The organism is Zoogloea sp. (assembly GCF_017302315.1).
Lineage (GTDB): Bacteria > Pseudomonadota > Gammaproteobacteria > Burkholderiales > Rhodocyclaceae > Zoogloea.
Genome location: NZ_JAFLDT010000010.1, coordinates 1 through 55,179 on the forward strand (window position 1 = coordinate 1; position 55,179 = coordinate 55,179).

Annotated in this window: 62 protein-coding genes and 1 pseudogene (1 of these 63 only partly in view); 48 read left to right on the top strand and 15 right to left on the bottom strand. The window is 63.8% G+C overall.

Translation table 11 applies throughout. From position 1 onward, the window contains the following. The 5 genes from J0L98_RS05295 to J0L98_RS05315 form a co-directional block, all read left to right on the top strand. On the top strand, positions 1 to 1,075 hold a 1,075-nt coding region (locus tag J0L98_RS05295; RefSeq protein ID WP_296410496.1), incomplete at its 5' end, for an efflux RND transporter periplasmic adaptor subunit. A 4-nt stretch (positions 1,076 to 1,079) separates the two neighbouring features. Further along, entirely contained in the window at positions 1,080 to 4,166 is a 3,087-nt protein-coding gene (locus J0L98_RS05300; protein WP_296410497.1) for a CusA/CzcA family heavy metal efflux RND transporter, read from the top strand. Further along, positions 4,163 to 4,486, top strand: coding sequence for a DUF3240 family protein (locus J0L98_RS05305; protein ID WP_296410498.1), 324 nt, complete (start codon positions 4,163 to 4,165; stop codon positions 4,484 to 4,486). Before J0L98_RS05300 ends, J0L98_RS05305 begins: the two co-directional genes overlap by 4 nt. Continuing rightward, complete coding sequence (locus tag J0L98_RS05310) at positions 4,483 to 5,754, top strand: TolC family protein (protein ID WP_296410499.1); 1,272 nt, start codon at positions 4,483 to 4,485, stop codon at positions 5,752 to 5,754. The genes J0L98_RS05305 and J0L98_RS05310 overlap by 4 nt, the downstream gene beginning before the upstream one ends. Positions 5,755 to 5,824: 70 nt before the next feature. Further along, positions 5,825 to 6,349: a 3'-5' exoribonuclease gene (locus tag J0L98_RS05315; protein ID WP_296410502.1), complete on the top strand. Its 525-nt coding sequence runs from the start codon at positions 5,825 to 5,827 to the stop codon at positions 6,347 to 6,349. Here J0L98_RS05315 and J0L98_RS05320 read toward each other — a convergent pair. Next, a complete protein-coding gene (locus J0L98_RS05320; protein ID WP_296410503.1) occupies positions 6,346 to 6,699 on the bottom strand; it encodes a hypothetical protein in 354 nt (117 codons plus the stop codon). The two genes, J0L98_RS05315 and J0L98_RS05320, sit on opposite strands and share 4 nt — an antisense overlap. 122 nt (positions 6,700 to 6,821) lie before the next feature. Between J0L98_RS05320 and J0L98_RS05325 the strand changes: the two genes are divergently transcribed. After that, the gene (locus tag J0L98_RS05325) at positions 6,822 to 7,511 is read left to right on the top strand and encodes a cytochrome b/b6 domain-containing protein (RefSeq protein WP_296410504.1); all 690 of its coding nucleotides are present in this window, start codon (positions 6,822 to 6,824) and stop codon (positions 7,509 to 7,511) included. 44 nt (positions 7,512 to 7,555) lie between these two features. Here J0L98_RS05325 and J0L98_RS05330 read toward each other — a convergent pair whose 3' ends face one another. After that, positions 7,556 to 8,023, bottom strand: coding sequence for a cytochrome c (locus J0L98_RS05330; RefSeq protein ID WP_296410505.1), 468 nt, complete (start codon positions 8,021 to 8,023; stop codon positions 7,556 to 7,558). Between the two features lie 190 nt (positions 8,024 to 8,213). Here J0L98_RS05330 and J0L98_RS05335 point away from each other — a divergent pair, with 190 nt between their 5' ends. Further along, positions 8,214 to 9,002, top strand: coding sequence for a MipA/OmpV family protein (locus J0L98_RS05335; protein WP_296410506.1), 789 nt, complete (start codon positions 8,214 to 8,216; stop codon positions 9,000 to 9,002). A gap of 13 nt (positions 9,003 to 9,015) precedes the next feature. Here the strand turns inward: J0L98_RS05335 and J0L98_RS05340 are convergent, their stop codons facing one another. Then, positions 9,016 to 9,582, bottom strand: a complete 567-nt coding sequence (locus J0L98_RS05340; protein ID WP_296410507.1) for a DUF3365 domain-containing protein — start codon at positions 9,580 to 9,582, stop codon at positions 9,016 to 9,018. A gap of 136 nt (positions 9,583 to 9,718) precedes the next feature. Between J0L98_RS05340 and J0L98_RS05345 the strand changes: the two genes are divergently transcribed. Next, the gene (locus J0L98_RS05345; RefSeq protein ID WP_296410508.1) at positions 9,719 to 9,958 is read left to right on the top strand and encodes a DUF2789 domain-containing protein; all 240 of its coding nucleotides are present in this window, start codon (positions 9,719 to 9,721) and stop codon (positions 9,956 to 9,958) included. A 44-nt stretch (positions 9,959 to 10,002) separates the two neighbouring features. On the opposite strand, the gene J0L98_RS05350 is transcribed toward J0L98_RS05345, so the two are convergent. After that, positions 10,003 to 11,226: an HD-GYP domain-containing protein gene (locus J0L98_RS05350; RefSeq protein WP_296410509.1), complete on the bottom strand. Its 1,224-nt coding sequence runs from the start codon at positions 11,224 to 11,226 to the stop codon at positions 10,003 to 10,005. Between the two features lie 185 nt (positions 11,227 to 11,411). On the opposite strand from J0L98_RS05350, the gene J0L98_RS05355 reads away from it, so the two are divergent. Genes J0L98_RS05355 through J0L98_RS05370 form a run of 4 tightly spaced genes read left to right on the top strand, consistent with a single transcriptional unit; the run spans position 11,412 to position 14,606 of the window. Further along, positions 11,412 to 12,236, top strand: coding sequence for an undecaprenyl-diphosphate phosphatase (locus tag J0L98_RS05355; protein WP_296403967.1), 825 nt, complete (start codon positions 11,412 to 11,414; stop codon positions 12,234 to 12,236). Beyond that, entirely contained in the window at positions 12,221 to 13,189 is a 969-nt protein-coding gene (locus J0L98_RS05360; protein WP_296410512.1) for a hypothetical protein, read from the top strand. Before J0L98_RS05355 ends, J0L98_RS05360 begins: the two co-directional genes overlap by 16 nt. Beyond that, a complete protein-coding gene (locus J0L98_RS05365; RefSeq protein ID WP_296410513.1) occupies positions 13,186 to 13,755 on the top strand; it encodes a YqiA/YcfP family alpha/beta fold hydrolase in 570 nt (189 codons plus the stop codon). The genes J0L98_RS05360 and J0L98_RS05365 overlap by 4 nt, the downstream gene beginning before the upstream one ends. Next, positions 13,752 to 14,606 (top strand): class I SAM-dependent methyltransferase, encoded by an 855-nt coding sequence (locus tag J0L98_RS05370; RefSeq protein ID WP_296410515.1) that lies wholly within the window; start codon positions 13,752 to 13,754, stop codon positions 14,604 to 14,606. Before J0L98_RS05365 ends, J0L98_RS05370 begins: the two co-directional genes overlap by 4 nt. Position 14,607: 1 nt before the next feature. Here the strand turns inward: J0L98_RS05370 and J0L98_RS05375 are convergent, their stop codons facing one another. Beyond that, positions 14,608 to 16,053, bottom strand: a complete 1,446-nt coding sequence (locus J0L98_RS05375) for a deoxyribodipyrimidine photo-lyase (protein WP_296410517.1) — start codon at positions 16,051 to 16,053, stop codon at positions 14,608 to 14,610. 92 nt (positions 16,054 to 16,145) lie between these two features. On the opposite strand from J0L98_RS05375, the gene J0L98_RS05380 reads away from it, so the two are divergent. From J0L98_RS05380 to J0L98_RS05405, 6 genes are all read left to right on the top strand, one after another. Next, positions 16,146 to 16,712, top strand: a complete 567-nt coding sequence (locus J0L98_RS05380; RefSeq protein WP_296403977.1) for a YqgE/AlgH family protein — start codon at positions 16,146 to 16,148, stop codon at positions 16,710 to 16,712. Then, entirely contained in the window at positions 16,713 to 17,141 is a 429-nt protein-coding gene (ruvX, locus tag J0L98_RS05385) for a Holliday junction resolvase RuvX (RefSeq protein WP_296410518.1), read from the top strand. Then, entirely contained in the window at positions 17,128 to 17,628 is a 501-nt protein-coding gene (gene pyrR, locus J0L98_RS05390; protein WP_296410519.1) for a bifunctional pyr operon transcriptional regulator/uracil phosphoribosyltransferase PyrR, read from the top strand. Before ruvX ends, pyrR begins: the two co-directional genes overlap by 14 nt. After that, positions 17,621 to 18,580: an aspartate carbamoyltransferase catalytic subunit gene (locus J0L98_RS05395; RefSeq protein ID WP_296410521.1), complete on the top strand. Its 960-nt coding sequence runs from the start codon at positions 17,621 to 17,623 to the stop codon at positions 18,578 to 18,580. The genes pyrR and J0L98_RS05395 overlap by 8 nt, the downstream gene beginning before the upstream one ends. A 13-nt stretch (positions 18,581 to 18,593) precedes the next feature. Then, positions 18,594 to 19,871: a dihydroorotase gene (locus tag J0L98_RS05400; RefSeq protein ID WP_296410522.1), complete on the top strand. Its 1,278-nt coding sequence runs from the start codon at positions 18,594 to 18,596 to the stop codon at positions 19,869 to 19,871. A 216-nt stretch (positions 19,872 to 20,087) separates the two neighbouring features. Then, a complete protein-coding gene (locus J0L98_RS05405; protein ID WP_296410524.1) occupies positions 20,088 to 21,122 on the top strand; it encodes a GGDEF domain-containing protein in 1,035 nt (344 codons plus the stop codon). Between the two features lie 9 nt (positions 21,123 to 21,131). Here the strand turns inward: J0L98_RS05405 and J0L98_RS05410 are convergent, their stop codons facing one another. The 4 genes from J0L98_RS05410 to J0L98_RS05425 form a co-directional block, all read right to left on the bottom strand. Beyond that, on the bottom strand, positions 21,132 to 22,109 hold the full coding sequence (locus J0L98_RS05410) for a M48 family metallopeptidase (protein WP_296410527.1): 978 nt from the start codon (positions 22,107 to 22,109) through the stop codon (positions 21,132 to 21,134). A gap of 72 nt (positions 22,110 to 22,181) precedes the next feature. After that, positions 22,182 to 23,228 carry a YjgN family protein gene (locus tag J0L98_RS05415; protein WP_296410528.1) on the bottom strand — a complete coding sequence of 349 codons (1,047 nt, stop codon included), beginning with the start codon at positions 23,226 to 23,228 and terminating at the stop codon, positions 22,182 to 22,184. Between the two features lie 114 nt (positions 23,229 to 23,342). Continuing rightward, positions 23,343 to 24,875, bottom strand: coding sequence for a TRAP transporter large permease subunit (locus tag J0L98_RS05420; protein WP_296410530.1), 1,533 nt, complete (start codon positions 24,873 to 24,875; stop codon positions 23,343 to 23,345). Beyond that, complete coding sequence (locus J0L98_RS05425; protein WP_296410531.1) at positions 24,876 to 25,466, bottom strand: TRAP transporter small permease subunit; 591 nt, start codon at positions 25,464 to 25,466, stop codon at positions 24,876 to 24,878. Positions 25,467 to 25,709: 243 nt separating this feature from the next. On the opposite strand from J0L98_RS05425, the gene J0L98_RS05430 reads away from it, so the two are divergent. From J0L98_RS05430 to J0L98_RS05465, 8 genes are all read left to right on the top strand, one after another. After that, the gene (locus J0L98_RS05430; RefSeq protein WP_296410532.1) at positions 25,710 to 26,348 is read left to right on the top strand and encodes a histidine phosphatase family protein; all 639 of its coding nucleotides are present in this window, start codon (positions 25,710 to 25,712) and stop codon (positions 26,346 to 26,348) included. A gap of 100 nt (positions 26,349 to 26,448) precedes the next feature. Beyond that, positions 26,449 to 28,485, top strand: coding sequence for a methyl-accepting chemotaxis protein (locus J0L98_RS05435; protein WP_296410533.1), 2,037 nt, complete (start codon positions 26,449 to 26,451; stop codon positions 28,483 to 28,485). Positions 28,486 to 28,612: 127 nt separating this feature from the next. Next, on the top strand, positions 28,613 to 29,863 hold the full coding sequence (gene glyA, locus J0L98_RS05440; RefSeq protein ID WP_296410534.1) for a serine hydroxymethyltransferase: 1,251 nt from the start codon (positions 28,613 to 28,615) through the stop codon (positions 29,861 to 29,863). A 27-nt stretch (positions 29,864 to 29,890) separates the two neighbouring features. Beyond that, entirely contained in the window at positions 29,891 to 30,370 is a 480-nt protein-coding gene (gene nrdR, locus J0L98_RS05445) for a transcriptional regulator NrdR (protein ID WP_296404005.1), read from the top strand. Positions 30,371 to 30,380: 10 nt separating this feature from the next. After that, positions 30,381 to 31,469: a bifunctional diaminohydroxyphosphoribosylaminopyrimidine deaminase/5-amino-6-(5-phosphoribosylamino)uracil reductase RibD gene (ribD, locus tag J0L98_RS05450; RefSeq protein WP_296410535.1), complete on the top strand. Its 1,089-nt coding sequence runs from the start codon at positions 30,381 to 30,383 to the stop codon at positions 31,467 to 31,469. A gap of 131 nt (positions 31,470 to 31,600) precedes the next feature. Next, positions 31,601 to 32,566, top strand: coding sequence for a beta-propeller fold lactonase family protein (locus J0L98_RS05455; protein WP_296410537.1), 966 nt, complete (start codon positions 31,601 to 31,603; stop codon positions 32,564 to 32,566). After that, positions 32,563 to 33,303 carry a polysaccharide deacetylase family protein gene (locus tag J0L98_RS05460; protein ID WP_296410538.1) on the top strand — a complete coding sequence of 247 codons (741 nt, stop codon included), beginning with the start codon at positions 32,563 to 32,565 and terminating at the stop codon, positions 33,301 to 33,303. The genes J0L98_RS05455 and J0L98_RS05460 overlap by 4 nt, the downstream gene beginning before the upstream one ends. Continuing rightward, complete coding sequence (locus tag J0L98_RS05465; protein ID WP_296410539.1) at positions 33,300 to 34,280, top strand: sterol desaturase family protein; 981 nt, start codon at positions 33,300 to 33,302, stop codon at positions 34,278 to 34,280. The genes J0L98_RS05460 and J0L98_RS05465 overlap by 4 nt, the downstream gene beginning before the upstream one ends. On the opposite strand, the gene moeB is transcribed toward J0L98_RS05465, so the two are convergent. Genes moeB through J0L98_RS05480 form a run of 3 tightly spaced genes read right to left on the bottom strand, consistent with a single transcriptional unit; the run spans position 34,266 to position 36,969 of the window. Beyond that, positions 34,266 to 35,021, bottom strand: a complete 756-nt coding sequence (gene moeB, locus J0L98_RS05470) for a molybdopterin-synthase adenylyltransferase MoeB (RefSeq protein WP_296410540.1) — start codon at positions 35,019 to 35,021, stop codon at positions 34,266 to 34,268. The genes J0L98_RS05465 and moeB overlap by 15 nt on opposite strands. Positions 35,022 to 35,081: 60 nt before the next feature. Next, positions 35,082 to 35,534, bottom strand: coding sequence for a hypothetical protein (locus tag J0L98_RS05475; protein ID WP_296410542.1), 453 nt, complete (start codon positions 35,532 to 35,534; stop codon positions 35,082 to 35,084). 22 nt (positions 35,535 to 35,556) lie between these two features. Then, a complete protein-coding gene (locus J0L98_RS05480) occupies positions 35,557 to 36,969 on the bottom strand; it encodes a S41 family peptidase (RefSeq protein ID WP_296410543.1) in 1,413 nt (470 codons plus the stop codon). A gap of 189 nt (positions 36,970 to 37,158) precedes the next feature. On the opposite strand from J0L98_RS05480, the gene J0L98_RS05485 reads away from it, so the two are divergent. From J0L98_RS05485 to J0L98_RS05510, 6 genes are read left to right on the top strand one after another with little or no spacing between them, the layout of a single operon-like run. Further along, positions 37,159 to 37,476: a metalloregulator ArsR/SmtB family transcription factor gene (locus J0L98_RS05485; protein ID WP_296410544.1), complete on the top strand. Its 318-nt coding sequence runs from the start codon at positions 37,159 to 37,161 to the stop codon at positions 37,474 to 37,476. 27 nt (positions 37,477 to 37,503) lie between these two features. Continuing rightward, the gene (locus tag J0L98_RS05490; protein ID WP_296404021.1) at positions 37,504 to 37,911 is read left to right on the top strand and encodes a rhodanese-like domain-containing protein; all 408 of its coding nucleotides are present in this window, start codon (positions 37,504 to 37,506) and stop codon (positions 37,909 to 37,911) included. A 2-nt stretch (positions 37,912 to 37,913) separates the two neighbouring features. Continuing rightward, entirely contained in the window at positions 37,914 to 38,183 is a 270-nt protein-coding gene (gene grxC / locus J0L98_RS05495) for a glutaredoxin 3 (RefSeq protein WP_296410545.1), read from the top strand. 35 nt (positions 38,184 to 38,218) lie between these two features. After that, a complete protein-coding gene (secB, locus tag J0L98_RS05500) occupies positions 38,219 to 38,686 on the top strand; it encodes a protein-export chaperone SecB (RefSeq protein WP_296410546.1) in 468 nt (155 codons plus the stop codon). Continuing rightward, entirely contained in the window at positions 38,686 to 39,138 is a 453-nt protein-coding gene (locus tag J0L98_RS05505; protein WP_296410547.1) for an SH3 domain-containing protein, read from the top strand. The genes secB and J0L98_RS05505 overlap by 1 nt, the downstream gene beginning before the upstream one ends. Positions 39,139 to 39,143: 5 nt before the next feature. After that, entirely contained in the window at positions 39,144 to 40,124 is a 981-nt protein-coding gene (locus J0L98_RS05510; RefSeq protein ID WP_296410549.1) for an NAD(P)H-dependent glycerol-3-phosphate dehydrogenase, read from the top strand. 27 nt (positions 40,125 to 40,151) lie between these two features. Here J0L98_RS05510 and J0L98_RS05515 read toward each other — a convergent pair whose 3' ends face one another. The 3 genes and pseudogenes from J0L98_RS05515 to J0L98_RS05525 form a co-directional block, all read right to left on the bottom strand. After that, a complete protein-coding gene (locus J0L98_RS05515) occupies positions 40,152 to 40,616 on the bottom strand; it encodes a tRNA (cytidine(34)-2'-O)-methyltransferase (protein WP_296410550.1) in 465 nt (154 codons plus the stop codon). Positions 40,617 to 40,649: 33 nt separating this feature from the next. After that, entirely contained in the window at positions 40,650 to 41,120 is a 471-nt protein-coding gene (locus tag J0L98_RS05520; RefSeq protein WP_296410607.1) for a phosphoribosyltransferase family protein, read from the bottom strand. A gap of 45 nt (positions 41,121 to 41,165) precedes the next feature. Next, positions 41,166 to 41,360 (bottom strand): annotated as a pseudogene (locus J0L98_RS05525) (double zinc ribbon domain-containing protein); the annotation flags it as partial. Between the two features lie 70 nt (positions 41,361 to 41,430). Here J0L98_RS05525 and bioB point away from each other — a divergent pair. The 16 genes from bioB to J0L98_RS05605 all read left to right on the top strand — a co-directional run. Then, positions 41,431 to 42,420, top strand: a complete 990-nt coding sequence (gene bioB / locus J0L98_RS05530; protein ID WP_296410551.1) for a biotin synthase BioB — start codon at positions 41,431 to 41,433, stop codon at positions 42,418 to 42,420. A gap of 16 nt (positions 42,421 to 42,436) precedes the next feature. Further along, a complete protein-coding gene (locus J0L98_RS05535) occupies positions 42,437 to 43,324 on the top strand; it encodes a malonyl-ACP O-methyltransferase (protein ID WP_296410553.1) in 888 nt (295 codons plus the stop codon). A 3-nt stretch (positions 43,325 to 43,327) separates the two neighbouring features. Beyond that, entirely contained in the window at positions 43,328 to 43,975 is a 648-nt protein-coding gene (locus tag J0L98_RS05540) for a pyrimidine 5'-nucleotidase (protein WP_296410554.1), read from the top strand. Between the two features lie 36 nt (positions 43,976 to 44,011). Then, positions 44,012 to 45,088: a 3-deoxy-7-phosphoheptulonate synthase gene (locus J0L98_RS05545; protein WP_296410556.1), complete on the top strand. Its 1,077-nt coding sequence runs from the start codon at positions 44,012 to 44,014 to the stop codon at positions 45,086 to 45,088. Beyond that, positions 45,088 to 45,918 (top strand): phosphoserine phosphatase SerB, encoded by an 831-nt coding sequence (serB, locus tag J0L98_RS05550; protein WP_296410557.1) that lies wholly within the window; start codon positions 45,088 to 45,090, stop codon positions 45,916 to 45,918. The genes J0L98_RS05545 and serB overlap by 1 nt, the downstream gene beginning before the upstream one ends. A 250-nt stretch (positions 45,919 to 46,168) precedes the next feature. Continuing rightward, positions 46,169 to 46,705, top strand: a complete 537-nt coding sequence (locus J0L98_RS05555) for a C40 family peptidase (RefSeq protein ID WP_296410558.1) — start codon at positions 46,169 to 46,171, stop codon at positions 46,703 to 46,705. Positions 46,706 to 46,780: 75 nt separating this feature from the next. Further along, positions 46,781 to 47,485 carry a leucyl/phenylalanyl-tRNA--protein transferase gene (aat, locus tag J0L98_RS05560; RefSeq protein ID WP_296410560.1) on the top strand — a complete coding sequence of 235 codons (705 nt, stop codon included), beginning with the start codon at positions 46,781 to 46,783 and terminating at the stop codon, positions 47,483 to 47,485. A gap of 6 nt (positions 47,486 to 47,491) precedes the next feature. Next, entirely contained in the window at positions 47,492 to 48,232 is a 741-nt protein-coding gene (locus tag J0L98_RS05565) for an arginyltransferase (protein WP_296410561.1), read from the top strand. A gap of 20 nt (positions 48,233 to 48,252) precedes the next feature. Then, the gene (locus J0L98_RS05570; RefSeq protein WP_296410562.1) at positions 48,253 to 48,714 is read left to right on the top strand and encodes a hypothetical protein; all 462 of its coding nucleotides are present in this window, start codon (positions 48,253 to 48,255) and stop codon (positions 48,712 to 48,714) included. Positions 48,715 to 48,755: 41 nt separating this feature from the next. Next, positions 48,756 to 49,769, top strand: coding sequence for a quinone-dependent dihydroorotate dehydrogenase (locus J0L98_RS05575; RefSeq protein ID WP_296410563.1), 1,014 nt, complete (start codon positions 48,756 to 48,758; stop codon positions 49,767 to 49,769). Positions 49,770 to 49,865: 96 nt separating this feature from the next. Beyond that, entirely contained in the window at positions 49,866 to 50,450 is a 585-nt protein-coding gene (gene rsxA / locus J0L98_RS05580; RefSeq protein WP_296404056.1) for an electron transport complex subunit RsxA, read from the top strand. Positions 50,451 to 50,466: 16 nt separating this feature from the next. Continuing rightward, entirely contained in the window at positions 50,467 to 51,018 is a 552-nt protein-coding gene (gene rsxB, locus J0L98_RS05585) for an electron transport complex subunit RsxB (RefSeq protein WP_296410564.1), read from the top strand. 80 nt (positions 51,019 to 51,098) lie between these two features. Continuing rightward, positions 51,099 to 52,787, top strand: coding sequence for an electron transport complex subunit RsxC (rsxC, locus tag J0L98_RS05590; RefSeq protein WP_296410565.1), 1,689 nt, complete (start codon positions 51,099 to 51,101; stop codon positions 52,785 to 52,787). A 22-nt stretch (positions 52,788 to 52,809) separates the two neighbouring features. After that, complete coding sequence (locus J0L98_RS05595; RefSeq protein ID WP_296410566.1) at positions 52,810 to 53,832, top strand: RnfABCDGE type electron transport complex subunit D; 1,023 nt, start codon at positions 52,810 to 52,812, stop codon at positions 53,830 to 53,832. A gap of 6 nt (positions 53,833 to 53,838) precedes the next feature. Next, on the top strand, positions 53,839 to 54,492 hold the full coding sequence (gene rsxG / locus J0L98_RS05600; protein WP_296410567.1) for an electron transport complex subunit RsxG: 654 nt from the start codon (positions 53,839 to 53,841) through the stop codon (positions 54,490 to 54,492). A gap of 13 nt (positions 54,493 to 54,505) precedes the next feature. Then, a protein-coding gene (locus tag J0L98_RS05605) for an electron transport complex subunit E (protein WP_296410568.1) crosses the window boundary here: on the top strand, positions 54,506 to 55,179 show its 5' portion. Its footprint extends 40 nt past the window's final position; only the first 674 of its 714 coding nucleotides appear in the window; it begins with the start codon at positions 54,506 to 54,508; the stop codon falls past the right edge of the window.

Consider the following 55,179-nt stretch of genomic DNA (forward strand, 5'->3'; position numbering starts at 1 on the left):
CATCACCGCCCTTCTCACCGCGCTGCTCTCGTCGGACGTGCTTCCAGCCGCCGCACCGCCTCCTGATTTCGTCGCCTTGAGTGCAGCGCAAAGTGCAGCCCTGGGTATCGCCACGCGAGCCCCAGAGACTGGCGGCGGGGCAGCCGCCGCCGGCTTGCCGGCGACGGTCGGCATACCCAACGGTCAGCAACGGGTGATCTCTGCGCCCCTCGCAGGCGTCATCGAAGGTCTTGAAACCGCCCCCGGACTGGACGTGGTCAAGGGCCAGGTGATGGTCCGCATGGCCAGCCCCCAGGCCCTGGAGCTCCAGCGTGACCGCATCCAGGCGGACGCCCAGGCCACGCTCTCGCGCCAAAGCCTGCAACGGGACGAGCAGCTCTTCCGGGAGGGCCTGATCGCCGAATCGCGTCTCCAGGCCAGCCGTTCGAATGCGACCCAGGCGGCGGCCCAGGCGGCCGAACGCCGCCTGGAACTCACCCTTGCCCAGCATAGCGGTGGTCGCAGCCTGAGTCTGACCGCACCCATTGCAGGCAGCGTTCTGGAACAGCACGTCAGCGTCGGCCAACGGGTGGAACAGGCTGCACCGCTTTACCGCATTGCCCGTCTCGATCCGCTGGCAGTGGATATTCAGGCGCCCCTCGCCGTGGCAGCCCAAGTGCGCGTGGGCACCCGGCTGCGTGTTACGGCCGCAGACGCCAGCGGCGAACTGGTGGCCATAGGCAGGGCCGCCACACCCGGCAATCAGAGCGTGCTGCTGCGCGGTCTCATCACCCGGGGCGCTCGCAATCTTCGACCCGGGCAAGCGATCGTGGTGGATCTGGACCTACCGTCCGCCGGACCGGCAGACAAGGGTCAGCGCATCCCGGCGACCGCCCTGTTCCACCACCAGGACCGCCAGTGGGTCTTCGTTGCCGGCAAGGAAGGCAGCCTCGCCGGCTACCGGGCCACGCCGATTGCCGCCACCGGACGGAACGGCGACGAAGCCATTGTCTCCGGCCTGCCCGGCAATGCCCTCATCGTGACCCGCGGCGTGGCTGCCCTCAAGGCCAACTGGCTGGGAATCGGAAAAGAGTAGGCCCATGCTTGCCCGACTGATCGAATTCTCCCTCACCCGACGCCTGCTGGTCCTGGTAGCCACCCTGCTGCTCATCGGTGGCGGCACGCTGGCCTGGAGAGATCTTCCGGTGGACGCTTTCCCCGACGTTTCCACCATCCAGGTAAAACTCATCATCAAGGCCCCCGGCATGACCCCCGAGGAAGTCGAGGCACGCATCACCGTCCCCATCGAACAGGAGATGCTGGGGATTCCCCACCAACGCCTCCTGAGGTCCACCTCCAAGTATGCCCTCGCCGACATCACCCTCGACTTCGAGGACGGCACGGACATCTACTGGGCTCGCCAACAGGTGGGTGAACGGCTCGCGGGCGTCATGGGCAATCTGCCGGCAGGCGCCAGCGGAGGCCTCGCACCGATCACCACGCCACTGGGCGAAATGTTCATGTTCACCATCGAGGGCCCGCTGTCCCTTGAGGAAAAGCGCAGTTTGCTCGACTGGACCATCCGGCCCGCATTACGCACGGTTGCCGGCGTGGCCGACGTCAATAGCCTGGGCGGCGAGGTACGCAGTTTCGAGATCATCCCCGACCCGGCCGCCCTCGCTGCCCGCGATCTGACTCTGGGTCAGCTCCAACTCGCCCTGGAGAGCAACAACCGCAATGACGGGGCCGGGCGGCTGACGGAGGGTGAGGAAACCCTGCTGGTACGTGCTGAGGGTGCCATCCAGACCCTTGACGACGTACGCGCCATTGTTCTCCGCAGCGATGCCGGCAGGGTGGTCCGGATTGGCGACCTGGCCGATGTAAGGACCGGCGCACTGACCCGCTACGGGGCCGTCACCCGCAACGGTGCTGGCGAGGCCGTGCAAGGCCTGGTTCTGGGACTGAGGGGTACCAACGCGGGCAAGGTTGTGGAAGGCATCAAGACACGTCTGACCGAGCTGGGCCCATCACTGCCGCAAGGGGTGCGGATCGAGGTCTTCTACGACCGCAGCGAACTGGTCGGCCGAGCGATACACACCGTCTCCAAAGCCTTGGTGGAAGCCATCGTGCTGGTGCTGATACTGCTCTTGGCCTTCCTTGGCGACCTTCGGGCAGCGATGGTTGTGGCGCTGATGCTGCCCCTGGCCGCGCTGGCCACCTTCATTGCAATGCGCGGTATCGGACTGTCGGCCAATTTGATGAGTCTTGGCGGCCTCGCCATTGCCATAGGCATGTTGGTGGACGCCGCCGTGGTCGTGGTTGAGAACATTGAAAGCCGGCTTTCCGAAACGGGCACCCGGGCCGGCCAGCCCCTCCTCCACGTGATCTTCCGTGCCACTCGGGAGGTGGCCGCCCCCGTGGCGTCGGGCATCCTGATCATCGTGATCGTCTTTCTGCCGCTGCTGACGCTCGAGGGGCTAGAGGGCAAGCTTTTCAGCCCGGTTGCCCTGACCATCGTATTTGCCCTTTCCGCATCCCTTCTGCTCTCCCTGACGGTAGTTCCGGTGCTGGCGTCCTTCGCACTCAAGCGTGGTGATGCCCACGAACCCTGGCTGGTCCGCAAGCTGCAAGCGGCATACGCCCCGCTGCTCCGCATGGCCCTGGCCCGCAGCCGGCTGATGGCCGGCATTGCGCTTGCCGCGCTGGTCGCCGCGGCCGGGGCCTACACGACGCTCGGAAAGACCTTCATGCCCACCATGGACGAAGGCGACATCATCATGCAGCTGGAAAAGCTGCCTTCCATCAGCCTCGCCCAGACCATCGCCACCGACCTCCGTGTGCAGCAGGCGATCCTGAAGGCGGTACCCGAAGTGAAGGCCATCGTCGCCCGATCAGGTTCCGACGAGCTGGGGCTGGACCCGATGGGGCTGAACCAGACAGACACTTTCATGGTGCTCAAGCCGCGGGATGAATGGCGCCAGCCCGACAAGGACTGGTTGACCGACCAGCTACGTCAGGTGATGGGCGATTTCCCCGGCATCGCCCTGACCTTCACCCAGCCCATCGACATGCGCGTCTCCGAGATGCTGACAGGCGTGCGCGGCGATCTCGCCATCAAGCTCTATGGCCCCGACCTGCGCACGCTCAACCGCCTTGCCGGCGAGATCGAGGACGTTGTCAAGAGCATACCCGGCGCTGAAGACACCCTTACGCTTCGCAACGAGGGGGTTCAGTACCTGAAGATCCGGGTCGATCGGCTGGCCGCGGGACGTTTCGGGCTGAATGTCGAGGATATTCAGAATACCCTGCGCAGCCTGCTCGAGGGCCGCATCGCGGGTACCGTGATCGAGACCACCCGACGGGTGCCGCTGCTGATCCGCGGCCCGGCCGCCCTGCAGCAGGATCCGGACGCCTTTGCGGCACTGCGCATCACCACACCGGAAGGTCAAAGTCTGCCCTTGTCCAGCATCGCAACGATCGAGCGGGTGGACGGCCCCGTCAAGGTGGACAGGGAGAACGCCCAGCGCTACTCGGTAATCCAATCCAACGTCCGTGATCGTGATCTGGTCGGCTTCGTGAACGAAGCCCGCGCAGCCGTATCGGCCCGCGTCGCCTTGCCGCCCGGCTACCGGCTCGCCTGGGGCGGACAGTTCGAGAACCAGCAACGGGCTGCAAGCCGCCTGGGCTTTGTGGTGCCGATAGCTCTGGGTCTGATCTTTGTCTTGCTCTTCTCCACCTTTGGATCGGTTCGTCAGGCCCTGTTGATCCTGGCCATGGTGCCCTTTGCCTTGGTCGGGGGCGTCTTTGCCCTGGCCCTGTCCGGCGAGTACCTGTCTGTACCCGCCTCGGTGGGCTTCATCGCACTATTGGGCATTGCGGTGCTCAATGGCGTGGTGATGGTGAGCTGCTTCAACCAGCTTCTGGCCCGTGGCATGCCGATCGGAGAGGTGGTGATTGAAGGCGCCAGACGGCGTCTGCGGCCGGTGCTGATGACCGCCAGCATCGCTGCCCTTGGCCTGGTGCCCCTGCTCTTCGCGACCGGCCCGGGCTCCGAGGTGCAGCGCCCTCTGGCCATCGTGGTGATTGGTGGCCTGGTCAGCGCCACCACCCTTACCTTGCTGATGCTTCCCATTCTCTACCGACGCTTCGGCGTCACCCCCATGTCCAGCCCGGTGCAAGCACCATGAATCCCGCTGCCGAAGCCCACGTCGTACTGACCCTCGTGATTCCTCCCGATGTGGAAGAAGCCCTGCTCGAAACCCTGCTTGATCACCCGGACCTGGCCCCCGGATTCACTTCCCAGCAGTTGGAGGGCCAAGGCCGGCAGATCACTTTCATGGGCACGGCAGAGCACGTCCGCGGCCGGGCGGCATGCTGCCGGGTGGATCTGGTCATACCCCGGGCGGACGCCGACCGGTTGCTCGACATCCTGCGTCGCGAATTTGCCTCCCCCCGCGTGTTCTACTGGATGGTGCCCGCCCTGACCAGCGGGAGGCTGGCGTCATGAACGGCCTCGTCGTCGTGTCGATTGCGCTCCTTTCTGCCCTGATGCCCACCCGCGCACTGCCGGCGACGGCCCCCGACCTGCCCCCCGAGGCGCAGGTGTTCGCCGCCTTGCACAACAACCCGGCGGTCAGTGCCGCCGACGAGCACATCGAAGCCCAGGAAGCCCGCGCACGCCGCCTGGGCGCCGGCCCCTATGAATGGACGCTGGGCCTGGGCGAGCAGAACCGACGGGTTCGCAGTACCGCCGAGGGCCGCTACACCGAGTGGGATGTGGGCCTGGAGCGGACGGTGCGACTACCCGCTAAACGCGACCTGGATCAGCAACTGGGTGCCGCCGGGATCGCCACCGCCCGCGTCGGCCGCGGCGAGGCCCTCCACGAGGCGGGCAGAAGCCTGCTGGCCATGTGGTTCGACTGGCTGCGGGAAGAATCCGCCGTCGTGCAGTGGCGCCTTCAAAGGGACAACCTGACGCACCAGGCCCGCGCCCTGGGGCGCCGCGTCGAACTGGGAGACGCCCCGCGCCTCGAACGGCTGCAAGCTGACGCAGCCCTCGCCCAGGCTGCGGCCCAGCTATCGCAGGCCGAAGGCAGGGCCCGGGTTGCCGCCGAACGCTTGCGCCGTCACCATCCGCTCATCGCCTTGCCTGTCGCGGTTCCGGAGATGCCCCCCGAAGCCGTTGAGGGACTGGCGGACGAATGGATCGAAACCATCGTCCGGCACAACCACGAGCTTGGCGTAGCCCGGGCCGAAAGTGCCCGCGCCCGGATCATCGCCAGCCGCAGCGACGCCGAGCGCCTGCCCGACCCCAGTTTCGGCATTCGCGTGAGCCGGGAGCGGAGCGGCGAGGAGCGTCTGCTTGGCGTCAGTCTCAGCCTCCCCCTGCCCGGTGAGGGTCGCCGTGCCGACAGTGACGCGGCCCTTGCCGAAGCCCGCGCCAGCACGCACCGGGAGGCGGGCGTACAACGCCGCGTCGAAGCCGAAGCGGCCGCCCTCTTCAGGCACGCTGTCGCCGCGCGGTCCGCCTGGCTCGGCCAGCAGATCGCCGCGGAAGCCCTGGCCCGCAGCGCCGACCTGACCGAGCGCGCCTGGCAACTGGGTGAAGGCCGACTTGCCGAGACGCTCGCGGCCCGTCGTCTTGCCCATGAGGCACAGCTAGCCGCCCAGAGTGCGCGGCTTGACGCCCGGGAGGCGTATTGGCGACTGATGCTTGATGCCCATCGGCTGTGGGCCCTGGACGAAAATGGGCACCCCGGACATCACCCGCCTTGAAACCTCGCCCTCCAAAGCGAAGCACTGCCGGCAGGGTAGAATGGCGTATGTCATACCTGCCCATTTACCTGTGTCCGACACCCTGCCCCCCATCATCGACGTTGAAGCCTCCGGCTTCGGCGCCGCCAGCTACCCCATCGAAGTCGGTCTGGTGCTCCTCGACGGCACCAGCTACTGCACGCTAATCCGCCCGGAAGCCCGCTGGACCCACTGGGACGAAAGTGCCGAAAAAGTGCATCGGGTCACTCGGGAAACCTTGCTCAAGACCGGACGCACAGCTGCCGAAGCGGCCCGGGATGTCAATGCCCACTTGCGTGGCTTGACCGTCTACTGCGACTCCTGGTACCACGACTTCACTTGGCTGAGCCGACTTTTCGACGCAGCAGAGTGCTCCCAGGCCTTCCGCCTTGAAGACATCCGGACCCTGCTCAACGAAGCCCAGGCCGAGCACTGGTACGCGACCCGCTTGCAGGTGGAGGCGGACCTTTGCCTGCCCCGACATCGGGCCAGCAACGATGCCCGAATCCTGCAAGCGACCCTGGATCGGGTGCGGACCGTCTGGGGCAACCCTGTTCCGCACCCGGGCAAAGCTTAGAAAGCCATGCGGTAACTCACTCCTGATGGGCCCAGGAGCCAGTTGCCGGTACGTACACCCACATAGGCGCCTGCGGCATTCCAGGCCATGTCCTTCCAGGAAAAACGGTTGCAGTCCTGCGTCGCGTCATAGAGCTCCTTGGCCACACCGGGAACCAGGGCGAGCCCGAAAGCCGTCCAGGTATCGTCCGAAAGACGCGATGTACCGATGCCCACGGCCATCGAAACACCAAAATGCGCGGCCTTGTCACTACCGGTCCAGTTATCGTCGTGGGCACTGCAGGCCATGACGGAGCCACTCAGGGTGGTCAGCAGCACAGCGGCCGGGACCAGGAATCTCAGGGTTTTCAAGAATCACCTCATTGTTGAAAAGTGTGCCGTCCGCATCATACGGAAGATGCTGGGCATCCTGACTGCATTTGCCACCGGCACATGTCAGAATCTTGCGAAACGACACAGCGGGAGTGCAGCTCATGCATGAAGTTCGGATCTGGGATCTACCCCTGCGGCTCTTCCATTGGCTGCTCGCCCTTGCCGTCACAGGCGCCATGATCAGCGGCCAGATCGGGGGCAATCTGATGGTTTGGCACGGCCGACTGGGGGTACTCGTCGCAGGCCTGCTGGGATTTCGTCTTGCCTGGGGCCTGGTGGGCAGCACCCACGCCCGGTTTGCCAGCTTCGTGCGCGGCCCCTCGGCCATTCACGCCTACCTGCGCGGCCAGTGGCACGGGCTCGGCCACAACCCGCTGGGAGCCCTGTCCGTACTCGGCATGCTGACAGCCCTCGGCCTGCAAACCCTTGGCGGACTATTCGGCAATGATGACATCGCCTTTCAAGGCCCGCTCTACCCCCTGATCTCCAAAGAGACCAGCGACTGGATCACCGGTCTGCACCGCAAGGGCTTCTGGTTGGTCCTGGTGCTGGTCGCAACCCATCTGGCCGCCATCGTGTTCTATCTGCGGGTGCGCAGAGACAATCTGATCCGCCCGATGATCACCGGCCGCAGGCCTGTCGCCCAACCGGACGCGGCCTCAGCGGCCCATGGCGGTGGCGCCGTGGCACTGGTCTTCGCGCTGATGGTGGGCGTGGCTGCAGCCTATGGGGCAAGTGGCGCCTGGCAAGCGCCGCCCCCGCCCGCGCCGGCCGCAGCCCCGGCCTGGTAAGTTGCAACCGGCACGGGCCTGCTACAACTCGACCGGGCTTAGGCTTATTCGTCCTTGCGGAACTTGTCGTGACAGGCCTTGCAGGACTCGCCGGTCTTGCCGAACTGTACTTTAATGGCCCCCGCGTCCCCCGTGGCCGCCACCTTCTGCAGTTCATTGGCTTCCTTGACGAAGGCCATGGCCAGCTTCCGGACCTCATCCTGCTGCTGGAAGAACTCGGGCTTCACACGGGTCTTCTGGTTTCCCGCATCCTTGTCGGTCCCCGGACCGTACAGGGCCCCCATGCCCGAATTGGCAGTAGCGGCGATCACCGTGGCGGCGGCCAGCACCTGATCCTTGTTGAAGCTGGAAGGATTGTCGATGGTCTGCGCCTTGATCTTGCCCATGTTCCAGGACATGAAGGCATAGCCGGCCTTGCGGAACTTGATCTGGTCCTCCGGTTTCATCTGGGCACTGGCCCCCGTGGCAACGCCGAGAACCAGAGTGGCGAAAAGCACTTGCTTGATCTTCATGAACAGACTCCCTGTGTGATTGAGATCGAAAAAACGCTCGGATCGGCCGTGCGGCGGACCGGCAGATTATTCCACAAGACTGGAAAAACCCTTCCACCGGCGTGCCGATCGATTTGACACCGCTATCATCCGGGGAACAAACCGGTGAATGGCAAGCTCAGACGGCATCCCCTGCCAACCGGAGCCGTCCATGCGCCCTACACCGACCTGCGTTGCCCTGATCCTTGCGGCCGCCCTGCCTACCCTGCCTGCCATTGCCGCGGACCGGATCGACCGTCAGACCGAAACCGCCATCCCCCGCACCGGGAATCTCTACGGGCTGGGGATCGGCGTACTCCCCGCCACTTCCGGCTCCGATGAACTGCGCAGCATGGTCCTGCCCGTGATCCAGGCCAGCTATGCCGACCGCTTCTATATCAACGCCCTGCGTGCCGGCGTATGGCTGGTGGATTCGGATGACCGGCGCCTGCGCATCGGGCTCGCCGCCGATGCGCGCTTCGGTTGGGAAGCCGATGATGGCCGGCGCACCAAGGGCATGCAGGACCGGGACTTCGGGGTGGACGTGGGCCCGACCCTGCGCTGGCAAACCGACCATGGCACCCTCAATGCCCAGTGGGGCTTCGATGCGGGGTCGGGCAGCAAGGGGCAGAGCGCACAACTCCAGTTCGTAAGGGCTCTGATCCGCGGTCCGGGGCTGCGCCTCAATGGCCTGGTCGGCATTACTTGGAATGACCGCCGGATGAACAACTACTACTACGGCGTGGCCGCCTCGGAAGCCGCCCCAGGACGCCCCGCCTACACCGCGGGGGCCGGCACCCAGCTTCAGGCCGGAGTCAATGGCGCGTGGCCGGCAGGCGAGCGCGGGTCGGTGCTGTTCGGCCTGATGGTCACCCGCTTGGGCAATGCGCAGGCCGACAGTCCGATTGTCGAGACGCGCATCCAGCCGCTGGCCTACGTGGGTTACGGCTGGACCTTCTGACACGCCGGGCCGATCAGAGTGGGCGCCGGACCGTCAGGGCACCACGGATCTGCCCCTTCTCGTAGCCGAAAGCCCGATCATGGGGATAGTTGCGGGCAAGCTCGCTCTTTAGCCCGGCTTCGATCTTGTCGGCCGCACCGTGACATTTCAGGCAGACATCGCCCACGGGAATGGCGCGAATGTAGCGAAAGACCGGCTTGCCGTTCTCGGTGACGATCTCGCCGGACTCAAGACTCTCGACCTTCTCGCCCGCGGCAGCGCGGATGTTGAAGTCGGCAAGCTGGCGCGCTTCCCAGACATCCGGCGTACCCCGCTCGGGATTCCGCGTCCTGAGACTGACCCGCGACATCTTCCAACCGGTTTTTTCGGACTGCTCCTTGAGTAGCTTGGGGGCTTGGTCCTTGCAAACCGGGATGGCCTCAACCACACCGCGGGTGGCGACAGTGTCCTGCATCATGGCAACCACCTTGGGCAGTACCGGCAGTGCATTCTTGCGGGTATCAAGCTTCAGGGCTTCAATGTCCTGGGCCTGGGCGACACCGGACAGGAGAAAAGCAGATAAAAAGACAGAGCGCAACATGGGAGCCATCCTTTGATTAGAGTTTTCTAATATACAGGATATCGAGCGTCGGCCACCACCTCAATTTCATGTCGGACGACTGCAACCAATTGCGCCAGCGGGAGCCCAACAGAAACCCCAACCCCAGGAGCACGCCATGGAATTCCATAACCACAGCATCACCCAGCTGTTTGCCCAGCTCGGCCTTCCCAGTGAGACAAGCGACATCGAAGCATTCATCGAGGCCCACGCCCCCCTGGCCCATGAGCTCAAGCTGGTCGATGCGCCTTTCTGGACAGCGGCCCAGGCGGCTTTCCTGAAGTCTGAACTTGACGAGGATGCCGACTGGAGCGCTGTCATCGATACGCTTGACGCCCAACTACGCCGGGGCGTCTGATGCGGGCCGCCGACTGTCGCCGCTAATGTCGCCGCTGAAGGGCTTCAATCGGCCAGCAGGAAGCGCTGGGGATCAACCCCCCATTTGTCCGGCGCCTCGGCAGAGACGATTCGGTCGCCACCGCCGTTGCCGAGCTTGCGTCCCAAGTCGAGCAGTTCAGGCTTGATGTAGCCGTTTGATCGGGTGCTGAAGAACACCCGCAACTTGGGTGTCAGAAGGCTGCCTTCGTTCTGCTCGATCACCACCCCCAGCCGGCCCGACTCCAGCCGAACCAGGCTCCCCACCGGATAGATCCCCACGCAACGCATGAAGGCCTGGAGCAATTTCTGGTCGAAGTGGTCCTTGCTCCACTCCCACATCTTGCGAAGGGCCTCCGCCGCGGGCATGCCCTTGTGGTAGCAGCGATCGGCGGTAATCGCGTCGTAGACATCCACGATGGCGGCCATGCGCGCCATGCTGGAAATGGCGTCGCCCGCCAGACCATCAGGATAACCCTTGCCATCAAGCCGCTCATGGTGATGGCGGGTAATGTCCAGCGGAATGGCGCCGATGCCGGGGGTTTCCAGCAGCACCGCGTGGCCATCGCCAGGATGCTGCTTGATCAGATCGAACTCCGCGTCGGTGAGGCGGCCGGGCTTGTTGAGCACTTCATCGGGCACCTTCATCTTGCCGATGTCGTGGAGCAAACCGCCGATGCCCCCTTGCCGAAGCTCTTCGCCGTCCAGACCCAGGGAACGGCCAAAGGCAATCATCAGCGTACACACGCTGACAGAGTGCAGAAAAGTGTAGTCATCCTTGTTCTTGATGCCGATCAGCCCCATCAGCGCACCGCCGTTGCGAAGCACGGAACCGGTGATGGCCTCCACCACCGGCTCTGCATCGTCGAGGGACACTGCCTTGCCCAAGCGCACATCGCACATCATGCTGCGGATCACCTTGTGGGCCTGCTCATGAACGCGTTTGGCACGGGCCAGTTCTTCACGCACCGAAACGCGAACTATCGGCTCCTGGGGCGCCGACAAGGCTTCGAGGATTTCCTGCTCGACAGCGGCCTGGACCTGCTCCGCGGCAACGGCCTCCACGTCATCGAGTCCTCGCGTGGTATCGATATAGACATGCGGGATACCCGCTTCAACAATGCGGCGCAGATCGCCCTCTCCCTTGAGGACGAACTGGGCACGCCAGAAGGGATGGGACATCCAGTCGCCGCAGAGTTCGTGGATGAACATGCCCGGTCGCAGCCGGGCCACAGGAATTTTCTTCAGCATTGACGGGGTGCCATGGGGTGGCAGGGCTGATGAGTGACATCAATCGTTACGGTCCGGATCTTATCGACCCGGTACGGGCCGGCTTGAGCGGATTTCGGTGGCAGAGTGTGTCATAGGAGCGCAAAGGCATACGATACACAACCGCTATAATGGATGCTCTTTCCGCACTGCACATCCAATAGCTTATGGACATCATCCTGCTCCTGAAGGCGCTGATACTCGGCGTGGTCGAAGGCCTGACCGAATTCCTGCCGATCTCCAGCACCGGGCACCTCATCCTGGCAGGCGACCTGCTCAACTTCAACGATGACCGGGGCAAGCTGTTCGAGATTGTCATCCAGTCCGGCGCCATCCTCGCTGTGGTGTGGGAATACCGCGAACGGGTGATCCGCACTTTTTCCGGCCTGGGCCGGCAGCCCGAGGCCAACCGCCTGGTGCTCAACCTCTTCATCGCCTTCCTGCCCCTGGCCGTTCTCGGCCTGATCTTCGGCAAGGCCATCAAGGCCTCGCTGTTTGCTCCCATCCCGGTGGCCACCGCCTTTATTCTGGGCGCCTTCGTGATCCTGTGGGCCGAGCGCCGGCAGCACAGCATCCGCATCCACAGCGTGGACGAAATGACCCCGCTGGACGCCCTCAAGATGGGTTTCGCCCAGGCCGTGGCCCTGATCCCCGGCACCTCGCGCTCGGGCTCGACCATCATCGGCGGCATGTTGTTCGGCTTCTCGCGCCACGCGGCAACCGAATTTTCCTTTTTCCTGGCCATCCCCACCCTGGGCATGGCCACCATCTATCAGCTCTACAAGGAGCGTGCCCTGCTGAGCATGGACGACCTGGGCATGTGGGTGGTGGGCTTCATCTCCGCCTTCGTATCGGCCTTCCTGTGTGTGCGCTGGCTGCTGCGCTACATCTCCAACCACGATTTCGTGCCCTTCGCCTGGTACCGCATCGCCTTCGGCATCGTGGTGCTCGCCACCTGGCACTTCGGCCTGGTGGAATGGACAGCGCACTGAGTGCTGGCACTGACCCGGCCCGGACCCCCTCCGGGCCGTCGGCCCCTGCCCCTCACCTCAGCCACGCCGTCCACCTCACCGACATCCATGACAGCCGGCGGGCCCGCAGCCTGCCCCTCAAGCTCTACCTGCCCGATCGCCCCGCCCCGGCCGGCCTGATCCTCTTCTCCCATGGGCTGGGGGGCTCCCGCGAAGGCGGGACCGACTGGCTATCCCACTGGGCCGGGCTCGGCTTCGCGGCGATCGCCGTGCAGCACCCGGGCAGTGACACCAGCCTGCTCCACAACAACTCGCCCCTCGCCCTGCGGAAAGCCTTCCGCATGGCCATGAATCCGGAAGAGCTCACCCGCCGGGCCGACGATTTGCGCTTTGTGCTCGGCCGCATCGGCCGGGAAGGATGCTTCCCCGACGTCATCAACGGGGTACAGAAAATTGGTCTGTGCGGGCATTCCTTCGGTGCGGTTACGGTGCAGCTCCTGGCGGGTGAACGCCGCCCCGAACAGAAACCCGAGCCTGCCGACCCCCGCGTGGCGGCAGCCCTGGCCTTGAGCCCTTCCGCCCGCCATGCCGACAAGGGCCCCGGGCTGACCCACCGCTTCGGGCAGGTCAGACTCCCCTTCCTGAGCATCACCGGCAGCCGCGACGACGGGATGAGCCTGTCCGACATCACCGCAGCGAATCGCGAACTGCCCTACCGCCACATGCCCGCGGGCGACAAATATTTGCTGGTGTTTGCCGACGGCACCCACCTGGACTTTGCCGGACAGGGCAGCCAGGCTGAAGGCACGGTATTCAACATCCGCCGCGAACCCGCGGTTTTCCGCGACAATCTGCTGGCTGCCAGCAGCGCCTTCTGGCAGGCCCACCTGGCCGACGACGCGGATGCGCGCCGCTGGCTGAGCACCACCTTGCCCGGCCGCCTGCGGCCGGAAGACCGCTTCGAGACCAAATGATCATCTACCTTCACGGCTTCCGCTCCGGCCCCGAATCGTGGAAGGCTCGCAGTCTGCGCGCCCGCATGGCCGCTCAGGGCCTTGACGACGCCTTCTGGTGTGAGCAGCTCCCCGTTTCGGCCCGCGAGGCCATCGCCCTGGCCGAGGCGCAGATTGCCCGCTGCACCACCCCACCCACCGTCGTCGGCAGCTCCCTCGGCGGCTATTACGCCACCCACCTGGCCGAAAAACACGGGCTTCGGGCCGTACTGGTCAATCCGGCGGTCATCGCTCCCCTGTCCCTGTCAGCCTACCTGGGCACCCAGACCCACATGTATACCGGCGAGGCCTTCGATTTCACCCCGACCCACATCGCCGAACTGCAGGCCATCGAGACCGCGGCCATCACCCGGCCCGAACGCTACTGGCTGCTGGTCGAAACCGGTGACGAGGTGCTTGACTACCGCCACGCGGTAGCCCGCTACGCCGGCTGCCGGCAGAGCGTACTGGAAGGTGGCGACCACAGCTTCACGCGTTGGGACGACTACCTCGACCCCATCCTTCAGTTTGCCGGACTCCTTCCGTGACGACAGACAACACCTCCGCGGGCTTCGATGCCCGCCGCTTCAAGGCCTTGGAACGCACCGGCTTCAACCGCATCGCGGCCCGTTATGCCGATGGCGCGCCGCTCCGGGCCAGCCTGCAGACCGCCCTCCTGAACGCCGCAGCGCCGGCACCCGGCGAACACATCCTTGATCTGGCCGCCGGTCCCGGCCTCCTGGCCCGAGACGCAGCGCGCCGTGTGCTGCCCGATGGCTGGGTACTGGCCAGTGACATTGCCGAGAGCATGCTCGCCGAGGGGCAGCGCCGCGCCGAGCAGGAAGGCTTGCCCGACCTCCTCGCCGCCGCCTGCGACGCCGAACACCTGGCCTTTGCCGACGGGAGTTTCGATGCCGCGCTGCTCGGGCTGGGCCTGTTCATTTTTCCCGACCCGGGCAAGGCCCTGGCGGAGCTGCACCGGGTGATCCGGCCGGGGGGACGCATCGCCCTGTCGGTATGGAGCCCGCGGGAGGAAGTGCCCCTGATCGCTCGCGCCCAGGACTGCATCGCCCGACTCCTGCCGGCCCCGAAAGTGCCGCGCCCTTCCGTGTTCCGCCTGGGCACGGCGGATACGCTGGGGCCACTGCTGCAAGGCGCGGGCTTCGGCCGGGTCCGCCTGGAGCCCCATGCTTTCACCTGTCGTTTTGCCTGTGCCGACACCTACTGGCAGGCCTTTCTTGACTTGGCCGGGGGCGCCGCAGAGTCCCTGTCGCGCCTCCCCGAGGCCACCCAGGCACGGCTGCGAGAAGAGGTGACCACGGAACTCGCGCCCCACCGGGACGGCGACGGCTATGCCGTTGCGGGCAGCGTGCTGATCGCCATCGCGCAGCGCGGCTGAATCAGGCCTCCCCGGCCGACTCCGCCGCCGCACCCTTGACCACCGCAAACCGGGCCAGGGTGTGCTCCCGGGCCTTGGCATGGTCCACCACGGGTGCCGGATAGTCGGTACCGATGACGCAGCTAGCGAGCTTCTGGTCGATGGGCGGCAGGGTCCACGGGGCGTGAATGTATTTGTCGGGCACCTTTGCCAGCTCCGGCAGATAACGCCGGATGAAGGTGCCTTCGGGGTCGAACTTCTCCGACTGGGTCACCGGGTTGAAGATGCGGAAGTAAGGCTGGGCGTCGCAGCCGGTGGATGCGGCCCACTGCCAACCACCATTGTTGGCCGCCAGGTCAAAGTCATTCAGGTGCTCGGCAAAATAGGCCTCGCCCTCACGCCAGTCGATACCGAGATCCTTGGTCAGGAAGGACGCCACGATCATGCGCAAGCGGTTGTGCATGTAGCCACTGTGGTTGATCTGGCGCATGGCCGCATCAACGATGGGATAGCCCGTGCGCCCCTCGCACCACGCGGCAAACAAGGCCGGGTCCCGATCCCAGGCCACCCGGTCGTATTCGGGCCGGAAGCTCGCCCCCACCACCCGCGGGTGATGCCACAGGATCTGAAAGTAGAAGTCACGCCACACCAGTTCCGACAACCAGGTGTCCGCCCCCTCGCCGCCGGCATCCCGGGCCGCCCGGGCCAACTCACGGATCGACACGGTACCGAAACGCAGGTGCACCGACAGGTAGGACACCCCCTTCACCGCGGGGAAGTCGCGTCTGGCCTTGTAGCGCCCGATGCGCTTGAGGAAGTCCTCGAAGAGCCGACGCCCGGCCACCATGCCCGGCGTGATGCCCAGCTCAGCCAGATTGGTCACATCAAACCCCAGCGTGGCCAGATCCGGCACCCGCTCGCCCTCGGGCGGCGGCGCCAGACGGGTTGCGTACTTGTCCACCGGATAGGACTTGAGATGAAAGTCGGTGAGCGTCTTCAGCCAGGCACGCTTGTAGGGCGTAAACACCGAGAATGGCCCCCCTCCCTGGGTGAGGATCTCGCCTTTCTCGAAGATCACCTGATCCTTGAAATCGGCAAAGCCGATTCCAAGGAGGCGCAGGCGCTCGGCGACATCGCTGTCGCGGGCCAGGGCTGCGGGCTCATAGTCCCGGTTGGCAAGCACGGCATCGACACCGAGGCGCTGCGCCAGGGTGGGAATCGCCTCCCTGGCGGGAGCATGCCGCACGATCAGTCCTCCGCCCCTCGCACGAAGGGCCGAATCCAGCTCGGCGACACAACCATGGATGAACTCCACCCGCCGATCGCCACGCCTTGGAAGCGCATCCAGGATATCCGCATCAAAAACAAAGGCGCAGAATACCCGTTGGTAATTTTTAAGCGCGTGGTACAAGGCTGTGTGATCGAAGTCGCGCAGGTCGCGACGAAACCAGACAAGGGCGGAGGACATGGACGTCGGAACAGATGAGCGGGAATCGATGGACGCAAGCATGCCCCAAAAGTTGCCGCTACAATCGGGCACCTCGGCTTAAAATAGCGCCCGTGACTACGACGACCATCAACCTCACCGATCATTTTCTGATCGCCATGCCCGCCATGGCCGATCCGAATTTTTCGCGCACCCTCACCTACATCGCCGAACACAACGAAAACGGCGCCATGGGGGTCATCGTCAATCGCCCCACCGATATGCGTCTGGCCACCCTGTTCGAGCGTGTGGACATCCCCCTTGAGCATCACGAGTTTGCCGACCTGCCCGTCTATTTCGGCGGCCCGGTCCAGTCCGACCGTGGCTTTGTGCTGCACCGCCCGGCGGGCAAATGGCACTCCACCTTGACCGTCAACGACCGTATCGGCCTGACCAGCTCCCGCGACGTGCTGCAGTCCCTGGCCTCCGACGGCGAGCCCGGCGAAGTTCTGGTGGCGCTCGGCTACGCCGGTTGGTCCGCCGGCCAGCTCGAACACGAACTCGCCCAGAATGCCTGGCTCACCGTACCTGCCGATCTGTCCATCGTCTTCGACCTGCCCTCCGAAGAGCGGCTGGTGGCCGCCATGCAGCTCCTCGGCGTGGATTTCGCCAAGCTCTCGGACGTCGCCGGACACGCCTGAGTGGGAACCGTCCTCGGCTTCGACTTCGGCCTGGCCCGCATCGGCGTGGCAGTGGGCGAAACGGAAACAGGCCACGCTCACCCCCTTGCGGTGATCGCCGACGAAGCCAATGCCGTGCGCTTCGCGGCCATCGAGCAGCTCCTCACCGAATGGAGGCCTGCCGCGCTGGTGGTCGGACTGCCCACACACCTGGATGGCAGCGAACACGCCATGACCGCCCGCTGTCGCCGCTTTGCCAACCAGCTCCACGGCCGCTACGGACTTCCCGTCACATTGGTGGACGAGCGGCTGTCATCGGTGGAAGCGGAAGAGCGCCTCAGAGACGCCGGTCACCAAAGCTGGCGCAAGCAAAAGCCCCGGCTGGACTCCGCAGCTGCCCAGATCATCCTGCTCCAGTATTTCGAAAGCGCCCGCCATGCACCTTCCTGAAGCCGAACAGCTCATTGCCACCCTTGCCGAGACGATGCGCCCCCGGGTCACTCCCGACACCTGCCTGGTGGGGATTCACACCGGTGGTGTATGGCTGGCGGAACGTCTCCATGCGCTCCTTGGTTTGTCCCAGCCGCTGGGGAGCATCGACGTGAGCTTCTACAGGGACGACTACTCCGCCAAGGGCCTGCACCCCCAACCCCGCGGGTCGAAGATCCCCTTTGACGTGGAAGCCGCCCACATCGTCATCGTCGATGACGTGTTGTATACCGGCCGCACCACCCGCGCCGCCCTCAACGAGCTGTTCGACTACGGCCGCCCCGCCCGGGTGGATCTGGCCGTACTGATCGACCGAGGCGGCCGTGAGCTCCCCATTGCCGCGAGCTTCTGCGCCCTGACCCTGCCCACGCCACTGCCGGCGGGGCAAAACCTCCAACTTGAGCGCGACGACTCCGGCGCCCTCACCATGAGGCTGATCCATGCGTAATCCCCAACTCAACAAGCAAGGTGAACTGCAGCACCTTCTGACCCTCGACGGCCTGCCCCGCGGGATCATCACCCAGATCCTCGACACTGCCGCCCCCTTCACCGAAGTGGCCGAGCGGGAAGTCAAGAAACTCCCCCTGCTCCGCGGCAAAAGCGTCTTCAACCTGTTCTTCGAGAACAGCACCCGCACCCGCACCACCTTCGAGATTGCCGCCAAGCGCCTGTCGGCCGACGTGATCAACCTCAACGTCGCCACCTCATCCACGAAGAAGGGCGAGACCCTGCTCGACACCGTGGACAACCTGTGTGCCATGCATGCCGACATGTTCGTGGTGCGCCACGAGTCCAGCGGCGCCCCGCATCTGATCGCCCAGCATCTGCAGAACACCGGCCGCGACCATATCCACGTGGTGAATGCCGGCGACGGGCGTCACGCCCACCCCACGCAGGGGCTGCTGGACATGTACACCATCCGGCATTACAAGAAGGAATTCCACAACCTCACCGTCGCCATCGTCGGCGACGTGCTCCACTCCCGTGTGGCGCGCTCCCAGATCGCGGCACTGACCACCCTGGGTGTGCCCGAGGTACGCGTCATCGGCCCCCGCACCCTGCTCCCCACCGACGTGGAGAAGATGGGCGTGCGCTATTGCGCCACCATGGAAGAAGGCCTCAAGGGCGTTGACGTGGTGATGATGCTGCGCCTCCAGAACGAACGCATGAACGGTGCCCTGCTCCCCAGCCCCCAGGAATTCTTCAAGGTCTGGGGCCTCACCGCCGACAAGCTGGCCCTGGCGAAGCCCGACGCCATCGTGATGCACCCCGGCCCCATGAACCGGGGCGTCGAGATCGACTCGGCCGTGGCCGATGGCAGTCAGGCCGTGATCCTGCCCCAGGTCACCTTCGGTATCGCCGTGCGCATGGCGGTGATGAGCATGCTCGGCAGCCATTGAACGGATCAGTACGATGAATATTCATATCCACAACGGCCGCCTGATCGACCCGGCCAACAAGATCGACGCCCCCCGGGATCTCTTCATCGCCGACGGCAAGATCGTCGGCGTGGGGTCTGCCCCCGCCGGCTTCACCGCAGCCCGCTCCATCGATGCCAGCGGCCTTGTCGTCGCCCCCGGCCTGATCGATCTGGCCGCGCGCCTCCGCGAACCCGGTTTTGAATACAAGGCCACCCTTGAATCCGAAATGGACGCGGCCATGGCGGGTGGCGTCACCAGCCTGGCCATTCCCCCTGACACCGATCCGGTACTGGATGAGCCCGGTCTGGTCGAGATGCTGTGCTACCGGGCCAAAAAGCTCAACCGCGCCCACGTCTATCCGGTAGGTGCCCTCACCATCGGCCTGAAGGGCGAGCAGCTATCGGAGATGGCCGAGCTGGTGGAAGCCGGCTGTGTGGCATTCAGTCAGGCCAACACCCCCATTCTCGACACCCGGGTGCTGTCCCGCGCCATGCAATATGCCGCCACTTTCGGTTTTCGCGTGTGGCTGCAACCCCTCGACCCCTACCTGGCCCGTGGCGGCGTCGCCCATGATGGCGAAGTTGCATCGCGCCTCGGCCTGCCCGGCATTCCGGCCAGTGCCGAGATCGTCGCCCTGTACACCTACCTCCGCCTGGCCCGCCAGACGGGCGCTCGCCTGCATATCACCCGCCTGTCCTGCGCGGAAAGCCTCGACCTGATCGAACAGGCCCGCAAGGATGGCGTGGACGTGAGCTGCGACGTGGCCGCCCACCACCTGCACCTTTGCGACATGGACATCGGCTACTTCAACCCCCACTGCCACGTCGTCCCGCCCCTGCGCAGCCAGCGCGACCGCATCGCCCTGTCCCAGGCCTTGGCTGATGGTCGTATCAACGCAATCTGCTCGGATCACACCCCGGTGGATGACGATGCGAAACAGGCGCCCTTCAGCGAGTCCGAGCCCGGCACCACCGGTCTCGAGCTGCTCCTTCCCCTGACGCTCAAGTGGGCTGCCGAACACAAGCTACCGCTGATGGAAGCCCTGGCCCGGATAACCTCCGAAGCAGCAAAGATCGCTGGCATCGCCAAAGGCGGCCATCTGTCGGTTGGCGCGCGGGCAGACATCTGCATCTTCGATCCCGACTGCCACCAGCTGATCACCCGCAACATGCTCCGCAGCCAGGGCAAAAACACACCGTTCCTGGGCCTGGAATTGCCCGGGCGGGTTCGCTTCACGCTGGTGGAAGGCACGGTGATGCACGAAACCTGAATCACCCCGGCGAGGCGATCCCTCGCGGTCGGAACGACGGCGCCCCTGGGCGCCGTTTTTCTTTGTTTGGCTGACACCGTCTTTTAACAAGTTATGACGAACTTTCATCGGCATATGCCGATAACACCACTTCGGCATGTCGCACCGGCCGACACGACAATCAAACAAACCTACCACGGACCTCACCCGCACCGTGGCAATTCAGGGAGAAGAATTGTGATCAGCGGTTCAGTCGAGCAGGCAGCCGAGCGTTTGCGCAAGGCCGTCCCCATCATGGTGAAGCACGGAATTCCCGTCACGCCCCTCAACTATGCACTCTGGTACACCTACGTCGCCAACGAGGATCCAACCCTGAACCAGCGGATCGACGATATCGTCGCTGCGTACGGCACGATCCCGGTCAGCAAGGCTGAAGATCTCTTCAAGACGCACATATCGCCGACGGGTAGCCAGGAGCTTGCCCTGGGGCGGATGAAGGACGATCTTGAACAGATGGTCCAGGGAATAGGCAAGGACCTTCACGCCACCATCGCCGGCACCCAGTCCTTCAACTCCCTGCTCGACGAATGCAGTCGTGATCTGCGTGGCCCGGCTTCCGTCAGCGCCTCCATCGACGACGTGTTCGGAACCGTCGAGAAGCTCCTGCAGGGCTCTACGGCCATGCACGAAAGCACCGCACGTTTCGAGCAGCGTCTGAGCGCCGCGAATGCCGAGATCCTGCGGTTGCGCAACGAAATGGAAGCCCTGCGTCAGAACGCCATGCACGACGAACTGACCGGGGTATACAACCGCAGGGCCTTCGACACAGAACTGGGCCAGTTCATGGGGCACGGAGACAGGGCTCCGGTCATCCACCTCGCCATGCTGGATATCGACCATTTCAAGCAGTTCAATGACCGCTTCGGGCATCCGGTGGGTGACCGGGTGCTGAGTCTGGTCGGCGCCCAACTGAACAACGTGGCGCGGGTCGGTGTGTCCGTCTACCGTTATGGCGGGGAGGAATTCGCGCTGATCTTCTGTGGCGGCACCCTCAAACAGGCGGTGGAGCTTGCCGAAACACTCAGGCTTTCCATTGAGCGGCTGGTGCTCAAGGACAGCCGCACGGGCGAGCGCCTCGCACACATCACCGCATCCATCGGTCTGGCCAGCCGGCTCCCCGGGGAGTCGGCAGCGGACCTCGTGACCCGCAGTGACAAGGCGCTCTACGAAGCCAAGGCGAGCGGCCGCAACCGGCTCTGTCAGGCGCCCTGACCCGCGCCATCAACGCGCCGCCCGCAGGCGATGGATGCGCTCGGCGGTCAGGGGATGGGTCGCGAAATAGGCAAAGGGCGACCGCGACTGCTCGCTACCCGTCCTGCTCCCGTTCTCCAACCGCTCCGGCGGCCCGTCCATCCGTTCGAGGATGTCCGCAAGACGCCCGACGGGGATCCCATTGAGCACCAATAGACGTGCGGCAAAGTCGTCGGCCTCGCGCTCGAAGCCGCGGGAGTAGCGCGCCTGGGACAGAGCCGCCGGCACCCCTGCCAACAGGGCGCTGACATCACCGATGTACCAGGCGGCAAACAGGCCGACGGCGGAGCTCTCGATGGCCAGGCGCAAGCCATGGCGCCGGCTGACATGGCCCATCTCGTGGGCCAGCACGCCAAGGATCTCCTCGTCGTTGCGGGCCAGTGCCACCAGCTCGTCCGTCACAACGATCAAGCCGGAAGGCAGGGCCAGGGCATTGGCCCCCATGGGCCGACCCTGGCGAAACAGCAACTGCGGGCGCACCGCCGGCATGTCGGCCTGCTTCAGGGTGGCCAGGCGCGCGGACAGGGCCTGCTGACGGGTCACCGGCAACTGGCTTGGCCCGAAGACATTGGCGTCCAGCATGGCAAGGGTCTCATCGCTCACCCGCGTTGCCAGGTCTGCCGGCACCCGCTCTGCCACCTGACGGGCCAAACGGGGCAGTAGCCACTCATGGGCCAGCACGAGACAGGCGAGCAGCATGGCAAGGGACGCCACCACCGCCGTCCGCGAGAACTGCCAGCGCACCACCGGGGCGTCCCGGTGACCGCTAAGCGCCAGCATGCGCCGGAATGCGGCATCATCGGATACCTCACAGTGGGCACCATCGGGAAAGGTGACCAGCCGGGGGGAGCGGCCCAGAGGCTCCGAGAGGCGCAGTACCACCAACAGCTCCCGCCGCTGGACGCCCTCACCGCACATCACCAGCTCGCCACCGACAACCGACAGCATGACCGGGCGCGCGCGCGACGAGCATCCGTCGAAATACAGCGCTGCCACTGGGGGATCAGACAGATCCACGGCCTAGAGGCCCACGTCCACATCAAACATTTCAGCGCTCTCTTCTCCAATGGCGGCAACATCAGCCTCGATGAGGGCCACGAAATCGTCAAGGTCTCCATCGGGAAGCATCGAGATGCTCTGCAAGCGATACTTCATCAGGCGCAGCTCGGCAAAGGGGCGATAAAGACCAAGGGTGAGAATGACACCCAGCAGGTTGGTGAGGGTGATGAAGACCAGACGACGCCCGGACACAGCGCTACGAAACCGGTGCGGCCCGAGACTCAGACCGTTCCATACCGCGTTCTGCACCCCCGCCGCCACGAAGGGCGCCACACACAGCATCATCGCAGAACCAGCCAGCAGAGCCACGCCGCCCACCATCGCCAGCGCCCGGGTCTCGGCCCCTTCTTCCACAGACAGCGTCTCTGCAACGCCCAGGCCAAGCAGAAGCGTGATGGCGACGGTTACACCGATGGCCACCATACCGGCAACGAGGTAGATACGATAAATCTCGGCCCGGGAAAGGGCGCAGTGGAAGCCGCTACGGCCGAAAGCGCTGCTGCCGTACTGATAGACCTTCAGGGCATGCACCCACAGGGGAAAGGCCAGGCCAAGCGAGAGCAGAATCAGGAGGGGCAGCCCGAGAAAGACCACATAGGCCTGCCTCACGCTCCCCCGGAACACGAAACGCAGGCCGCGATAACTGCTGTTGTGCATCCGGAAGCACAGGGAGCGGTGCAACAGCCAGGGCATGACCGCCATCAGGACCAGCAGGACGATTGCCGCGACCATGGGCTGTGCTTCGGCGGAGATCTGGTAGGCCATGAACATCAGGAAGGCGAGTGTCCGCCCCTTGAGGATGGAAAGCGGTTCGCCGTGATAGTCAAAGGCTGAACCGGCAAGTGATGTGTGTCGGTAGAAGAAATGCATGCGGCGAACCTTGGCCCAGGCGGAGTAGATTCCGAGGGTCAGGACGGTCAGCAGCAGATTCACTACCCAGATCCCGAAGTAGTCCCTGCCCTCCCCACTGAAGACCACAGGGAGCGCGTTGTCTTGCTTTTCCATCATTCAGGCAGGCGTGATAAATATGCGCATTGTATTTGCTCATCCTGCATTCCCGGAGCCCTGAACGAAAAAACCCGGGGTTTTCACCCCGGGTTTCAGGCAAACCTGATGCATCAGCTATTTCTTGTCGCCCTGCAAGGCTTTCTCAAGGGCTTTGGCGGCATCGTCATCGGCACTCGGTGCAGGGATTGCGTCCTTCTCACCCCCTTCGGCCGGAGGAACACCAGCAGCCGGCTCATCGTCAAACCGGACCGGTGAGTCGTCCTGGGCGTCACCCTCCGGTACCACGATCTCCACCTGGTCGGTATCCACCTTGACCTGTGCATCAAGGCCCATGGTCACTAGCTGCGGGAACGCAATCAGCACACCGACCATGATGATCTGGATGACCACGAAGGGCACGGCACCCCAGTAGATCTGGGTGGTCTTGATGGACGGCGGCGCCACCGAACGCAGGTAGAACAGGGCAAAACCAAAGGGCGGATGCATGAAGGAGGTCTGCATATTGACACCCAGCAACACGCCAAACCAGATCAGATCAATCCCGAGTTTCTCGGCGACCGGCGCCAGCAGGGGCACCACGATGAAGGCCAGCTCGAAGAAGTCGAGGAAGAAGGCCAGCAGGAAGATCAGGATATTGACGACGATCAGGAAGCCCACCTGACCACCGGGCAGGTCATCCAGCAGGTGTTCGACCCACAGGTGACCTTCGACACCGTAAAAGGTCAAGGAAAAGACCCGGGCGCCGATCAGGATGAAGATCACAAAGGTGGTCAGCTTGGCGGTGCTCTCCATGGCCTGCTTGAGCAGGGCAACGCTCAGCCGCTTGCGCATCACGGCCATGACCAGGGCGCCGGCAGCCCCCATGGCTCCCCCCTCGGTGGGGGTCGCGATCCCCAGAAAGATGGTGCCCAGCACCAGGAAGATCAGCAGCAGCGGCGGCACCAGGGAAGTCAGTACCCGCAGCAGCAGCTTTCCGCCGCGCAGGGTTCGCGCCTCGGGGGGAAGGGCCGGTGCGGCACTGGGCCTGAACACCGCAACGAGGGCGACGTAAACGACGTAGAAGGCGGTCAGCACCAGGCCGGGGACCAGCGCACCCTGATACATGTCACCGACAGACCGACCTAGCTGGTCGGCCATGATGATCAGCACCAGCGACGGGGGGATGATCTGCGCCAGCGTGCCGGATGCGGCAATGACGCCGGATGCGAGACGCTCGTCGTAGCCATAACGCATCATGATCGGCAGGGAGATGAGGCCCATGGAGATCACCGAAGCGGCCACCACGCCGGTGGTCGCCGCCAGGATCGCGCCGACGAAGATCACCGCGAAGGCCAGACCGCCACGCACCGGGCCGAAGAGCTGGCCGATGGTATCGAGGAGATCCTCCGCCATGCCTGATCGTTCGAGAATCAGGCCCATGAAGGTGAAGAAAGGGATGGCCAGCAGTGTGTCATTGGACATGACACCGAAAATGCGGTCAGGCAAGGCCTGGAACAGGGCCGGAGTGAGCATGCCCAGCTCAATCCCGATCAGGCCGAAGACGATGCCATTGGCGGCCAGGGCGAAGGCCACCGGGTAGCCGAAAAGCATGAACAGCACCAGCGACCCGAACATCAGGGGTGCCATGTTGGCAGCGATGAATTCCATTTACGCGGCCTCCCCACGTTGCTGTTTGATGGCCCTTGCCAGTTCCTCTTCGGCGGAGGGCGCCTTCGGCTTGGCGTTGGGATCAGGAATGAGGCCTCTCAGAAAGGCAAACCGCTTGATCAGCTCAGATACCCCCTGAAGGATCAACAGGGAAAACCCGATGGGAACAAGGGCGCGGACCGGCCACACGATCAGGCCGCCGGCATTGGAGGAATATTCGTTGTTGAGGTAGGCATTGATGAAGATCGGCCACGACAGGTACAGAACGGCCACAGCCATCGGCGCGAGGAAGAAAAGCGTGCCGATGATGTCAATCCAGGCATGGGTGCGGGGCGAGAAGCGGCCGGAGATCACGTCGATGCGCACGTGCTCGTTGCGCATCAGCGTGTAACCAGCGCATAGCAGAAAGATCGCAGAAAAAAGATACCACTGGATCTCGAGCAAACCGTTAGAGCTGTAATTGAAGGTGTAACGCACGAAGGCGTTGGCAGCGCTGATGAGGGTGACGACCAGGACGAGCCAGATCGTCGCCTTGCCTACCCCCTCCGAAAGCGCATCGATAGCGCGTGATAACTTGAGCAGGGCTTGCACGTCCCGCACCTCCTTTAGTGTGAAATTCGGCTGAAGGGCCCGCGAAAGCCCGTGTTTGCTGGGCTGGGATTATCGGCGAGATGGATTCTGCAACAATCAGGGATTACGCCTACCGTTGCGTCAACAGGCCCATAGGCCCGATCCGGCCCCTGCTTTTCCGGGCGACGGGGGTGATTCGCGGTTCAAGTGGGGCATGCGATACTTGAACACCCTCTACCTAGCTATCGCCGCCAGCCGTCCATCATGACCACCCGCATCTGTCTGGTTCGCCACGGAGAAACAGCCTGGAACGCCGAACGGCGCCTCCAGGGCCATATTGACATCCCTCTCAATGACACCGGCCTCGCCCAGGCTCGTGCCACCGCCCTCAGCCTGTCCGGTGAACGCTTCGATGCCGCCTATGCGTCCGATCTGCGCCGTGCCCGCCAGACCGCTGACACCATATCCGCTCGATGCGCCTTGCAGGCCGTCCTTGATGCCCGCCTGCGTGAGCGACACTATGGGGTCTTCCAGGCGCTTACGTATGACGAAGCCCGAACGCGTTTTCCCGAGGACTACCACCGCTTCGAAAGCCGGGATCCCGACTTCGTGTTTCCCGGCGGCGGTGAAAGCCTGCAGCAGTTTGCCGCGCGTATCCACGAGACCCTCCATGAGATTGCGACTCGCCATCGGGGCGGCAGCGTGCTGGTGGTCACCCATGGCGGCGTCCTTGACATCGCCCACCGCCTTGCCACCGGCAAGCCCCTCGAGTCGCCCCGGGATTTCACCATTCCCAACGCGGCACTGAACTGGATCGCCCTGGATGGAGCGGACTGGCAGCTGATCGCCTGGGCCGACCAGCGGCACCTGAACAACGCACTGGACGAGTTGCCCAACGCCTGATCCGGGCCTTGATAACCGCTGAGACGCTAAAGTAATCCCGACTCCGGCCGTTTGCAGCGTACATGACGTTGCCAAGCTGGCAAACCCTGCCGGAGTCTCCATGTTGAAACTGAATCGCCTGTCCCTTATCCACCAGATTGCCCTTGCCGCAAGCGTCGTCAGCATCCTGATCTTCAGTGCGCTGATCGCTTTCACAACTTACTTTACCGAACGTGCAGCACTCGCCAAGACGGAAGAGGAGCTCAACAATCAGATCCGGGGTATCGTCCGGATGCTGGAGCTCAGCTACGGTAACGCCACATCCCAGGCCAACAAGGGCCTGGCGCGGCTGAAGGACACGACGGGAAAACTGCGGTTCGGCCCCGACACCGTGGCATCCGGCACGTATCAGGTCCCGGTCGTGCGCAGCGGCGATCGCATCATCAACGGCAATACCGCCGTGCTCGAGAGCATCAAACGCCAAATCGACGCAGACCCCGCCCTGCTGATCCGGGTAGGAGACGAATTCGTGCGAGGCGCCACCTTGCTCAAGACAAAGGACGGCAAGAGCACCGAAGGCACCACCATTCCAGGAAACAGTCCCGAAGTAAGAGCACTGCTGGCAGGCAAGAGCTATACGGGCGTCGTGAAACGCGCCGGCAAGTACTACATCTCGGCCATCGAGCCCATTCTCGACGACGGAGGCAAGGTGGTGGGCGCAATCGCAGCCCGGGTGGATATCCAGGCGGATATGGATCGTCTGTTCAAGGCCCTCGGCGAGATCAAGTCGGGCGCCACCGGCTATGCCTACATCTTTTCACCCCAGGACGACACCACCAAGACGGAACTCATCCACTACCCCGGTCATGCCGGGAAGACCCTGGGCGAGATTGGCAATCCGGCACTCAGCGCCATCGTTGCCGAGCAGATTCGGCGCAAACAAGGGGCGATGACCTACGCCTGGAGCAGCCCGGAGAGCCCTGATATGGCGCCGAAGATGGTCGTGTTCGACAGCGCACCCGCCTGGGGCTGGATTGTTGCGACCGGGAGCTTCATTGATGAATTCACCGTGGAGGCCCGCCAGCTTCGCAACAACCTGATTGCCCTGTGCGTCGGGGGTGCGCTCCTGCTCACCATCGTACTGTTCTTCATCACCCGCAATCGCCTGTCACCCATCAAAGGCCTGCTTGAGGCCACTCACCGCATCGGAGATGGTGATCTGAGTGTTCGCTTCCCCGAAACTGCGGCGGACAGTGCCAACGAACTTGACCAGATCACCCGCTCTTTAGACGGCACCACCCGCAAGATCGGAACGCTGATCAGCGACGTGATCCGCACCGCCAACACGGTCAAGGAGTCGGCACGCACCTTGAGGCTGGGCTCGGATGAAGTGGTCAACGGCACTTCCTCCCAGAGCGAGGCTGCTGCCGGCCTCGCCTCCGCCATCGAGGAACTGTCCGTCAGCATCAGTCACGTGTCCGACAGCGCGGCACTGGCCCGCGACATCACCCAGCAGGCCAAGGCCCACGCCGACGACGGCGGCATCAAGGTCCGGAACATGATCAGCGGCATGGACCGTATCTCGGACGAGATCGGCAAGGCCGGCGAAGCCGTCAATTTGCTTTCCGAGCGTTCGGCCCGTATTTCCAACATCGGCAAGATCATCAACGAAATTGCTGATCAGACAAACCTGCTCGCCCTCAACGCCGCCATCGAGGCAGCCCGGGCGGGTGAAAGCGGCCGCGGATTCGCCGTGGTGGCCGACGAGGTGCGCAAACTGGCTGAACGCACTGCCAGCTCCACCCGGGAAATCTCTGTCACCGTTTCCGAGGTACAGGGTGAGGCTGATCGGGTCGTCGCCATGATCAAGGGCGTCGCGAGCGAAGTGCGCGAAGGCGTCCAGTTCGCCACCGATTCGGGTTCCGTGCTCGACTCCATTCGCAACGAGAGCAACCGTACCACCAGCGCAGTCAACGACATCGCCGACGCCATGCGGGAACAAAGCGCAGCCAGCCAGGACGTCGCCCGCGGGGTCGAACGGATCGCCCAGATGGCCGAGCTGAACAACCAGATCACCCGGCACACCCACGGACAGACCGCGGTGTTGGAACAGCTGGCTGCCGACCTGGAAGCCAAGGTCAGCCACTTCCGGGTTTGAAAAGCGTCATCCCGGCGGGCCCGCCCCTCGAATGGGATGGGCCCGCACTGTTTTGGAACACCGGCTTTCGGTAAGCACGGAGGGCCGTGTTAAACTCCCCTTTTGACTCAAACCCACCCGGATCACCATGTTTTCCAAGCAAAATACCCTCGCCAAGGTCGACCCCGAACTCTGGCAAGCCATTGAGGCCGAAAACCGCCGTCAGGAAGATCACATCGAACTGATCGCGTCCGAGAACTATGTCAGTGCAGCCGTCATGGAAGCCCAGGGCTCCCAGCTCACCAACAAGTATGCGGAAGGTTATCCGGGCAAGCGGTATTACGGTGGTTGCGAGTTCGTCGATCTGGCCGAGCAGCTCGCCATCGAACGCCTCAAGACCCTCTTCGGTGCAGAAGCCGCCAACGTGCAACCGAACTCCGGCTCCCAGGCCAACCAAGCGGTGCTGATGGCCTTCGCCAAGCCTGGCGACACCATCATGGGCATGAGCCTGGCCGAAGGCGGCCACCTGACCCACGGCATGCCCCTGAACATGTCCGGCAAGTGGTTCAACGTCGTCGCCTACGGCCTCGACAAGAACGAAGAGATCGACTACGACAAGATGGAAGCGCTGGCCCGCGAGCACAAGCCGCGTATCATCATCGCCGGCGCCTCCGCCTACTCCCTGCGCATCGACTTCGAGCGCTTCGCCAAGATCGCCAAAGAGATCGGCGCAATCTTCTGGGTGGACATGGCCCACTACGCCGGCCTCATCGCGGCGGGCTACTACCCCAACCCGGTGCCCCACGCCGACGTGGTCACCTCCACCACCCACAAGACCCTGCGTGGCCCCCGTGGCGGCATCATCCTAATGAAGGCCGAGCACGAAAAGGCCCTCAACTCCGCCATCTTCCCGGGTCTTCAGGGTGGTCCGCTGATGCATGTCATCGCGGCCAAGGCCGTGGCCTTCAAGGAAGCCGCCGAGCCCCAGTTCAAGCGCTATCAGGAACAGGTCATCGCCAACGCCCGCGTGATGGCGCGTGTGCTGGGTGAAGAGCGTGGTCTGCGCATCGTTTCCGGCCGCACGGAAAGCCACGTGTTCCTGGTCGACCTCCAGTCCAAGAACATCACCGGCAAGGAAGCCGAAGCCGCGCTGGGTCGTGCCCACATCACCGTCAACAAGAATTCGATCCCGAACGACCCCCAGAAGCCCTTCGTGACTTCCGGCATCCGCATCGGCTCCCCGGCGATGACCACCCGTGGTTTCACCGAGATCGAGGCCGAACGCATTGCGCACCTTATCGCCGATGTGCTCGACAGACCCAATGATGAAGCCACCACCGAGAACGTGCGCGCCAAGGTTGCCGAGCTGTGCCGCAAGTTCCCGGTTTACGGGGCGTAACACGCGTACCGGCAGGCAGGCCAGAGCATGCACTGTCCCTTCTGCGGCGCCGACAACACACAGGTCACCGACACCCGTGAGAACGAGGACGGTGACATTGTCCGGCGCCGCCGTCGCTGCCTGTCCTGCGACAAGCGTTTCACCACCTATGAGCGCATCGACCTCAAGATGCCCCAGGTGGTCAAGAAGAATGGCAGCCGTGCCGACTACAGCCGTGACAAGCTGCTCGGAAGCCTGAGCCTGGCACTGCGCAAGCGGCCGGTCACCGCCGAAAGCGTGGAAGCCGCCGTTGACCGCATCGAGGCCAAGCTGCTCTCCTCCGGCGAGCGCGAGATTCCTTCCGAACGCATCGGAGAACTGGTGATGCGGGAGCTGAAGAAGCTCGACAAGGTTGCCTATATCCGTTTTGCGTCGGTCTATCGGGCCTTCGAGGATGTGGACGAGTTCTCGGAAGTGATCCGGGAGGTCAGCACCCGCCCCCGTGGTCGCCCCCCCAAGACATCCTGAGGGTTTTCAGATGACCGCCACCGCCGATGACTACCGGTGGATGGCCCGCGCCCTCGAACTGGCGAAACGCGGGCTCCTCACCACGACCCCCAACCCTCGCGTCGGCTGCGTCATTGTCCGCGAGGATCGCATCGTTGGCGAAGGCTGGCACGTGCGGGCCGGCGAGCCCCACGCGGAGGTCCATGCCCTTGCCATGGCGGGCGAGCAGGCCCGCAACGCAACGGCCTACGTGACCCTGGAACCGTGTTCCCATTTCGGACGCACGCCCCCCTGTGCCGAAGCACTCGTCAACGCGGGTGTGGCGCGGGTCGTGGTTGCAATGGAAGATCCCAACCCGCTGGTAGCGGGGCGCGGCCTCGCCCGCCTCCGGGACGCAGGCATCGTCGTCATCTCCGGCGTTCAGGAGATCGAGGCGCGGGAGCTCAATATCGGTTTCATCTCACGCATGACCCGGGGGCGCCCCTGGCTTCGCCTCAAGGCGGCTGCCACCCTGGACGGCAAGACCGCCCTTGAGAATGGGGTTTCCCAATGGATCACCGGCGAGGACGCCCGTCGTGATGCCCACCGTTGGCGCGCGCGCTCCTGCGCCGTGCTCACCGGTATCGGCACCGTGCGTGACGATGACCCGCAACTCACCGTCAGGGCGGTGCCAACCGAGCGCCAGCCTTTGCGCGTGGTTGTTGATGCCCGCCTGGAAACCCCCCTCAATGCGCGTCTGCTGGATGGGGGGCCAGTCCTTGTAGCGGCCGCCATCCACGACACCGAACGCATTGCGGCCCTTGAGCGACGAGGGGCCGAAGTGGTGGTCCTTCCCAACGACGGCGGCAAGGTTGATCTCCAGGCCTTGCTGATCGAGCTGGGCCGTCGCGGTCTCAACGAGGTCCTTGCGGAAAGTGGCTTCAAGCTCAATGGCTCGCTACTCAAGGAAGGCTGCGTCGACGAGCTGGTCCTGTATCTCGCGCCGGCCCTTGTGGGCGACGCAGCACAGGGGCTGTTCAACCTGCCCGCACTGAGCAGCCTGACAGGCAAGCGCCCGCTCGCCTTCCACGATGTGCGCCTTGTGGGCCGCGATCTGCGCATCATCGCCCGACCTGATTGACCGCCCCGCGCACGGCCCGCTTCGTCCAGGGCCGAATCTGCAAACCTTTGACAGACGCATGAAGTTTGCGTCATCGAAGCGGGCGGGATGGCGTTAAGGAAGGCCCGCTACCGAAAACCACCCATTGTTTGATGACGCCTCTCCGCCTGACCGCTTCCCTTGCCCTTACCCTCAGCCTTGTTTCCCATGGGCTTCACGCCGAAACCGCCATCATCCTGAACTCGGTAGACGAGAGCGTCAGCTTCGTCGATACCCGCAGTTACCAGGAAACCGGCCGCGCACCGGTGTGCAAGGAGCCCCATCACCTCATGGCGATGCCCGACGACAGTGCGGTCATCATCGCCTGCGCAGTCTCCAATGAGCTGGTGTTTCTTGACCCCCGTACCGGCAAGGAGCTGAAGCGCATCAAGAACATTTCAGACCCCTATCAGATCGGCTTTTCACCCGACAAGACCTGGTTCGTTGCCAACTCCCTGCGCCTCGACCGCGTGGATCTTTACCGGGCAGCCGATTTCAGTCTGGCCGCACGGATACCCGCGGAGAAGACACCCTCCCACATGGCATTCGACAAGGCCAGCCAGTTCGTCTTCATCACCCTGCAGGACAGCAATGAAGTCCTCGCCGTCGATCTGAAGACCCGCCAACCCGCCTGGCGGCACCCGGTGGGACCGACCCCCGCGGGCATCCACATGACACCCGACGACCGCTACCTGTTGGTCGGGATCATGGGGGCCGACTACGTGGAAGTGATCGACTGGCGCGCCCGAAAGACCATCACGCGCATCGTCACGGCCCGTGGCGCCCACAACTTCCTGCCCCGGGGAGACGGTCGCCACGTCTTTGTTTCCAATCGCACCATCAATGGCAGCATCTCCCTCGTGGACATGCAGGATCTGCGCGTCGTCGAGCGCTACGACGTTCCCGGCGGTCCGGATGACATGGAAATCCGTGCAGATGGCAAGGAATTGTGGGCCACCGCCCGCTTTGCCCGAAAAGTGCAGGTTGTAAACCTGGAGCAAAAGCAGCTCTCGCACTCGATCCGGGTGGGTCGCTCGCCCCACGGCGTGTCCTTCATCAACCACGCCCCAAGGCAATGACGAAGATCCGCCCCATCGTAGCGGCAATGTTCATGTGTGCCGCCAGTCTTGCCCATGGCGCCGCACCGGCGACCTGCAAGGGCACGCTCTTCCTGACGCTGGACACCGGCAACATGCGACATGCCGAAGCCATTGCCGAGATACTTGGCAAACACCAGATCAAGGCAACGTTCTTCGTCGCCCAGGAACGCACCGTGCGAGGTGATCAGGCCCTGGACCCCGCCTGGGGCGACTACTGGCGAGCACGGGTGGCCGAGGGCCACGCCTTTGGCAGCCACACCTGGCACCACGGCAGTTTTCGCCAGGATGGTCCCGATGGCCGCGTCGCCTACCGCCTCATGGACGGCAGGATCGTAAGGCTGGATGCTGCAGAGGTCTGTGCGGAACTGAAGGCGCCTGATACACGCTTTGAGGCCCTCACCGGACGCCCCCTTGACCCTCTCTGGCGGGCGCCCGGCGGACGGACAACTCCGCTCACCCTCCAAGCCGCCAGGGCGTGCGGCTATCAGCATGTCCATTGGTCGCCCGCTGGCTTTCTGGGAGACGAACTCCCCTCCCAGACCCATCCCAATTCAATGCTGCTGGAAAAGGCGCTGAAGCATGTCCGGGATGGGGACATTCTGATGGCCCACTTGGGCATCTGGTCCCGCAAGGATCCCTTCGCCCCCATGCTCGACCCCCTGATCGCGGGCCTCAAGTCCCGCGGATTCTGTTTCGCCCGCCTGCCTGCCCCATGAATGCCTTTCTCACCGACCTGTTCATCAGCGCGCAAGGCTGGCTCTTCGACCGTCTGGTCCAGCCGGTCCTATTTGCCCTGGGCCTGGCCGGGTACGTGGAAATGGGCTTTGAGGGCATCGAGTTCGTTCTCATGGGGATTCTCGAACTGGGTATTGCCTATACGGCTCTGCGCCCCCTGGAAGCCTTCTGGCCGGCAGAGCGCTGGCGCAACCGCCGGGCCGTTCGGGTGGACGTGATGTACACCCTGCTCAACCGCCTGGGCATCATCCCGCTTGCGGTTTTCACCCTGCTGGCCCCCGCCTTCATGGCGCTGGATGGCTGGCTACGCTTCCACAATGTGATTCCAAGGCAACTTGAAGACTGGCTGCCGGGGCTTGACACCCATCCTCTGGCAAGCTTCCTGATCTATCTTCTGATCCTGGATTTCGCCGAATACTGGCGCCACCGCCTCTCCCACACCCTGGGAGGGTGGTGGGCTCTGCATGGGATTCATCATTCCCAACGGCAGATGTCGTTCTGGACCGACTCCCGCAATCATCTGCTGGACGACCTGATCGCGGGTATCTGGTTCGCCGGCCTGTCCTTGCTGATCGGCGTACCACCAGGTCACTTCATTGGCCTGCTGGTCACCCTTCGACTCGTGGAAAACCTGTCGCACACAAATACACGGCTCGGATTCGGGCGCTTTGGCGACTACCTTATCGTGGGGCCCCGCTATCATCGCTGGCACCATGCCATCGATCTGCCCGACGGGGAAGCCTATCGCCACGGCTGCAATTTCGCGATCCTGCTACCCATCTGGGATGTGCTTTTCGGCACCCTTCACCTGGGCGCGAAACTCCCGGCGACCGGCATACACGAAGACAGCCCGGAGGCAATGGCGGCCCGCGATGATTTCTGGGGCCAACAGAAGCTGGGGCTGATACTGATGTGGCGGGCTCTTGCCCCCCGCCGCCGCAGATCAGGCGCGACGTGAGAGGCACACCGGGCAGGCCGGATCGCGCCCGAGGCGGATCGTCCGCCAGTCCATGTCCAACGCATCCAGCAGAAGCAGGCGCCCGGTGAGCGTTTCACCGCAGCCCGCCAGCAACTTGAGCGCCTCTGCCGCCTGAACAGCGCCAACGATGCCCGTGATCGGTGCAAAGACGCCCATGACCGCGCAACGCACCTCTTCCACATCCTCGCCCTCGGGAAACAGGCAGTGATAGCAAGGGCTGTCGTCATTGCGCAGATCAAAGACCGAGACCTGACCGTCAAAACGCACCGCAGCCCCGGAAACCAGGGGCGTGCCCGCCGCCACGCATGCACGATTGATGGCGTGGCGCGTCACAAAGTTGTCGGAGCAATCCAGTACCACGTCGGCGAGGGCGACCTCCTCTTCCAGCGCAGCGCCCTCAAGCCTGCACGCCAACGGAACAAGCTTCACCTCGGGGTTGAGACGCATCAGGCTGTCGCGTCCCGACTCAACCTTCAAACGCCCCACGCCATCCTGGCTGTGCAGGATCTGCCGCTGCAGATTGGTGAGATCCACCGTATCGCCATCCGCCAGAACCAATGTCCCGACCCCGGCTGCCGCCAGATACATGGCTGCAGGCGACCCCAGTCCGCCGGCCCCCACCACCAGCACCCGGGACGCAACAATGGCCTCCTGACCCTCAATACCGATCTGGGGCAGGAGAATATGGCGAGAATAGCGCAGGAGCTGATCGTCGTTCATGGAGAGTGAAAACAGCGATGCGGCGCCCGGCAGGCGCCGAAGATGCGATGAGCCAGGTGCCTACTTGAACTCCCGCAGGTCCGGCGGCGTATCGTCGTGATCCCCGTGGGGATGGGCAGCGTAAGCGCTGATATACACCTCGTGCGACTGCTTGATGAGACGCTCGGGGGAACGAAGATTGTGCACCTGCGTTTCTTCAACGTAATAGATCAAGGCACGGTGCAGCCGCACGAAAAGCGGTCGATCAAGCTGAAACCCCCCACTGATCAGCGCGTCTTCAAGAAGCTCAAGGGTGTAGTCGAGAACGTTGTAATGCACAACGAGCGAGAGCTCGTGATGCCCCGGTTCAACCTGAACCCCCCTCAGCGCCGCCAAGGAACGCTGCGCCTGACGAACCTGCCCCGCCGGAAAGGATTTGAAACGGATCTCACGGGTCTTGGCGATACCGGAGCCCGGATGATGATGACTTCCGTGCTTGCGTCCAGCCAGCTTGTAAGCAGTCTCACGTCGCATCGTCACCCCTCCGGCATCCGAGTCACTTTCCGCTATTCTGGAGGATCTGCAGGCCCTTGAGCAAATTCACGGCTTGGGCAAGCTGATAATCATCCTTGCCGGCAATCTCGAATGGCGGCTTGGTTTCGTCGTCCGGATCGCCCTTCGGCTTGTCCTTCGACTTGGGCGCAGACTCCTTCTTCGGCAACGGAGCCGCCTCCACCTTCGGTGGTTCGGTCTCCCGGCCATTGCCAAGATGGCGGTCAAGATCGGCCTCACGCACACGCTCCCGTGAAGCGCCACCTGGCGTTTCCTCAACAATGATGTCCGGGACGATGCCCTTGGCCTGGATCGAACGCCCGCTGGGCGTGAAATAACGGGCTGTGGTGAGCTTGATGGCCGCGTTGCTGTTGAGGGGGAGGATGGTCTGCACCGACCCCTTGCCAAAGCTTTGGGTACCCATCACCACGGCACGCTTGTGATCCTGAAGGGCACCGGCAACGATCTCCGAGGCAGAGGCGGAGCCGCCATTGACCAGCACCACCATCGGAACGCTCTTGATGGAAGCCGGCACATTGCGGATGAAGTCATCCCGGGCCCCACGCAGGTAGTCGTCCGGCACAGCCAGATACTTGCGCTTCGCGTCATCGGCCCGACCATCGGTGGACACCACCAGCGCCTTCGGCGGCAGGAAGGCTGCCGAGACACCAACCGCGCCATGCAGCAAACCCCCCGGGTCATTACGCAGATCAAGCACCAACCCCTTCAAGTCACCCTGCTTGACCAGCTTTTCGAGATGTTGCACCAAGGAGGCCGCCGTCTGCTCCTGGAACTGCACCACACGCACGTAGCCATACCCCGGCTCCACGAGCTTGGATTTGACACTCTGCACCTTGATGACTTCCCGGACCAGCGTGATCACAATCGGCTTCGCCTCACCCTTGCGGGAGATGGTCAGCACAATCGAGGTCTTCGGCTTGCCACGCATGCGTTTGACCGCATCGTTGAGGGGCATGCCCTTCACAGGCGTGTCATCCAGCTTGATGATCAGGTCACCGGACTTGATGCCGGCACGAAAGGCGGGGGTGTCCTCAATGGGGGAGATGACCTTGACGAAACCATCCTCAGACCCCACCTCAATACCCAGACCACCAAACTCTCCCTGAGTACCCACCTGCAGTTCCTTGAACGCTTCGGCATCCAGATAGGCGGAGTGGGGGTCAAGGTTGGACAGCATGCCGCTGATGGCGTGGGTGATCAGCTTCTTGTCGTCCACCGGCTCGACATAGCCTTGCTTGATGGCATTGAAGACATCGGCGAGGTTGCGCAGTTCTTCCACCGGCAGAGGGGCCAGAGCAGCCGCCTTGTCCGCGTTGGCCGAGAAATTGAGGCTGATCAGAACCCCGGCACAAAGCCCGGTAAAAACCAGGCCGGCTTGTTGCAATCTGCTGCGCATAAAGTCTCCGTTTGGACGCCGACCACCAGGCCGCTCGCGCCACTACATGCCCGCCATGGAGCTATCGTAATTAGGGAGAGAAGTATAAACCCGAAAGGTTCCCGACCCGCCACGCACCGGGCCGCTACACCGCCCCCACGAAAAAGTGGTATTTTACTGGGTCAGTCAGCTTTAGCCCCAGCGGATTTCGTGAAAACAGACATCGTTGATCTCATCGCCAAACAGGAGCATATCGAGACTGCCGCTCGGGCCCTCAAGGCGATTTCCCACCCCCTGCGCCTCAAGATCCTTTGCGTGGTCGGAAGTGAAGAAGTCTGTGTACAGGATATTGTTGAAGCCGTCGGCACCTCGCAAAGCAACATCTCCCAACATCTCGCCATCCTGCGCGACAAGGGAGTACTGCTCACCCGCAAGGACGCCAACCGGGTCTATTACCGCGTGGGCGACACCCGCACACTTCAACTGATCGTCATGATGCGGGAAGTCTTCTGCAACGACGACGCCTGACCCATCTTTACACCCGGAGTTTTTTCAGTGGAATTCATCCAGCAAAACTGGTACTGGGCAGCGCTTGCCGCCGTAAGCGGCTCGCTGCTCATATTCACGTCCCTCAAGGGCGGTCGTGGCGTATCCCCCGCCCAGGCAACCATGCTCATCAACCGCGAGGATGCACTGGTGGTGGATGTTCGGGAGACCGGCGAATACGCCGCCGGCCACCTGCTCAATGCACGCCACATTCCCCTCGGCGAGCTTGACAAGCGGCTCGGCGAACTCGAGAAGTTCAAGGACAAGCCCATCATCCTCAATTGCCAGAGCGGCAGTCGCTCCGCTTCGGCTTGCGGAACACTGCAGAAGGCCGGCTTCACCCGCGTACACAATCTCGAAGGCGGCATCGCCGCCTGGGAACAGGCCGGCATGCCCATCAGCCGCAAGAAGAAATGACCATGCAACCCAAAGTCCTTATGTATACCACCGCCGTGTGCCCCTACTGCGTCCGGGCCGAAGGGCTGCTGCGCCGCAAGGGCGTCACCGAAATCGACAAGGTGCGCGTCGATCTCGACCCGGCCCGCCGGGACGAGATGATGGAGCGTACGGGCCAACGTACCGTACCGCAGATCTACATTGGCGATTTCCACGTGGGGGGCTGCGATGACCTGTTCGCCCTCGACCACGAAGGCAAACTCGACCCGTTGCTGAATGGCCAAGCCGCCTGAAACCCGCCCTCTCTTTTATCCACGGAAAAACCATCATGTCCGAAACCGCAGAACAGCCCGTCTTCTCCATCGAAAAGCTTTACGTCAAGGATCTGTCCCTCGAAGTGCCGAACGCACCCCAGATCTACCTTGAGCGCGAAGCGCCCCAGATTAGCGTTCAGCTACGCACCGAAGGCAATGCCGTCGATGAAGGCGTGTTTGAAGTCAAGCTGACCGTCACCGTAACGGCCAAGGTCGGCGAAGAGAAGACGGTGTTCCTGGTTGAAGTGGCCCAGGCCGGCATTTTCCAGATCCGCAATGTGCCCCAGGAAGACCTGGAGCCCATCATGATGATCGGTTGCGCCAACATCCTCTTCCCCTATGCCCGCGAAGCCGTCTCCGACGCCGTGGCCCGTGCCGGCTTCCAGCCGGTGATCCTGGCCCCGGTCAACTTCGAGGCCCTGTTCCAGCAGAACCGCCAGCAGGCTGCCCAGGAGCCGGCGGCAGACACGCCGATCCAGTAATGACCCTGCGCCGCCTTCCCCTCGCGGCGCTGCTCGGCCTGCCACTCGCCTTCGCAGCGGCAGGCGCAGCGGCTTCGGACTACCGGTCCCTCGCCGAGCCCGCCATCCTCTACGATGCCCCCTCCAAACAGGGCAAGCCTCTTTTCGTGATCCAGCGCTACACACCCGTTGAAACGGTGGTGAACATTGACCGCTGGGTCAAGGTCCGCGAACCGGCCGGCAGCCTGCTATGGCTGGAGCGCCGTCAGCTGTCCGACAAGCGCACGGTGATCATCACTGCCGCACGTGCTGACATCCGCCAGAAACCCGAGCCCTCCGCCCCCCTCGTCTTCGAGGCAAGCAAGGACGTGGTTCTGGAGCTTTCGGACAAGCCCGCCGATGGCTGGGTCAAGGTCAAGCACCGGGACGGCACCAGCGGCTTCATTCGCGTCAATCAGGTCTGGGGGCTTTAAGCACCATGCGCATCGCCGTTTTCGGTGCAGGAGCCTGGGGCACCGCTCTGGCCATGGCCTTCAGCCGTGGCCACGACGTGGTCCTGTGGAGCCGGGAGTCTTCCGAGATTGTCGCCCTGCGTCGGGATGGCGAAAATCGCCGCTACCTGCCGGGGATTCCCCTGCCTGCGAATCTGCATTTCAGCGACGACCTGCAACAGGCAGCCCAGGCCGACCTGCACCTCGTCGTCACACCCCTGGCTGGTCTGCGCAGCACCGCCCGCGCCCTCCGCGCTGCCGCACCGGCAACGCCGCTGCTGTGGGCCTGCAAGGGTCTTGAAGCCGGAACGGCCAAACTGCCCCACCAGATCGTTGAAGAAGAACTCGGCGCCGACGCGCCCTGTGGCGTGCTCACTGGGCCGAGCTTCGCCGCCGAGGTGGCACAAGGCCTGCCCGCTGCCGTCACCCTCGCGGCCCGCGACATCGAGTTCGCCCGCCACTGGGTTCAGGCACTGCATAACAACCGGCTGCGCCTTTACGCCAACGATGACCTGATCGGGGCCGAGGTGGGTGGTGCCGTCAAGAACGTCATGGCCATTGCTGCCGGTGTCGCCGACGGCATGGGCTTCGGGCTCAACGCCCGGGCAGCACTGATCACCCGCGGTCTGGCCGAAATCACACGCCTGGGCATGGCTCTGGGTGGTCGGCGGGACACCTTCATGGGTTTGGCCGGGCTGGGCGACCTGGTGCTGACCTGCACGGGCGACCTCTCCCGCAATCGGCGAGTCGGCCTGCTGCTGGCCGAGGGCAAGACACTGCCGGACATACTTCAGGCACTGGGCCATGTGGCCGAAGGCGTCAGCACGACCCGCGAAGTGGCGGCACTTTCCGCGCAACTCGGCGTGGACATGCCCATCACCCGGGCCGTTGATGGCGTGCTGGCCGGCAGCCTGTCGGCCCGCGATGCGGTCGAACAACTGCTCGCCCGCGACCCCAAGCAGGAATGATCAGACGGGCCGCGTAGCAGGTAACGCTCAACCCCCGCCAGCAAAACCGTTCTGCCGCCACGCCTCATAGACCACGACAGCCGCCGCGTTCGAAAGATTGAGGCTGCGGTTGTCGGGGCGCATCGGAATGCGCAGCCGCCGGTCCCCGTCAAACTCGGCATGTAGCTCGGGCGGCAGGCCACGGGACTCCGAACCAAAGACAAACACATCGCCCGGCAAAAAAGCCACTTCGGCATAGCTGCGCCCCCCGTGGGAAGTCAGGGCAAAGAGCCGCTGGCCAGCAAAACCAGCCCGGCAGCTCGCCCAGTCTTCGTGCACAGTGACCACTGCCATGTCCCTGTAGTCCAGGCCGGCGCGGACGAGCTGCTTTTCTTCCAGCGTGAAGCCGAGGGGTTTGACGAGGTGCAGCCGTACGCCCGAGTTGGCACACATGCGCATGATGTTGCCGGTATTCGGGGGAATTTCCGGCTGATGGAGGACGACGTGGAACATGGGCGCGGATTGTGCACGCCACGCCCCCCGGGATCAACCCGGCCGTGGTGTACGTGCCAGCACCCGGTTCTCCACGCTTACCGCCCCCGCCCCCTTCAGGCTGCGGGCCAGTTCAGTCAACGTCGCGCCGGTTGTCATCACATCATCCACCACCACCACCCGCAGGCCCTCCATGCTCCCCTTCACCCGAAAGGCGCCACGCACGTTGGCCGCCCGTGCCTTCCAAGGCAGGCCGGCCTGGGGCAACGTATCCACGTCACGCACAACGCCGTCAAGCATCAGGGGCAGACCCCAAAGCCGCGCCAATGGCCGTGCGAGCTCCGCCGCCTGATTGAAGCCCCGTGTGCGCAAGCGCGAGACATGCAAAGGCATCGGAACGACGAGATCCGCCTCGGGCGTCACGTGCGCCGCCAGCAGCTCCACGAAAAGCCGGCTCACCGAAAGGCGATGCCCATACTTCAGGGCCTGGACGAGGCGGTCCAGCGGAAAGTCGTAGTCCAGCACCGCCAGTGTCCGGTCAAACGACGGAGGATGACTGAGACAGGCACCGCATACCCCGCCCGTTGGATGAGGTATGCCGCAAACGGGGCAGCGTAACTGCTCACGTCCCGGCAGCGCCCGCCAGCAGTCGGCGCAAAGCACGGCACTGCCGCTCGCCGCACCACAGGCAAAGCACTGCTGAGGAAAGAAGACCTGTGCGAGCCCTCCCAACCGAGACCGATATGCAAGCGCTTGATTTGACAAGTCCTGACCCCTTCAGGGAAACTTGAGAGCTTGGTAATTCAAAATTACAGCCTAAAAAAGGTGCATCACAATGACCGTCACCACCGCCCACGTAGAGAACACACCCACCGTCGCCACGCCCCCCGCCCGCAAGCGCTGGAGCGTAGCGGAGATCGAAGCCCTTTTCGCCCTGCCATTCAACGATCTGTTGTTCCGCGCCCAGCAAGTTCACCGGGCGCATTTTGATCCCAACGCCATCCAGCGCTCGACCCTATTGTCCATCAAAACCGGGGGTTGCTCGGAAGACTGCGGTTACTGCTCCCAATCCGCCCGTTATGACACCGGCCTCGAAAAGGAAGCCTTGCTGCCCCTCGGTGAAGTGCTCGAGAACGCCCGCGCGGCCAAAGCCAAGGGTGCATCCCGCTTCTGCATGGGCGCAGCCTGGCGTGGCCCCAAGGAAAAGGATCTCGCCCCGGTTCTGGACATGGTGCGCGAGGTGAAGGCCCTCGGCCTCGAAACCTGCGTCACCCTCGGGATGCTCAAGGATGGCCAGGCCGAACAGCTAAAAGAAGCCGGCCTCGATTACTACAACCACAACATCGATACCTCGCCCGAATTCTACGGTCAGATCATCACTACCCATACCTTGAAGGATCGGCTCGACACCCTCGAGAAAGTGCGCGATGCCGGTATCAACGTGTGCTGCGGTGGCATTGTCGGGCTGGGCGAAACCAAGAAGAGCCGCGCCGCCCTACTCGCCGAACTGGCCAACATGAACCCGCCGCCGGACTCCGTGCCCATCAACAACCTGGTGCAGGTTGAAGGCACGCCCCTCGACAAGGCCGAGCCCATCGACCCCTTCGACTTCGTACGCATGATCGCCGCAGCCCGGATCACCATGCCTGAGAGCTACGTGCGTCTGTCCGCCGGCCGCCAGGAACTCGGCGAAGGCATCCAGGCCCTGTGCTTCATGGCCGGCGCCAACTCGATCTTTTACGGCGAGCGCCTGCTGACCACCGACAACCCGGATGCCGATTCCGACGACGCACTGTTTGCCCGTCTCGGACTCAAGTCCGTTTAAGGCGCGCCCTACCCCGATGACTCTGCCGGACTTCCAGCTCGACCCACGCCTCGTGCGGCGTCGGGCCGAGCAGGCCGCTGCTGGTTACGCCTCCGTCGACACCCTCGCCCGGGAAATCTCCCGGCGCATGGGCCAGCGCCTCGACTACATCCGTATCGAGCCCAAGCGCATCCTCGACCTGGGCTGCGGCCCCGGCGCAGACCTGGCGGCCTTTGCCGAACGCTATCCGGGCATCCCCCGGATCGCCGTCGACAGTGCCCCGGCCATGCTCGCCCAGGCGCGCGGTGAAGAAAAGGGGCTGCTCAAACGCCTGATGCGCTTCGGCAAGCCCGCCAACCCGGACTTCATCTGTGCGGACGCCAATGCCCTGCCCCTGGCCCGGGCATCGGTATCCTTGGCCTGGTCCAACCTGATGCTCCAGTGGCTGCACGATCCGCTGCCTGCCCTGAAGGAGATCCACCGGGTCCTGGAAGTCGGCGGCGTGCTCATGTTCTCAACCTTCGGCCCCGACACCCTCAAGGAACTCCGCGCAGCCCTGCCCCCATCAAATGCAGAGCACCTGCACCGCTTCATTGACATGCACGACCTGGGCGATGCCCTGGTGGGTGCCGGTTTTTCCGATCCGGTGATGGACATGGAGATGCTCACCGTCACCTACACCCGCCTGGACGATCTGTTCCGCGATCTGCGGGCAAGCGGCTCCACCAATGCCGCCGTGAACCGCCCCCATGGCCTCGTCGGCAAGGACCACTGGGCAGCCCTTCGAGCCAACTACGATCAACTGCGCCGCGATGGCCGCCTGCCCGCCACCGTGGAGGTGGTCTATGGCCACGCCTGGAAGGCCGCGCCCAAGGTCATGGAAGACGGTCGCGCCATCGTCCGCTTCGAACGCAAGCCGGGCTAGTTCATGCACCCGATCTGGCTCTTCGACCTGGACAACACGCTGCACAACGCCAGCCCGCACATCTTTCCGCACATCAACCGCAGCATGACGGCCTACCTCATGCGCCATCTGGATCTCGACGAGCGGGACGCCAACCGGCTGCGCATGGAGTACTGGAAGCGCTACGGCGCCACCCTCACCGGCCTGATGCGACATCATGGCACCCGGCCCGAGCACTTCCTCCACGACACCCACCAGTTTCCCGATCTGGCGCAAATGGTCGTGTTCGACCGGGCAGTCCGTCACCTGTTGCGCCGCCTCCCCGGGAAGAAGATCGTCTTTTCCAACGGACCGCTGCGTTACGCCGAGGCCGTGCTGGACGTGATGGGCATCCGCAAACTGTTTGCCGATGTCTATTCGGTCGAACAGATGCGCTTCCACCCCAAGCCCAAGCTCGCCGGCTTTCACCACCTCATCAAGGACCATCAGCTCAACCCCCGGCGCTGCATTCTCGTCGAAGACAGCGCCGAAAATCTGCGCACGGCCAAACGCCTTGGCATGAAGACGGTCTGGATCAGCCGCAGCCTTCGCCAACCCGACTTCGTGGATTGCCAGCTTCCCTCCGTGCTGGGCCTGAGCCGGCATAGGATCAGGACTCTGACTTCGGGGTAAAATAGCGGATTACGCTATCCCTGCAGCGGAACCGCCATGCCCAACTCCAAGACTGAAAACCTGAACATCGCGGCCTTCGACCGCATGCCCTCGCCGGACGAGATCACCGCCCGCCTCCCCCTCAGCGAGACTGCAACCAAGGTCGTGACCGAGGGCCGCCAAACCCTGCAGGCCATTCTCGACCACAAGGACCCGCGTGTTTTCGTCGTGGTGGGCCCCTGTTCCATCCATGATCCGGTTGCCGGCATCGATTACGCGCGCCGCCTCAAGAAGCTGGCGGACGAAGTCTCCGACACCCTCGTGCTGGTGATGCGCGTGTATTTCGAGAAGCCCCGCACCTCCACCGGCTGGAAGGGCTACATCAACGACCCGTACATGGACGACTCCTTCCGCATCGACGAAGGCATGGAAAAGGCGCGGCGGTTCCTGCTTGAGGTGAATGAGGTCGGCCTGCCGACGGGCACCGAAGCCCTCGACCCCATTGCCCCCCAGTACTACGGTGACCTGATCGCGTGGACAGCCATTGGCGCCCGCACTTCCGAATCCCAGACCCACCGTGAAATGGCCTCCGGCCTGTCCACCCCGGTCGGCTTCAAGAACGGCACCGACGGATCCCTTGATGCCGCCGTCAATGGCATCCTCTCCGCCTCCCACCCCCACAGCTTCCTGGGCATCAACGGCCAGGGCCAGTCCTCGATCATCCGCACCCGCGGCAATGCCCACGGCCATGTGGTGCTTCGCGGCGGTGGCGGCCGCCCCAACTACGACACCGTCTCCGTGTCTCTTGCGGAGAAGGCCCTTGGCAAGGCCAAGCTGCCGGCCAACATCGTCATCGACTGCTCCCATGCCAATTCCTGGAAAAACCCGGAGTATCAGCCCCTGGTCATGCGCGATGTGGCCCACCAGATCCGCGAAGGCAACCGCTCCATCGTCGGTCTGATGATCGAGAGCCACATCGAAGCAGGCAATCAGCCCATCCCGGCGGATCTCTCCCAGTTGCGCTATGGTTGTTCCGTAACCGATGCCTGCGTTGACTGGAGCACCACCGAAGAGATGATCCGCAACACCCGTGACATCCTGCGGGAGATCCTGCCGAAGCGGAGCGTGGCCTGATGAACCTGGTCGTACAGGGCCAGAAGGTCGAAACCCGCGCCCTGAAGGATCTCGCCACGCTGACAGGTTCGGAAGGCATCGGACGCCTCGGCAACAACGCCTTCCGTCTCATTGATGCCAAACCTCATCCTGACCTTGCCGCCTACTGCGATACCCATCAGCTGGACTTTGCCTTTGTTCCCGAAGACCGCCATCTGAACAACTTCCGGCTGTTCGTCACCGACATGGATTCGACGCTGATCAGTATCGAGTGCATTGACGAGATTGCGGACATGCAAGGGCTCAAGACGGAAGTGGCGGCCATTACCGAAGCCGCAATGCGTGGAGAGCTTGATTTTCGCGAATCCCTGACCCGACGCGTGGCGTTGCTTGAGGGTCTGCCCGAACAAGCCTTGGCGCAGGTTTTCAAGGAACGCCTGCGCCTCAATCCAGGCGCAGAAGCCATGATGGCCGGTCTCAAGAAAGCCGGCATTGTCACCGTGCTGGTTTCCGGCGGGTTCACGTATTTCACCGACCGCCTGCAAAAGCAGCTCGGCTTCGATTACGCCGTGGCCAACCAACTGGAAATACGCAATGGAAAGCTCACCGGCAGGGTCAAGGGTGAGGTGATCGACGGTGAAGCCAAGCGACATACCCTCCAGCTCGTACGCAAGCACCATGGTTTCGCGCCGGAGAGCGTCATTGCAGCGGGAGATGGAGCCAACGATCTACCCATGCTCACCGAGGCGGGGATCGGTATCGCCTATCATGCCAAACCGGTCGTGAGGATGCAGGCCACCCACGCCATCAACCATGCCGGTCTGGACGGCATTCTCAGACTGTTTGCCTAAGCACCGAACTGGTGCGACTGGCGCGAGCGCTCGGCCCGGAAAAACCGAAGGGCCCTTTCGTGGAAACATGCTGACCGGTTCAGCCTGCCTCCCGCGCAGTCTCTCCAACCTTGCTGCTCGCGACCAGTGCAGGTACATCCTAGCGATGCCGACCACGACCTGCCGTGGAGCAATGCACATGCTGCATGACAGCATAAATAGATTTGTCGAAATTATTTACACTCGCATCGGGTGAAGGTATATTCGTTCGATGCCTATCAAGAAGACGATAATCGGCTTTTTTGTAGCGATCGCCTCATCCGGTGCGGTCCTCGCGTCAGAGCTTCCCTACCGGAGCAACGACGAAGCCCCTGCGACCTCGGTATTCGAGCGATACACCGATTCGGTGCGGTCCCTCGTAGACCGCAGCCTCAACTTCCTTGGCGTTCCTTACCGCATGGGGGGCACCAGCCCCCTTACCGGCTTTGACTGCAGCGGCTTTGTGGGCAAGGTCTTTGCCGATGCACTCGGTTTCGGCATGCCCCGAACGGCCGCTGAAATGGCGCAGATGGGCGAGCAGGTCAGCCTGACTGAACTCAAGCCGGGTGATCTCGTATTCTTCAACACCATGCGGCGCACGTTTTCCCACGTGGGCATCTACCTTGGCAACAACCAGTTTGTGCACGCCCCCTCTTCGGGCGGCGTAGTCCGTGTTGAGGACATGCGCATCAGTTACTGGGCAGCCCGCTACGACGGCGCCCGCCGCGTCCTGCCCAGCGCCCAGTCGCGGCAGTCGCGGACGAATTGACCCCCGCTTCCGGGCCGACTTCCAGACGCATCATGCGGCGCCCGGCCCAGGAAAGGTCGATCTCCAAGAGCCAGCATGATCCCATGGCTGGGTGATCGCCCTGCATTCCCTCCGCTTTCCCGCGCTCTGCGCGAACCCAACGGACTTCTGGCCGCAGGCGGCGCCCTCACACCCGAATGGCTTCTGGCGGCCTATCGGCGGGGCATCTTCCCTTGGTTCAACGATGGCGAGCCAATCCTGTGGTGGAGTCCCAGCCCACGCATGGTGGTGTTTCCCGAGGAAGCACGGATAAGTCGCTCCCTCCACAAGACGCTCCGCAAAGGCGACTACGAGGTCCGCCTTGATCACGACTTTCCCGCCGTCATCCGAGCTTGCGCTGCGCCCCGGGAGCCCGGTGGGCGCACCTGGATCACGCCGGACATCCAGTCCGCCTACATCCGGATGCATCAGCTCGGTTACGCCCACAGCGTCGAAACCTACATGGACGGCGAGCTTGCCGGCGGTCTGTATGGCATGGCCCTGGGACAGGCGTTCTTTGGGGAATCCATGTTCAGCCGGCGCACCGACGCCTCGAAGATTGCCTTTGCCCACCTCGCGCGCTTTCTTGAGCAACACGATTTCCGCGTGCTAGATTGTCAGATGACCACGCAGCATCTGGCCTCACTGGGCGGTCGTGAAATTGCCCGGGAAGACTTTGCGAAACTGCTCAACGACTTTGCCAGCGTAGATCCGTCACCGGCACGCTGGCCCGAGGATGGCGCGACTCACCCCTGGACGTAGTGCTCGATGCTGAAGGACTATCCCTACTCCCTGCTGCAGTTCTACGCAACCGCACCCTACGCGTGCTCCTACCTGCCGGACAGACAGGCCCGCTCCCAGGTGGCCACCCCGAGCCACCTGATCGACACGCCGCTATACAGTGAGCTGGTACACAGTGGCTTCCGGCGTAGCGGCATCTTCACCTATCGACCATACTGCGACGCCTGCCGTGCCTGTGTCCCCGTGCGCATTCCCGTTGCCACATTTCGACCCAGTCGCAGCCAGCGCCGTGCCTTGAACGCCTGCGGTCATTTCCTGCCCCGGGAAATGCCGCTTGAGTTCATTGAGGAACACTACCTCCTGTATCAGCGCTACCAGGCATCCCGTCATGCGGGCGGCGGCATGGATCAGGACAACCGGGAGCAGTACACCCACTTCCTGCTGCAAAGCCACGTGGACAGCCGCCTCATCGAGTTTCGCGAAAACGGCATCCTCCGCATGGTCAGCGTCATCGACTGCCTCACCGACGGGCTGTCCAGCGTTTACACGTTTTACGAGCCTGGGGTCACCGGACCGGGGCTGGGCACCTTTGGCGTACTGTGGCAGATCGAAGTCTGCCGCGAACTGAAACTCCCCTACCTGTACCTCGGATACTGGATACGGGAGAGCCGCAAGATGGCTTACAAAGCCCGCTTCAGGCCGCTACAGGGCCGGATTGGCGGTCAGTGGCAAACCCTTACCGATGCCGACATCGCCCAACTCACATGATCCACCCCAGGCTTTCCTACATGCAGCGACACGCGCTTGCCTTCATCGCAGCCATCACCTTTCCCGGCCCGGCCGCGGCCTGGGTCGATGAGTTTTTCGAGGCGCCCGGACGTCACTGGCTCGTGCTCTCCGGCGCGTCGCACCACTTCCAGCCCGAGCGTCGCGACTGGCGGGAAATCAATCCCGGCGTCGGTATCGAGAAGGAGTTCACCGGCACCCCCTGGGTGGCTACGGCCGGCTACTTCCGCAACAGCTATGACCGCAACACCTTCTACGCCGGTGCACGGTGGATGCCCCTGGCCCTGGGGCCTGTGCGCCTGGGCGCCTTTGGCTTGATTGCCACTGGCTATCCGTCACCCGTTCTCGTCCTGCCGGCTGCTTCAGTCCAGGCCGGGCGGGTCGGCGTCAACCTGGTCGCCATCCCCAATCTTCCCGGCTATAGCGGCTATCTGGGGCTGCAGCTCCGCTTCGCCGTCGATTGAGCGTCGAAACATAGCTTTTCCGCACTGCGGTAGAATGGCGGATGCTCTACGAAATCGCCCGCCCCTTCCTTTTCTCCCTTGACGCGGAGACCGCCCACGAAACCGCCCTGGCCGGCCTGAACGTCGCCGGGCGCCTGCTGCCAGCCGGCCAGCCGCTTCCCGCCCGCCCGGTCAATGTGATGGGCCTCGACTTCCCCAACCGCATCGGCATGGCGGCCGGCCTCGACAAGAATGGTGAGATCATCGACGGTCTGGCCCGCATGGGCTTCGGCTTCATCGAAATCGGCACCATCACCCCCCGTGCCCAGCTTGGCAACCCCAAACCACGCATGTTCCGGCTGCCGGAAGTCAAAGGCATCATCAACCGCATGGGTTTCAACAACCACGGCATTGATGCGCTCATCGCCAACGTCGAAGCCATGAAGTTCAAGGGCATCCTTGGCATCAACATCGGCAAGAACGCCGACACCCCCATCGAACGAGCCGCCGACGACTACCTGATCTGCCTCGACAAGGCCTACCCATTGGCCAGCTACATCACGGTCAACATCTCGTCGCCCAACACCAAGAATTTGCGCCAGCTACAGGGCGAGTCCGAGCTTGACGCCCTCCTTGGCCAGCTCAAGGCACGCCAGGCCCAACTGGCCGACAAGCACGGCCGCTACGTACCGATCACCCTCAAGATCGCCCCCGACCTGGACGACGCCCAGATCACCAACATCGCAGATGCCCTGCGCCGCCACCGCATTGATGCCGTGATTGCCACCAACACCACCCTGGCCCGGGATAAGGTCCAGGGCATCCCCTTCGGGGATCAGCAGGGTGGCCTGTCCGGCGCCCCGCTATTCGAAGCCTCCACAGCCGTCGTTGCAGCCCTGGCCAAGGCACTCCAGAACGAACTGCCCATCATTGCTGCCGGTGGTGTCTTCGACGGCCGCCAAGCACGGGCCAAGCTCGACGCCGGCGCGAAGCTGGTCCAGATTTACAGCGGCCTGATCTACCGTGGCCCGGCCCTCGTCCGTGAAGCCGTAGACGAAACCAGTGACTACGCCTGATGTTCTCCACCGAAATACCCCCACTCGCAGCAGGCTTGAGCCCCGACCTCCCCGCGCGGGATAATCCATCCCCTGCCCTCCCCCTGTGCAGCTGACATGACCAGCTACCTTTTCGTGATCCTCGGCGCCGTTCTCGTGAACAACGTCGTTTTGGTCCGCATCCTCGGCCTGTGTCCATTCATGGGCGTCTCCAAGAAGCTCGACACGGCCGTCGGCATGGGTGCGGCAACCACCTTCGTGCTGACCCTGGGCTGCGGCACCAGCTATCTGGTGGACCACTACGTCCTCATCCCCGCCGGCGTGGATTACCTGCGTACCCTCGCCTTCATCGTAATCATCGCCGCCATCGTGCAGGTCACCGAGCTCGTCATCCAGAAGACCAGCCCGGTACTGCATCAGGTACTCGGCATCTACCTGCCCCTGATCACCACCAACTGCGCGGTGCTCGGCGTCCCCCTGCTCAACGTGGCCCTGCACCACGACCTGCTCGAATCCCTGCTTTTCGGCTTCGGCAGTTCGGTCGGTTTCTCCCTCGTCCTGGTCCTTTTTGCCGGCATCCGCGAACGCCTGGATGGCGCCGACGTACCAGCCCCGTTCAAGGGCACCGCCATCGCCATGGTCACGGCCGGCCTGATGAGCCTGGCCTTCATGGGCTTTGCCGGCCTCGACAAGTATCACTGAGCTTCCGCACCGAACCATGCTCACCGCACTCCTCGTCATGACCGGCATCGCCCTGCTCCTCGGAGCCGGTCTGGGTTTCGCCTCGATCAAGTTCAAGGTTGAAGGCGACCCTCTGGTGGACAAGATCGACGCCATCCTTCCGCAGACCCAATGTGGCCAGTGCGGTTTTCCGGGCTGCCGCCCTTACGCCAATGCGATCGCAGGGGGCGAAGCCGAGATCAACCAGTGCCCCCCGGGTGGCGAGGAAGGCATCCGCAAGCTGGCCGACCTGCTCGGGCGCGAGTTCAAACCTCTCTCCGAAGAGCACGGGGTTGAAAAGCCCAAGTCCGTCGCGGTGATCGACGAAGCCACCTGCATCGGCTGCACCCTCTGCATCCAGGCCTGTCCGGTGGACGCCATCGTGGGCGCCGCCAAGCAGATGCACACCATCATCGCCGCCGACTGCACCGGTTGCGAGTTGTGCCTGGCCCCCTGCCCGGTGGACTGCATCGTCATGGAACCCATCGCCGAGACGGTGGACACCTGGAAATGGCGTTATCCGGTCTTCCAGATCAAGCAGGCCGCCTAGGATGAAACAAAGCCAAGCTCACTTCGTTGGTGCCCCCTGCGGAGAAAGCCACCCACTCCGGACGGCCGGACAGGTCTGACATGCTGCGCAAACTCTTCAAGTTCCATGGTGGCGTGAAGCCCCAGACCAACAAGGAACGCTCCACCACCGCCCCCATCGCCCCTGTGCCCCTGCCGGACAAACTGGTGATCCCCCTGCACCAGTCTGTCGGTGGCCCCCCTCGACCGCTGGTACAGCGCGGTGATCAGGTTTTCAAGGGTCAGCGCATCGGTGCCGCCGATGGCAACCTGTCCTCCGCCGTCCACGCCTCCACCTCCGGCATCGTTCGCGACGTGTTGCCCGCGGTCATGCCTCACACCTCGGGCCTCACCACCCTGTCGGTGGTCATTGAGCCGGACGGCGAGGATCGCTGGGGCGAACTCGACCGGATCAACGTCCGGGCCGCCACCCCCGACGAACTGCGTGACTACCTGCGCGACGCGGGCGTGGTGGGCCTGGGTGGTGCCGTATTTCCCAGCCACCTCAAGCTCAAGCCCGGCAAGGAAGGCAGCCTTGATACCCTGGTGATCAATGGTGCCGAGTGCGAACCCTTCATCACCTGCGACGACATGCTGATGCGGGAGCGGGCCACCGACATGCTCAAGGGCATCAGCGCCATGCGCCATATGCTCCAGGCCAGGGACGTGCTCATCGGCATAGAGGACAACAAGCCCGAAGCCCTCGCCGCCGTCCAGGCCGCCATCACGGCCAGCGGCGAGAAGGGCATCGAAGCCATCGCCATCCCCACCCGCTACCCGGCCGGCGGTGCCAAGCAGCTCATCCGCGTGCTCACCGGCATCGAAGTCCCCCATGGGCGCCGCTCCACCGATTTCGGCGTGCAGTGCTTCAACGTCGGCACGGCTTACAGCATCCACGAGGCCCTCGAACACGGCCGGCCACTGGTCTCGCGGCTTGTCACCGTGGCCGGCAACGTGAATGCCCCGCGCAACTACGAAGTGCTCATCGGCACGCCGATGGACCACGTGGTACGCCTGGCCGGTGCCCGCCCCGACACCGACCGCTACATCATGGGCGGCCCGATGATGGGTGTGCGCATGCCGGCCTTCGACGTACCGGTGGTCAAGGCCACCAACTGCATCCTGGTCGGCAGCCCGGCCCTCTTTCCGCCCCCGCCGCCCGAGATGCCCTGCATCCGCTGTGGCGAATGTGCCAAGGCCTGCCCGGCGGATCTCGCCCCCTTCGAGATGTACTGGTTCTCCCGCGCCAGGAACTTCGGCAAGACCCAGGAATACCATCTCTTCGATTGCATCGAGTGTGGCTGCTGCAGCTTCGTGTGCCCGTCCCACATCCCGCTGGTGGACTACTTCCGCTTCTCCAAGAGCGAGATCTGGGCCCGCGAACGGGAAAAGGAAGCGGCCGACACCGCCCGCGAGCGCTTCGAGTTCAAGAACCTCCGGCAGGAGCGGGAAAAACAGGAGAAGGCCGAAAAACTTGCCGCCAAGGCGGCTGCAACCCGCGAGAAGGTTGCAGGCGAGACAGCGACACCGGCAGCAGCCACTGCAGCCAAGCCTTCCGGCGACGACGCCAAGCGCGCCCTGATCGAGGCCGCCATGGAGAAAGCCCGCCAGCAGAAGGCACAGGCGGCCCCCAAGAACGTGGACGTCACCAGCCCGGACGTGCAGGCCGAAATGGCCGCCATCGATGCCCGTCGCCGGGCCGCCGAACACCCCACCGAAGCTCCCCCTCCCCCCCCGGCCGGCCAGGCCTGAGCGCGCCGCCCGGAACCCGCCCATGATCAACTCGCCCTATATCCGCAAGCCGGCCAGCGTCCAGAGCGTCATGCTCCAGGTCCTGCTCGCCCTCGTGCCCGGAATCGCCGCTTACGTGTGGTTCTTCGGCGCCGGCATCCTCGTCCAGCTCGCCATCGCCAGTGCCGCTGCCCTGGCCGGAGAGGCCGCCATGCTGGCCATCCGCGGCAAGCCGAAGGCGCTCTTCCTCACCGATCTTTCAGCCATCGTCACGGCCTGGCTGATCGCCCTCACTTTCCCGCCCATCGTCCCCTGGTGGCTGACCGTCACCGGCACGCTGCTCGCCGTGGTCATCGTCAAACAGCTCTATGGCGGCCTCGGGCAGAACCCCTTCAACCCGGCCATGGCCGCGTTCTGCCTGATGATCGTGGCCTATCCTGCGCTGATGTCCCAGTGGCCTGCCGCCGGCCAGCTCGACTTCAAGACCCAGCTCGACCTGATTTTCGGCGGCGCCCGCCAGGTGGATGCCATTACCGGCGCCACCCCCCTCGACGCCTTGCGCACGGCCTTGCGCAGTGCGGCCAGCGCCGACTCCGAACTTCACGGCCTGCGGGCCTCGCAGCTCATGGACGGCCCCGCCTTTGGCGCCCTGGGCGGAAAGGGTGGCGAGTGGGTCGCCCTCGCCTACCTGCTGGGCGGGCTGTGGCTGATCCAGCGCCGCATCATCACCTGGCACATCCCTGCCGCCTTCTGTGGTGCGCTCTTTCTCACCGCCGGCCTGCTGTGGAGCGTCCGCCCCGACAGCTTTGCCTCGCCGCTCTTCCATCTTGCCTCCGGCGGCGCCATGCTCGGGGCCTTCTTCATCCTGACCGACCCGGTCTCGGGGGCGACCACAGCGCGCGGCAAGCTGCTGTTTGCCGCAGGCGCAGCCGTGCTCACCTACGTGATCCGCGCCTTCGGCGCCTACCCGGACGGCATCGCCTTCGCGACCTTGCTGATGAACATTCTCGTGCCCATCATCGACATGAAGACCCAGGCACCCGTGTTCGGCCACAAGAAGGATTGACGGCCCATGAGCGAAACCACTGCCCTCGGCCTTTCCGCCCGCACCGGTGGGGTGATGGTGGCCTTCACCGTGGTATTCACGGCGGTGATGGCCTTCACCTATGACGCCACCCGCGAGCAGATCCAGGCCTCCGCCACCGAAGAGAAGATGAAGCTCATCTCCGAGGTCCTGCCGGGTGCCATCTACGACAACGCCTTGCTGGATGACTATGTGCAGCTCGGCCCCACCCGCGAACTCGGCCTCGACGAAGGCGGCCGCGTGTACCGTGCGCGCAAGGCGGGCCAGCCCGCCGCCCTGCTGCTGGAGGCGACCGCCCCTGACGGCTACAGCGGCCGCATCGACCTGATCATCGCCATCAATGCCGACGGCAGCGTGTCTGGCGTACGGGCCGTCAGCCACCGGGAAACCCCGGGCCTGGGCGACTATATCGATCCCAAGAAGGACAGGGACAAGAAGTCCCCCTGGATTGCCCAGTTCTCCGACCTGAAAGCCGCGGACGTAGCGACCTTCAAGGTAAAGAAGGACGGCGGGCAGATCACCTACCACACCGGCGCCACCATCAGTGCCCGCGCCGTCACCAACGCCGTCGGCCGCGCAACCCGCTTCGCCGCCGACAACCAGAGCCGCCTGTTCGCCGCCAAGAGCGGCGGCCCGCTCTGACGGGAGACCCGCCATGGACTTTCAAGCTCACAAGGACATCGCCTGGAACGGCATCTGGAAGCAGAACACCGGCGTCGTCCAGATCCTCGGCCTGTGCCCCATCCTTGCCATCAGCACCAACGTGGTCAATGCCGTCAGCCTCGGCCTTGCCACCATCCTGGTCATGGCCCTGGCCAACCTGGCCATTTCGGCGCTGCGCAACTTTATCCCCTACGAGATCCGTATCCCGGTCTTCATCCTGATCATCGCCGCCCTGGTCACCGTGGTGGACCTGGCCTTCAATGCCTATCTCCATGAACTCTACCTGGTGCTCGGCATCTTCATTCCGCTGATCGTCACCAACTGCATCGTCCTTGCCCGGGTCGAAGCCTTTGCCGCCAAGAACGAACCCGCTCACTCAACGACGGATGGCATCGCCATGGGTGTCGGCCTGACACTCGTCCTGGCCGTGCTCGGCGCCATGCGTGAAATCGTCGGTAGCGGCACCCTGTTTTCAGGCATCGAAATGATCTTTCCGGGAACGGAGGGGCTCACACTCTTCGGTGACAACTACCCGGGTTTTCTGGTCGCCATCCTGCCGCCGGGTGCCTTCATCGCCCTGGGTTTCCTGATTGCCGGCCGCAACTGGATCGAAGCCCGCAAGCAGGCCCGCGCCCGCGCCAACCCACCCGCCTCCGGCGCCCCGCA

Coding starts and splice junctions, on each gene's coding strand:
- J0L98_RS05300 (WP_296410497.1), top strand. CDS start 1,080: ATGCTTGCCCGACTGATCGAATTCTCCCTCACCCGACGCCTGCTGGTC.
- J0L98_RS05305 (WP_296410498.1), top strand. CDS start 4,163: ATGAATCCCGCTGCCGAAGCCCACGTCGTACTGACCCTCGTGATTCCT.
- J0L98_RS05310 (WP_296410499.1), top strand. CDS start 4,483: ATGAACGGCCTCGTCGTCGTGTCGATTGCGCTCCTTTCTGCCCTGATG.
- J0L98_RS05325 (WP_296410504.1), top strand. CDS start 6,822: ATGCATGAAGTTCGGATCTGGGATCTACCCCTGCGGCTCTTCCATTGG.
- J0L98_RS05330 (WP_296410505.1), bottom strand. CDS start 8,023: ATGAAGATCAAGCAAGTGCTTTTCGCCACTCTGGTTCTCGGCGTTGCC.
- J0L98_RS05335 (WP_296410506.1), top strand. CDS start 8,214: ATGCGCCCTACACCGACCTGCGTTGCCCTGATCCTTGCGGCCGCCCTG.
- J0L98_RS05340 (WP_296410507.1), bottom strand. CDS start 9,582: ATGTTGCGCTCTGTCTTTTTATCTGCTTTTCTCCTGTCCGGTGTCGCC.
- J0L98_RS05345 (WP_296410508.1), top strand. CDS start 9,719: ATGGAATTCCATAACCACAGCATCACCCAGCTGTTTGCCCAGCTCGGC.
- J0L98_RS05350 (WP_296410509.1), bottom strand. CDS start 11,226: ATGCTGAAGAAAATTCCTGTGGCCCGGCTGCGACCGGGCATGTTCATC.
- J0L98_RS05355 (WP_296403967.1), top strand. CDS start 11,412: ATGGACATCATCCTGCTCCTGAAGGCGCTGATACTCGGCGTGGTCGAA.
- J0L98_RS05360 (WP_296410512.1), top strand. CDS start 12,221: ATGGACAGCGCACTGAGTGCTGGCACTGACCCGGCCCGGACCCCCTCC.
- J0L98_RS05365 (WP_296410513.1), top strand. CDS start 13,186: ATGATCATCTACCTTCACGGCTTCCGCTCCGGCCCCGAATCGTGGAAG.
- J0L98_RS05375 (WP_296410517.1), bottom strand. CDS start 16,053: ATGTCCTCCGCCCTTGTCTGGTTTCGTCGCGACCTGCGCGACTTCGAT.
- pyrR (WP_296410519.1), top strand. CDS start 17,128: ATGCACCTTCCTGAAGCCGAACAGCTCATTGCCACCCTTGCCGAGACG.
- J0L98_RS05395 (WP_296410521.1), top strand. CDS start 17,621: ATGCGTAATCCCCAACTCAACAAGCAAGGTGAACTGCAGCACCTTCTG.
- J0L98_RS05400 (WP_296410522.1), top strand. CDS start 18,594: ATGAATATTCATATCCACAACGGCCGCCTGATCGACCCGGCCAACAAG.
- J0L98_RS05410 (WP_296410527.1), bottom strand. CDS start 22,109: ATGCTGTCGGTTGTCGGTGGCGAGCTGGTGATGTGCGGTGAGGGCGTC.
- J0L98_RS05415 (WP_296410528.1), bottom strand. CDS start 23,228: ATGATGGAAAAGCAAGACAACGCGCTCCCTGTGGTCTTCAGTGGGGAG.
- J0L98_RS05420 (WP_296410530.1), bottom strand. CDS start 24,875: ATGGAATTCATCGCTGCCAACATGGCACCCCTGATGTTCGGGTCGCTG.
- J0L98_RS05430 (WP_296410532.1), top strand. CDS start 25,710: ATGACCACCCGCATCTGTCTGGTTCGCCACGGAGAAACAGCCTGGAAC.
- J0L98_RS05435 (WP_296410533.1), top strand. CDS start 26,449: ATGTTGAAACTGAATCGCCTGTCCCTTATCCACCAGATTGCCCTTGCC.
- glyA (WP_296410534.1), top strand. CDS start 28,613: ATGTTTTCCAAGCAAAATACCCTCGCCAAGGTCGACCCCGAACTCTGG.
- nrdR (WP_296404005.1), top strand. CDS start 29,891: ATGCACTGTCCCTTCTGCGGCGCCGACAACACACAGGTCACCGACACC.
- ribD (WP_296410535.1), top strand. CDS start 30,381: ATGACCGCCACCGCCGATGACTACCGGTGGATGGCCCGCGCCCTCGAA.
- J0L98_RS05455 (WP_296410537.1), top strand. CDS start 31,601: ATGACGCCTCTCCGCCTGACCGCTTCCCTTGCCCTTACCCTCAGCCTT.
- J0L98_RS05460 (WP_296410538.1), top strand. CDS start 32,563: ATGACGAAGATCCGCCCCATCGTAGCGGCAATGTTCATGTGTGCCGCC.
- J0L98_RS05465 (WP_296410539.1), top strand. CDS start 33,300: ATGAATGCCTTTCTCACCGACCTGTTCATCAGCGCGCAAGGCTGGCTC.
- moeB (WP_296410540.1), bottom strand. CDS start 35,021: ATGAACGACGATCAGCTCCTGCGCTATTCTCGCCATATTCTCCTGCCC.
- J0L98_RS05475 (WP_296410542.1), bottom strand. CDS start 35,534: ATGCGACGTGAGACTGCTTACAAGCTGGCTGGACGCAAGCACGGAAGT.
- J0L98_RS05480 (WP_296410543.1), bottom strand. CDS start 36,969: ATGCGCAGCAGATTGCAACAAGCCGGCCTGGTTTTTACCGGGCTTTGT.
- grxC (WP_296410545.1), top strand. CDS start 37,914: ATGCAACCCAAAGTCCTTATGTATACCACCGCCGTGTGCCCCTACTGC.
- secB (WP_296410546.1), top strand. CDS start 38,219: ATGTCCGAAACCGCAGAACAGCCCGTCTTCTCCATCGAAAAGCTTTAC.
- J0L98_RS05505 (WP_296410547.1), top strand. CDS start 38,686: ATGACCCTGCGCCGCCTTCCCCTCGCGGCGCTGCTCGGCCTGCCACTC.
- J0L98_RS05510 (WP_296410549.1), top strand. CDS start 39,144: ATGCGCATCGCCGTTTTCGGTGCAGGAGCCTGGGGCACCGCTCTGGCC.
- J0L98_RS05515 (WP_296410550.1), bottom strand. CDS start 40,616: ATGTTCCACGTCGTCCTCCATCAGCCGGAAATTCCCCCGAATACCGGC.
- bioB (WP_296410551.1), top strand. CDS start 41,431: ATGACCGTCACCACCGCCCACGTAGAGAACACACCCACCGTCGCCACG.
- J0L98_RS05535 (WP_296410553.1), top strand. CDS start 42,437: ATGACTCTGCCGGACTTCCAGCTCGACCCACGCCTCGTGCGGCGTCGG.
- J0L98_RS05540 (WP_296410554.1), top strand. CDS start 43,328: ATGCACCCGATCTGGCTCTTCGACCTGGACAACACGCTGCACAACGCC.
- J0L98_RS05545 (WP_296410556.1), top strand. CDS start 44,012: ATGCCCAACTCCAAGACTGAAAACCTGAACATCGCGGCCTTCGACCGC.
- serB (WP_296410557.1), top strand. CDS start 45,088: ATGAACCTGGTCGTACAGGGCCAGAAGGTCGAAACCCGCGCCCTGAAG.
- J0L98_RS05555 (WP_296410558.1), top strand. CDS start 46,169: ATGCCTATCAAGAAGACGATAATCGGCTTTTTTGTAGCGATCGCCTCA.
- aat (WP_296410560.1), top strand. CDS start 46,781: ATGATCCCATGGCTGGGTGATCGCCCTGCATTCCCTCCGCTTTCCCGC.
- J0L98_RS05565 (WP_296410561.1), top strand. CDS start 47,492: ATGCTGAAGGACTATCCCTACTCCCTGCTGCAGTTCTACGCAACCGCA.
- J0L98_RS05570 (WP_296410562.1), top strand. CDS start 48,253: ATGCAGCGACACGCGCTTGCCTTCATCGCAGCCATCACCTTTCCCGGC.
- J0L98_RS05575 (WP_296410563.1), top strand. CDS start 48,756: ATGCTCTACGAAATCGCCCGCCCCTTCCTTTTCTCCCTTGACGCGGAG.
- rsxA (WP_296404056.1), top strand. CDS start 49,866: ATGACCAGCTACCTTTTCGTGATCCTCGGCGCCGTTCTCGTGAACAAC.
- rsxB (WP_296410564.1), top strand. CDS start 50,467: ATGCTCACCGCACTCCTCGTCATGACCGGCATCGCCCTGCTCCTCGGA.
- rsxC (WP_296410565.1), top strand. CDS start 51,099: ATGCTGCGCAAACTCTTCAAGTTCCATGGTGGCGTGAAGCCCCAGACC.
- J0L98_RS05595 (WP_296410566.1), top strand. CDS start 52,810: ATGATCAACTCGCCCTATATCCGCAAGCCGGCCAGCGTCCAGAGCGTC.
- rsxG (WP_296410567.1), top strand. CDS start 53,839: ATGAGCGAAACCACTGCCCTCGGCCTTTCCGCCCGCACCGGTGGGGTG.